At 44.7% G+C, this 57,074-nt stretch carries 56 protein-coding genes (1 of these 56 running past the window's edge); 26 read left to right on the forward strand and 30 right to left on the reverse strand.

What is annotated here, in order from left to right; genetic code table 11:
* Positions 1-214: 214 nt before the first annotated feature.
* The 4 genes from QZ918_RS00455 to QZ918_RS00470 form a co-directional block, all read right to left on the reverse strand.
* Positions 215-718, reverse strand: a complete 504-nt coding sequence (locus QZ918_RS00455) for a helix-turn-helix domain-containing protein (RefSeq protein WP_293156171.1) — start codon at positions 716-718, stop codon at positions 215-217.
* Between the two features lie 142 nt (positions 719-860).
* Complete coding sequence (locus tag QZ918_RS00460; protein ID WP_293156173.1) at positions 861-1,436, reverse strand: DUF4360 domain-containing protein; 576 nt, start codon at positions 1,434-1,436, stop codon at positions 861-863.
* Between the two features lie 155 nt (positions 1,437-1,591).
* The gene (locus tag QZ918_RS00465; protein ID WP_293329717.1) at positions 1,592-1,828 is read right to left on the reverse strand and encodes a hypothetical protein; all 237 of its coding nucleotides are present in this window, start codon (positions 1,826-1,828) and stop codon (positions 1,592-1,594) included.
* 240 nt (positions 1,829-2,068) lie between these two features.
* The gene (locus QZ918_RS00470) at positions 2,069-2,278 is read right to left on the reverse strand and encodes a hypothetical protein (RefSeq protein ID WP_293156175.1); all 210 of its coding nucleotides are present in this window, start codon (positions 2,276-2,278) and stop codon (positions 2,069-2,071) included.
* Positions 2,279-2,681: 403 nt separating this feature from the next.
* Here QZ918_RS00470 and QZ918_RS00475 point away from each other — a divergent pair, with 403 nt between their 5' ends.
* The gene (locus QZ918_RS00475; protein WP_293156176.1) at positions 2,682-2,828 is read left to right on the forward strand and encodes a hypothetical protein; all 147 of its coding nucleotides are present in this window, start codon (positions 2,682-2,684) and stop codon (positions 2,826-2,828) included.
* A 302-nt stretch (positions 2,829-3,130) separates the two neighbouring features.
* Here the strand turns inward: QZ918_RS00475 and QZ918_RS00480 are convergent, their stop codons facing one another.
* Together QZ918_RS00480 and QZ918_RS00485 are read right to left on the reverse strand one after the other, a co-directional pair.
* Positions 3,131-5,050, reverse strand: a complete 1,920-nt coding sequence (locus QZ918_RS00480; protein WP_293329719.1) for a hypothetical protein — start codon at positions 5,048-5,050, stop codon at positions 3,131-3,133.
* A gap of 38 nt (positions 5,051-5,088) precedes the next feature.
* Entirely contained in the window at positions 5,089-6,330 is a 1,242-nt protein-coding gene (locus tag QZ918_RS00485) for a glycosyltransferase family 4 protein (RefSeq protein WP_293329907.1), read from the reverse strand.
* Positions 6,331-6,406: 76 nt separating this feature from the next.
* Between QZ918_RS00485 and QZ918_RS00490 the strand changes: the two genes are divergently transcribed.
* The 3 genes from QZ918_RS00490 (at position 6,407) to QZ918_RS00500 (ending at position 8,381) form a co-directional block, all read left to right on the forward strand.
* Entirely contained in the window at positions 6,407-6,877 is a 471-nt protein-coding gene (locus QZ918_RS00490; protein WP_293329721.1) for a tetratricopeptide repeat protein, read from the forward strand.
* 108 nt (positions 6,878-6,985) lie between these two features.
* Positions 6,986-7,933, forward strand: coding sequence for a glycosyltransferase family 2 protein (locus QZ918_RS00495; RefSeq protein WP_293329723.1), 948 nt, complete (start codon positions 6,986-6,988; stop codon positions 7,931-7,933).
* 214 nt (positions 7,934-8,147) lie between these two features.
* Positions 8,148-8,381 carry a ssr2422 family thylakoid membrane protein gene (locus tag QZ918_RS00500; RefSeq protein ID WP_293329725.1) on the forward strand — a complete coding sequence of 78 codons (234 nt, stop codon included), beginning with the start codon at positions 8,148-8,150 and terminating at the stop codon, positions 8,379-8,381.
* Between the two features lie 51 nt (positions 8,382-8,432).
* Here the strand turns inward: QZ918_RS00500 and QZ918_RS00505 are convergent, their stop codons facing one another.
* Together QZ918_RS00505 and QZ918_RS00510 are read right to left on the reverse strand one after the other, a co-directional pair.
* A complete protein-coding gene (locus tag QZ918_RS00505; protein WP_293329727.1) occupies positions 8,433-8,714 on the reverse strand; it encodes a putative quinol monooxygenase in 282 nt (93 codons plus the stop codon).
* Between the two features lie 44 nt (positions 8,715-8,758).
* A complete protein-coding gene (locus QZ918_RS00510) occupies positions 8,759-8,935 on the reverse strand; it encodes a hypothetical protein (RefSeq protein WP_293329729.1) in 177 nt (58 codons plus the stop codon).
* Positions 8,936-9,105: 170 nt separating this feature from the next.
* Between QZ918_RS00510 and QZ918_RS00515 the strand changes: the two genes are divergently transcribed.
* Positions 9,106-9,804: a diacylglycerol/polyprenol kinase family protein gene (locus QZ918_RS00515; RefSeq protein WP_293329731.1), complete on the forward strand. Its 699-nt coding sequence runs from the start codon at positions 9,106-9,108 to the stop codon at positions 9,802-9,804.
* Between the two features lie 348 nt (positions 9,805-10,152).
* On the opposite strand, the gene QZ918_RS00520 is transcribed toward QZ918_RS00515, so the two are convergent.
* Positions 10,153-10,302: an isochorismate synthase gene (locus QZ918_RS00520; protein ID WP_293329733.1), complete on the reverse strand. Its 150-nt coding sequence runs from the start codon at positions 10,300-10,302 to the stop codon at positions 10,153-10,155.
* 236 nt (positions 10,303-10,538) lie between these two features.
* Here QZ918_RS00520 and QZ918_RS00525 point away from each other — a divergent pair, with 236 nt between their 5' ends.
* The 8 genes from QZ918_RS00525 (at position 10,539) to crn3 (ending at position 17,685) form a co-directional block, all read left to right on the forward strand.
* Positions 10,539-10,700, forward strand: a complete 162-nt coding sequence (locus QZ918_RS00525) for a hypothetical protein (protein WP_293329735.1) — start codon at positions 10,539-10,541, stop codon at positions 10,698-10,700.
* 90 nt (positions 10,701-10,790) lie between these two features.
* Positions 10,791-12,194: a nicotinate phosphoribosyltransferase gene (locus QZ918_RS00530; RefSeq protein WP_293329737.1), complete on the forward strand. Its 1,404-nt coding sequence runs from the start codon at positions 10,791-10,793 to the stop codon at positions 12,192-12,194.
* A gap of 338 nt (positions 12,195-12,532) precedes the next feature.
* Positions 12,533-13,132, forward strand: a complete 600-nt coding sequence (locus QZ918_RS00535) for a nicotinate-nucleotide adenylyltransferase (RefSeq protein WP_293329738.1) — start codon at positions 12,533-12,535, stop codon at positions 13,130-13,132.
* A complete protein-coding gene (locus QZ918_RS00540) occupies positions 13,093-13,842 on the forward strand; it encodes an NUDIX hydrolase (protein WP_293329740.1) in 750 nt (249 codons plus the stop codon). The genes QZ918_RS00535 and QZ918_RS00540 overlap by 40 nt, the downstream gene beginning before the upstream one ends.
* 201 nt (positions 13,843-14,043) lie before the next feature.
* Positions 14,044-14,337: an isochorismate lyase gene (locus tag QZ918_RS00545; protein ID WP_293156219.1), complete on the forward strand. Its 294-nt coding sequence runs from the start codon at positions 14,044-14,046 to the stop codon at positions 14,335-14,337.
* 87 nt (positions 14,338-14,424) lie between these two features.
* Positions 14,425-16,206 (forward strand): NAD+ synthase, encoded by a 1,782-nt coding sequence (locus QZ918_RS00550; protein WP_293329742.1) that lies wholly within the window; start codon positions 14,425-14,427, stop codon positions 16,204-16,206.
* A gap of 8 nt (positions 16,207-16,214) precedes the next feature.
* Entirely contained in the window at positions 16,215-17,186 is a 972-nt protein-coding gene (locus QZ918_RS33025) for a DUF192 domain-containing protein (RefSeq protein ID WP_367275149.1), read from the forward strand.
* A gap of 169 nt (positions 17,187-17,355) precedes the next feature.
* The gene (gene crn3 / locus QZ918_RS00565) at positions 17,356-17,685 is read left to right on the forward strand and encodes a CRISPR-associated ring nuclease Crn3/Csx3 (RefSeq protein WP_293329744.1); all 330 of its coding nucleotides are present in this window, start codon (positions 17,356-17,358) and stop codon (positions 17,683-17,685) included.
* 796 nt (positions 17,686-18,481) lie between these two features.
* Here the strand turns inward: crn3 and QZ918_RS00570 are convergent.
* Complete coding sequence (locus tag QZ918_RS00570) at positions 18,482-20,881, reverse strand: ATP-binding protein (RefSeq protein ID WP_293329747.1); 2,400 nt, start codon at positions 20,879-20,881, stop codon at positions 18,482-18,484.
* Positions 20,882-21,099: 218 nt separating this feature from the next.
* On the opposite strand from QZ918_RS00570, the gene QZ918_RS00575 reads away from it, so the two are divergent.
* Positions 21,100-21,357, forward strand: coding sequence for a hypothetical protein (locus QZ918_RS00575; protein ID WP_293329750.1), 258 nt, complete (start codon positions 21,100-21,102; stop codon positions 21,355-21,357).
* An 858-nt stretch (positions 21,358-22,215) separates the two neighbouring features.
* Here QZ918_RS00575 and QZ918_RS00580 read toward each other — a convergent pair.
* Positions 22,216-23,349 carry an adenylate/guanylate cyclase domain-containing protein gene (locus QZ918_RS00580; protein ID WP_293329753.1) on the reverse strand — a complete coding sequence of 378 codons (1,134 nt, stop codon included), beginning with the start codon at positions 23,347-23,349 and terminating at the stop codon, positions 22,216-22,218.
* 367 nt (positions 23,350-23,716) lie between these two features.
* Here QZ918_RS00580 and QZ918_RS00585 point away from each other — a divergent pair, with 367 nt between their 5' ends.
* Both QZ918_RS00585 and QZ918_RS00590 read left to right on the forward strand, forming a co-directional pair.
* Positions 23,717-23,899 carry a hypothetical protein gene (locus QZ918_RS00585; protein ID WP_293329756.1) on the forward strand — a complete coding sequence of 61 codons (183 nt, stop codon included), beginning with the start codon at positions 23,717-23,719 and terminating at the stop codon, positions 23,897-23,899.
* Between the two features lie 165 nt (positions 23,900-24,064).
* Positions 24,065-24,994, forward strand: coding sequence for a phosphoribulokinase (locus QZ918_RS00590; RefSeq protein ID WP_293329759.1), 930 nt, complete (start codon positions 24,065-24,067; stop codon positions 24,992-24,994).
* A 350-nt stretch (positions 24,995-25,344) separates the two neighbouring features.
* Here QZ918_RS00590 and QZ918_RS00595 read toward each other — a convergent pair whose 3' ends face one another.
* Positions 25,345-25,548 (reverse strand): hypothetical protein, encoded by a 204-nt coding sequence (locus QZ918_RS00595; protein ID WP_293329762.1) that lies wholly within the window; start codon positions 25,546-25,548, stop codon positions 25,345-25,347.
* A gap of 110 nt (positions 25,549-25,658) precedes the next feature.
* Here QZ918_RS00595 and QZ918_RS00600 point away from each other — a divergent pair, with 110 nt between their 5' ends.
* Positions 25,659-26,639: an ABC transporter ATP-binding protein gene (locus tag QZ918_RS00600; RefSeq protein WP_293329765.1), complete on the forward strand. Its 981-nt coding sequence runs from the start codon at positions 25,659-25,661 to the stop codon at positions 26,637-26,639.
* A 150-nt stretch (positions 26,640-26,789) separates the two neighbouring features.
* Here the strand turns inward: QZ918_RS00600 and QZ918_RS00605 are convergent, their stop codons facing one another.
* From QZ918_RS00605 to QZ918_RS00625, 5 genes are all read right to left on the reverse strand, one after another.
* The gene (locus QZ918_RS00605; RefSeq protein ID WP_293329768.1) at positions 26,790-27,002 is read right to left on the reverse strand and encodes a hypothetical protein; all 213 of its coding nucleotides are present in this window, start codon (positions 27,000-27,002) and stop codon (positions 26,790-26,792) included.
* Between the two features lie 214 nt (positions 27,003-27,216).
* Positions 27,217-27,453: a hypothetical protein gene (locus QZ918_RS00610; protein WP_293329771.1), complete on the reverse strand. Its 237-nt coding sequence runs from the start codon at positions 27,451-27,453 to the stop codon at positions 27,217-27,219.
* A gap of 514 nt (positions 27,454-27,967) precedes the next feature.
* Complete coding sequence (locus QZ918_RS00615) at positions 27,968-28,762, reverse strand: YdcF family protein (RefSeq protein WP_293329774.1); 795 nt, start codon at positions 28,760-28,762, stop codon at positions 27,968-27,970.
* Positions 28,763-29,160: 398 nt separating this feature from the next.
* Positions 29,161-29,484 (reverse strand): hypothetical protein, encoded by a 324-nt coding sequence (locus tag QZ918_RS00620; protein WP_293156260.1) that lies wholly within the window; start codon positions 29,482-29,484, stop codon positions 29,161-29,163.
* A gap of 88 nt (positions 29,485-29,572) precedes the next feature.
* Positions 29,573-31,132, reverse strand: coding sequence for a bifunctional aminoglycoside phosphotransferase/ATP-binding protein (locus tag QZ918_RS00625; protein WP_293329777.1), 1,560 nt, complete (start codon positions 31,130-31,132; stop codon positions 29,573-29,575).
* Between the two features lie 178 nt (positions 31,133-31,310).
* Here QZ918_RS00625 and QZ918_RS00630 point away from each other — a divergent pair, with 178 nt between their 5' ends.
* The 3 genes from QZ918_RS00630 (at position 31,311) to QZ918_RS00640 (ending at position 37,246) form a co-directional block, all read left to right on the forward strand.
* The gene (locus QZ918_RS00630; protein ID WP_293329913.1) at positions 31,311-32,327 is read left to right on the forward strand and encodes an adenosine kinase; all 1,017 of its coding nucleotides are present in this window, start codon (positions 31,311-31,313) and stop codon (positions 32,325-32,327) included.
* Between the two features lie 512 nt (positions 32,328-32,839).
* Complete coding sequence (locus QZ918_RS00635; RefSeq protein ID WP_293329780.1) at positions 32,840-35,926, forward strand: poly(A) polymerase; 3,087 nt, start codon at positions 32,840-32,842, stop codon at positions 35,924-35,926.
* 228 nt (positions 35,927-36,154) lie between these two features.
* Positions 36,155-37,246, forward strand: coding sequence for a coiled-coil domain-containing protein (locus tag QZ918_RS00640; RefSeq protein WP_293329783.1), 1,092 nt, complete (start codon positions 36,155-36,157; stop codon positions 37,244-37,246).
* Positions 37,247-37,468: 222 nt separating this feature from the next.
* Here QZ918_RS00640 and QZ918_RS00645 read toward each other — a convergent pair whose 3' ends face one another.
* The 5 genes from QZ918_RS00645 to QZ918_RS00665 all read right to left on the reverse strand — a co-directional run bounded on the left by QZ918_RS00645 (position 37,469) and on the right by QZ918_RS00665 (position 43,606).
* Entirely contained in the window at positions 37,469-40,165 is a 2,697-nt protein-coding gene (locus tag QZ918_RS00645; protein ID WP_293329786.1) for a PAS domain S-box protein, read from the reverse strand.
* Positions 40,165-40,506 (reverse strand): CpeR family transcriptional regulator, encoded by a 342-nt coding sequence (locus tag QZ918_RS00650; RefSeq protein WP_293329788.1) that lies wholly within the window; start codon positions 40,504-40,506, stop codon positions 40,165-40,167. The genes QZ918_RS00645 and QZ918_RS00650 overlap by 1 nt, the downstream gene beginning before the upstream one ends.
* A gap of 359 nt (positions 40,507-40,865) precedes the next feature.
* On the reverse strand, positions 40,866-41,618 hold the full coding sequence (locus tag QZ918_RS00655) for a phycobilisome rod-core linker polypeptide (protein ID WP_293329791.1): 753 nt from the start codon (positions 41,616-41,618) through the stop codon (positions 40,866-40,868).
* Positions 41,619-42,051: 433 nt separating this feature from the next.
* Positions 42,052-42,912 carry a phycobilisome linker polypeptide gene (locus QZ918_RS00660; protein ID WP_293144049.1) on the reverse strand — a complete coding sequence of 287 codons (861 nt, stop codon included), beginning with the start codon at positions 42,910-42,912 and terminating at the stop codon, positions 42,052-42,054.
* Between the two features lie 520 nt (positions 42,913-43,432).
* The gene (locus QZ918_RS00665; RefSeq protein WP_293329794.1) at positions 43,433-43,606 is read right to left on the reverse strand and encodes a hypothetical protein; all 174 of its coding nucleotides are present in this window, start codon (positions 43,604-43,606) and stop codon (positions 43,433-43,435) included.
* 179 nt (positions 43,607-43,785) lie between these two features.
* Between QZ918_RS00665 and QZ918_RS00670 the strand changes: the two genes are divergently transcribed.
* Together QZ918_RS00670 and QZ918_RS00675 are read left to right on the forward strand one after the other, a co-directional pair.
* Entirely contained in the window at positions 43,786-45,042 is a 1,257-nt protein-coding gene (locus QZ918_RS00670; RefSeq protein WP_293329797.1) for an RNA-guided endonuclease InsQ/TnpB family protein, read from the forward strand.
* A gap of 65 nt (positions 45,043-45,107) precedes the next feature.
* Positions 45,108-45,833 (forward strand): response regulator transcription factor, encoded by a 726-nt coding sequence (locus tag QZ918_RS00675; RefSeq protein ID WP_293329800.1) that lies wholly within the window; start codon positions 45,108-45,110, stop codon positions 45,831-45,833.
* A 161-nt stretch (positions 45,834-45,994) separates the two neighbouring features.
* On the opposite strand, the gene QZ918_RS00680 is transcribed toward QZ918_RS00675, so the two are convergent.
* Complete coding sequence (locus tag QZ918_RS00680) at positions 45,995-46,228, reverse strand: ferredoxin-thioredoxin reductase variable chain (protein WP_293329803.1); 234 nt, start codon at positions 46,226-46,228, stop codon at positions 45,995-45,997.
* A gap of 13 nt (positions 46,229-46,241) precedes the next feature.
* On the opposite strand from QZ918_RS00680, the gene QZ918_RS00685 reads away from it, so the two are divergent.
* Positions 46,242-46,481 carry a hypothetical protein gene (locus QZ918_RS00685; protein WP_293329806.1) on the forward strand — a complete coding sequence of 80 codons (240 nt, stop codon included), beginning with the start codon at positions 46,242-46,244 and terminating at the stop codon, positions 46,479-46,481.
* Here QZ918_RS00685 and QZ918_RS00690 read toward each other — a convergent pair.
* Positions 46,478-49,261 carry a DUF3536 domain-containing protein gene (locus QZ918_RS00690; protein ID WP_293329809.1) on the reverse strand — a complete coding sequence of 928 codons (2,784 nt, stop codon included), beginning with the start codon at positions 49,259-49,261 and terminating at the stop codon, positions 46,478-46,480. The two genes, QZ918_RS00685 and QZ918_RS00690, sit on opposite strands and share 4 nt — an antisense overlap.
* 592 nt (positions 49,262-49,853) lie before the next feature.
* Here QZ918_RS00690 and QZ918_RS00695 point away from each other — a divergent pair.
* From QZ918_RS00695 to QZ918_RS00705, 3 genes are read left to right on the forward strand one after another with little or no spacing between them, the layout of a single operon-like run.
* Positions 49,854-50,285, forward strand: a complete 432-nt coding sequence (locus tag QZ918_RS00695) for a HEPN domain-containing protein (protein WP_293329812.1) — start codon at positions 49,854-49,856, stop codon at positions 50,283-50,285.
* A 3-nt stretch (positions 50,286-50,288) separates the two neighbouring features.
* Complete coding sequence (locus QZ918_RS00700; protein ID WP_293329815.1) at positions 50,289-51,665, forward strand: tyrosine-protein kinase family protein; 1,377 nt, start codon at positions 50,289-50,291, stop codon at positions 51,663-51,665.
* 11 nt (positions 51,666-51,676) lie between these two features.
* On the forward strand, positions 51,677-53,176 hold the full coding sequence (locus tag QZ918_RS00705) for a P-loop ATPase, Sll1717 family (protein WP_293329818.1): 1,500 nt from the start codon (positions 51,677-51,679) through the stop codon (positions 53,174-53,176).
* 378 nt (positions 53,177-53,554) lie between these two features.
* Here QZ918_RS00705 and QZ918_RS00710 read toward each other — a convergent pair whose 3' ends face one another.
* From QZ918_RS00710 to QZ918_RS00735, 6 genes are all read right to left on the reverse strand, one after another.
* A complete protein-coding gene (locus QZ918_RS00710; RefSeq protein ID WP_293329821.1) occupies positions 53,555-53,866 on the reverse strand; it encodes a GNAT family N-acetyltransferase in 312 nt (103 codons plus the stop codon).
* A gap of 241 nt (positions 53,867-54,107) precedes the next feature.
* A complete protein-coding gene (locus tag QZ918_RS00715; protein WP_293329824.1) occupies positions 54,108-54,590 on the reverse strand; it encodes a hypothetical protein in 483 nt (160 codons plus the stop codon).
* Between the two features lie 174 nt (positions 54,591-54,764).
* Positions 54,765-55,661, reverse strand: a complete 897-nt coding sequence (locus tag QZ918_RS00720; protein ID WP_293329827.1) for a helix-turn-helix domain-containing protein — start codon at positions 55,659-55,661, stop codon at positions 54,765-54,767.
* Positions 55,662-55,773: 112 nt separating this feature from the next.
* The gene (locus QZ918_RS00725; RefSeq protein ID WP_293329830.1) at positions 55,774-56,190 is read right to left on the reverse strand and encodes a VOC family protein; all 417 of its coding nucleotides are present in this window, start codon (positions 56,188-56,190) and stop codon (positions 55,774-55,776) included.
* A 146-nt stretch (positions 56,191-56,336) separates the two neighbouring features.
* The gene (locus tag QZ918_RS00730) at positions 56,337-56,630 is read right to left on the reverse strand and encodes an antibiotic biosynthesis monooxygenase family protein (RefSeq protein WP_293144093.1); all 294 of its coding nucleotides are present in this window, start codon (positions 56,628-56,630) and stop codon (positions 56,337-56,339) included.
* 88 nt (positions 56,631-56,718) lie between these two features.
* Positions 56,719-57,074: the 3' portion of an MAE_28990/MAE_18760 family HEPN-like nuclease gene (locus tag QZ918_RS00735; RefSeq protein ID WP_293144096.1), read on the reverse strand. Its footprint extends 295 nt past the window's final position; only the last 356 of its 651 coding nucleotides appear in the window; the start codon falls outside the window, past its right edge; it ends in the stop codon at positions 56,719-56,721.

The raw sequence follows: 57,074 nt of genomic DNA on the forward strand, positions 1-57,074 counted from the left end.
GTATCTATTTTTCGGAGGAGTTTCACGAATAGCAGTATATTAGTCAACTGTATTGCTTTATATCTAAGAAAGAGCGCTTAAGCGCAACTACGTACCTTTATTGCAGTATCTATTTTTCGGAGGAGTTTCACGAATAGCAGTATATTAGTCAACTGTATTGCTTTATATCTAAGAAAGAGCGCTTAAGCGCAACTACGTACCTTTATTGCAGTATCTATTTTTCGGAGGAGTTGTTTTTAAATTCGATAGCTGCATCATTATTTTTTTTGTTATTCAAACGCCTTGGTGCTTTTAATTTTGCTTTCATGCGATAGTGTAATTGCTTGTGTAATGTTTGATATTTGACTGATATTTGATAGTTATCTTCTACCCAAGCCGCAATTTCTTTGTAAGTTGTGAATTCACAGGATTCCTCACTTAACTTTTCGGCAATTCCTGCTATTACTGCTGAGGGAATTATTCTGGGTCTACCTGTTGCTTGCCGTATTTTTAACAGTTCTTGCAGACCGCCAGCACTATATTGTTTTAACCATCTATGCACAGTAATTCTATGTACACCTAAACGTTCAGCTACATCTGTAAGGCTTTGGCTATATCCAGCCTTTAACCAATAAAGTGCCTGGATTTTTGAGCGATTAGTCAAGGTTCGTTGCTGCGACAGAAGTTGTTTTAATGCGTCGGCTGTTACATCAATTCTTTCTTGGTAGTTTACTTTCATAGAACATTCCTCAAAGCCTAAGCGTCATTGTAGCATATTTTTGGGTAAATTCTCTAAGCTTTAGCAGTTTTGATTAGCGCACAAATGACCCGATTCCTTTACGAAATCGGGTCATGCGTGTTATGTTTTTTAGCGGTTATGGTTAGCGGCAAGTGCGATATTTGACGTGATAAACTAAACCGCGATGAGCTAAGTCGAAGGAGTCAACGGTGGCTGTGCCGGCACCGCGGGCTGTCATCGAAGCATTTACTCGCATATTTACACTGTCGCCACAGCGAGACCAAACATCTGCTACAGTGGCTAAGCTATCTCGAACGTTGTAGTTGGTTTCGCCGTTGAAAGTGCGAGAAAAAACGGGGCCTTTGGTTCCAGCAAAAAAGTATTCTGCTCTGAGGTTTCCGGTGGTTTTAGGAGCAACGTAACCGCGATAATCGGCATCGTAAATCGAAATTTGGAAGCCTTGGGGTACTTTGATGGGAATGCTCAAATTGCAGCTTTTTCGGGTCTCTGCTGAGACGTTTCCTTGGGCTACAAACTTATCAAATAGGATGCTGAGTTCTTGACCGTCGGGGCTGACGCTGACGCTCGCGGATCTGTCTGGGCAACCGCTACCGCCGTAGCTTGCACCTAATATTTGAACTGATGGGTTAGCAGCCAAGGCTGGACTGATAGCAGCAGTGGTTAATACTGTGGCTAGCAATAGTTTTACAAATTTCATGGATGTTCTCCTTAATGTTTTTTGTTAGGACAAACCTGAATTATTCAAGGAAGATTGAGGCGATGCCCTTCCAATTAGGAGATGGCAAGCCTTTACTGAAAAGGCAGTCAGACTCTGACTGGGAGCTAGATCGCTGTACCTGGCTCGGAGCTTGGTCAAGTAGCATTAGTTGATGGACTAATACTTGTTTTGTCCTGATACTTTCTAAGATTCATGGCATTTATAGATTGTTCCGGAGAATTCGATGATAAAATATCGATTTTTTTTACAGGCGTTTGCGGGAACAAAGCTCTGTTTTTTTTGTCTGCTGGTGCGCGGAAAAATGTTTTTTCAGTAGCAAATTTTTCCCGGTGGCTATTTGTTGAGAAAAGATGCTTGAATTCTGGAATCATAGGCTTCGTAGATGTAGTAAAATGATCTGTCTGGTAGCGGGTAACGGTAAAAAAGAGGAGAGATGTATTCTCAGGCAGATCTAGGTAGGGAGAGATGATAGTAAGGTAGATTAACTCTTCACAAAAAAATGAGTTAGTGTTATCGACCATCTTTTGATACAGCACAAGTTAACTCTCGTGCTGCAAGCTCAAGCGCACACGGGAAAATTTCGTTAACTGCTGAAAGAAATTGGGATGCTGCTAGCCTGTGAGGTGACGCGAGATTTGCTGCTGAAATACGAAGAAATGGAAATGCCGATCGCTAAAGTGAGATGTTTTGATTGTCGATCGCATTCTGGTTGCTGCTAACTCAGCAGTGGCGGCAGTCGATCGCCCTAAAGAAGTGAATCCGAAGTCTATTAAGTTTTTGTCCTTGCTGGCTGCGTCAGAGTGCGATCGATACTCCAACACTCGGACTTAAGGGTAGAGGTCGCTCTCAAACAGTCAACTGTCAACTGTCAACTGTCAACTGTCAACTGTTTAAGGCCCTCTGTAAATTTAATCAAATACATTTTTGCTGTATATGCGAATACATTCATTTAACAAAACTTTGTTAACATGAATCTTGGTTTGATATTGCCATAATTTATAAATAGTTACATCTTTATGTCAGGAAAAACCTATATATAGCAAGGATTACAGGACTCTTAAGATTTTATTCATAGATTGCATTATCAAGATGTATTTACTGCATCTTATCGTTAAATTCTATGTATTTAGTATAACTAATGGCAGCAATTAGTACATAAAATAGAGGTATGATGCTCACTGCTTACGATCGACTAATAACTTTTTTTGAACGAGGAAAAAAACAATGGAGACTACAGCGCAGAAGCAAGCCCCACATCAGACTGCTGAGGAAGTGAAAATTAACGATATCAACAGCTTGGAGTTTGAGCTTTGGGCTAAAGCGGTCAAACGACAGATGATTGCAGCACTCTCTAAAAAGGCCGCGATCTAACATCTCTGGGTTTTTGTGTGCAAGTGGTGTAAATTAACTTAACAAAATTGTTGTCTGCATTGTTGTCCGATCTCTATAGGGGGAGATCGAGAGAAGAGAAGGAGAGGAGAGGAGAGGAGAGGAGAGGAGAGGAGAGGAGAGGAGAGGAAAACTTTTTCCTGGTTTTGGACGCACGGGTGGCGGGAAACCGTTTTTTTGCGGAAATACTTCTGTTGCGACGGGCAGAAATGGTAAAAAAACTGGTTTCTTTGTACCAAGACTGCGTCCGTGACTTTTCCCTCTGCCGAAGGTTTTTTGCCGGATTACGATCGCTTGTCAACCGCCGCTAGCAATCGCAGATTTCCGTCTTGAATCTGCACTGCTTTGACGGTTCCGACAGCGACTCTTTGTTGACCGTTAGCCATCGCTACTTCTATCTTAATCTTGGGGTCAGCCTGCAAGCCCAGGCGCCCCCACAACCATTTGATTTGAGTAGTAGGAAAAGAGCGGACTTGTACATCTGCAAAGGGCGGATTAACCCAGCGGGTTCCGTCGTAAAAACTGGCTACTTGTACCTGATACCAAACTTGTTCTCCGGTCAATTTTAACTCGTTTTTGGCTTCTGGTTCCAGCCACTCAGCGGGATTGATACTACTAATTAAAGTAGCAGAACCCATAATTTGACTTTTGTGGTCTTCTAAACTTTCAGCTTGAGAAATTGCTTCCTCAAGTTTATTGACCAAATTGCGAATTCTAGTTCGAGTTTCGCTGTCAGTATCTGGTTGCTGGTCGAGCCAATTCATCGCCTCGCGAGTTCCGTCTTGAGAGGCTACAATCAGGGTACCCCAAGCTTTGACATCGGCGTCAGCCGCATTGACTCTCAAGGCGGCGTCTACGCGGTTCATGATCCGCCCGCCTTCATTTTTGAGGGTGGTGGCAATTTCGTGGGTGTTGCTGGGATCGGCTTCAAATACTTGCAAAGCTTGACTCCAGCGGCCGTCTATCAATTCTGCGAGAACTTGTTGGCTGGGACTGGCCCAAGATGCGATCGCCTGAGCACGGGTAATTTTAGCGTGAAATTCGATTATTTCTAGTTGAGCTTGGGCGACTGCGGGCCAATTCTGACCGGCTTTGGCTTTAGCCGAACGCATGACATTTAATCCGGGAGACCAAAGTCCGCTTTTTGCCAGTCGCAGCCCATTTTTATAAGTCTGGTCATTGAAGGCAAATTCTTCTAAGGAAATCGCGGTTAATTGAACTGGGTTCGGGATAAATTTGCGCGGGCCAATTTGATAAATGGTAAATTGGGGTTCTAAACCAATTGTTTGGTCGATCGCCAATTGGGGGTTTTGCCCCTTCACAATTTGCTGCCAATTCGGGGCTTGTCCGGCGACACTCGCCCAATCCAACAGCGAGATTAAATGATTTTGGCTGGGGTTGTAGCGCACGACTTGTCCGTAGGGAATTTTCTTGTCGCCCCGCACGAGTTTACCGCTGACATTAAACCAAATGCCCAATTCGGGGGGCTTGCCGTCAAAGCGGCGCAGTTCTGTCAGCGGTAGCGACTGATTTGAGGCTTGATTGTTGGATCCAGATTCATCCAAAGAAGCAATGACAAAAGATTCCGCCGGGCCTTCTATATTCACAGAACTTGCTAGCTGAAAATACTGTACGGTATCGGAATCGCGATCGGGAAGTTGCACCCGCTTGTACACGCGAAGTTCGACAATTTGACGGCAAGGATTTTTGCAAACTGTAGAAGCATTAACAGTCCTTTCCACCATCACCGGCAACAGCAAATCGGAAATAGAATTATCTGCGGATTTCTCAACAGGAAGCGGTAGGGGTTCTCCGGTGATGAATCCTAATTTGCGGATGCTGGCTTTGATTTGATCGAGAGTTTGGATGGTATCTCTGCTACCTGTAGGCAGGCGCGACCATCCGGGTACAAACTGAGAGATCAATCTGTTGCCGTTGGGATCGACAATTAGCTGGTAACTCAGCCAAGCGCCACCTCCCATCAAAGCTGCACAGCCGCACAAGACGCTGAGGGCTGTCAAATTAGCTACCAGTCTTTTCCAGGGATATCTGGCGGGAGTTGGGGAACCAGGTATGGGAAGCTGGGACTCTTGAAGTTTTTTGGCGCGTCGGTTTTGGCGGCGGCTTCTTGTCGGAGGAGGAGCAACTTTGCGATTTTCTGGGGGTTTGGCTCGATTTTTTGAGGAGTTTATTTTGTGTTCCATCGTCGAAATTTTAGAATTTAGATTTTAGAATTTAGAGTTTAAAATTGGAATAGCCGATCGTACTGCCGACCAATGATATCCCAGGTATATTGGCTTTCAACGAGCGATCGCGCGTTCAGAGAGAGTTCCTGTCTTAGTTGATAATTTTCAAACAAACTGGTAATCGCCTCAACATACTCCTGAACTTCGTTTGCCCGCAAGGCCCTTGTCGGTTCTGGCCCGCCACCAACGGTTAAACCCTCCAAACCTCGATCGCTAGCAACTACAGGCGTTCCAGCCGCCATCGCCTCCAAAGTTTTATTTTTAATTCCAAAACCAATCCGCATGGGCACCACACAAACAGCAGCCTGATGCAAATATTCTGCCACCCTTTGCACCCTGCCTACTACTCGAATTCCCGGAAGTTTCCCCAAGGCAAGGACTTCGGGGACTGGCGAGGTGCCCACCAAGGTGAGGGTAACATCGGCATACCGCTGCTGCAACTTTGGGAGTACCTGCAAACTGAGAAACCTGGCCGCGTCTATATTGGGCAAATTGTTCATGGCGCCTGCAAAGATTAAGGTGTGTCCTCCTGGATCGATCGACCGATAGGGAAATTCTGCCAAATCCACGCCGTTAGGAATCACATCAATGGGAGGGACAAAAAAATCTGCTTTCCCTCCGAGGCTGGAAGAGGACAGCAATTCTAGCAGTTGCTGCTTGTCGGTGGATGTGGTGGCGACAATACGGGAGAATTTGCTACAGTAACGTATTTCGTAGCGGGCGAGTAGCGGTAAATTTAGTCGATCGCGCAGGGGTTTTTGGGAAGTCCCGGTGGCTAACATTTCCCTGCAAGTTCCCCAAACGGAACTGTGAATGTTTGCAACTGTTAGCAGTTTTTGCCGCCATTCTGGACGCACATAAATCTCGTTAACGCTGTGTTCGCAGGTAACAGCATCACATTTGCCTGCTGCGACTAAATTGTCTGCCCAATTTTGCATTGCTTGAGAATAGCTGGAGATTACGTTCGGAGGCGTCCCGGATAGTAAAAATTGACCAAAACGCCGGATTTTTCCATCAATACCAGTTGAAACTGTCCTATAAGTCTCGAAAACTGCCAATTCTTTAACTTGTTGCCGCAATGCGTCGATTTGTGAGTCAGTTACATCTGGCGATCGCAAAGTACCAAGAATTACATCATGCCGGCGGCTCAAGTATTGCAACAAATTGAATGTTCTTACCTGAGTTCCGCCGCGGCTTGGCGGATAGGGAAAAGTTGAGGAAAGCATCAAAATTCGCATGGGATGTTGAATAAATAAAGTTGCCGCTGTCACGATAAAATTGATTGATAAAACCTGTTTAACAATCCTCCCACCTATGGACGAATTATCTATTAAGGCGCTGCTCGAAGACTTGAAAAAGTCTGATGAAAGCGTGCGCGATCGGGCTACTACAGAACTCTGGCGCACTTGGTTTAACCAGAAGGGTGACTACGGGATGCAAGTTCTCAGGCGATCGCAAGTTTCCCTAGATGCAGGAGATGTTCGGCACGCTTTGGATTTGCTGACAAAACTGATTGCGGAAGCGCCGGATTTTGCTGAAGCTTGGAACCGGCGCGCCGTACTTCACTATACCCAAGGAAATTATAAAAGGTCGATCCAAGACTGCGAAACAGTCCTCCAACTAAATCCGGTGCATTTTGGGGCGTTGCACGGTCTGGGTTTGTGCTACGCTGCCCTGGGAGAATACAGAAGTGCTATTCGAGCTTTTCGTCGCGCTTTGGAAATTCAACCTTTTGCATTGGTGAATCAAAAGTTAATTCTGGAATGTACGGCTCGTTTAAACTAAAGTTGACAGTTGACAGTTGACAGTTGACAGTTGACAGTTGACAGAAGGAAGAGTTTAATTTTTAGAAATCTAAAATCTAAAATCTAAAATCTACAATGGTTTCAGTGTGTGCCGAAAATTAGTGTTTGCATTCCTACTTACAATCGAGTGCATTTGCTAGCTAGTGCGATCGCCAGCGTGCTAGATCAAACTTATACAGATTTTGAGTTAATTGTCTGCGATGACGGTTCGACGGACTGTACGGCGCTGTTGATGTCGGAATTTGTCGATAGCCCGATTCGCTACATTCGGCACCCGCACAATATCGGCAAAAGCAATAATATGCGATCGGGCTTTGCGGCGGCTAGGGGCGAATATTTTATCAAGTTTGACGATGACGATCGCCTGAGCGCGCAATTTCTAGAGCGGACATCTGCTATTTTAGATAAAGACCCCAGCATTGATTTTGTCAGTACCGACCATTGGGTCATTGATGCCAACAACAACATTGACGAAAACCAGACACAACTGAATTCGCAGCGGTGGGGCCGCACCGAGTTGTCGGCGGGAATGATTGAAGATTTACTTGCTACAGTTTTTCTAAGACAAAGTTTGCAAATAGGTGCAACTTTGTTTCGGCGCCGCGCCCTAGAAACAGTCGGATTTCTGCGGCCCGATTGGCAAAATTGCGAAGATAACGATTTGTTTGTGAGACTTGCGCTTGCAGGCAAAAAGTGCTATTACTTGCCCGAACTGTTGATGGAGTATCGATTTCATGCAGGACAGCAAGGATGCGATCGGGCAATTCCCTATTTGAGCGATAAATTGCGCTATTTGACCAGCTACGAATTTGATGCAGAAAAGTTGGAAACAGTCAGGCTCAAAAGGATTGCAGAAACTCAATTAGCGCTTGGTTTGCGACTGATTGAGGTGGGTGAAACGGCAAAAGGGCGGCGGATGGTGCGAGCTGGAAAGTCAGTTTCTGAGCCTAAAATGTGGGCTGCTTTGGGATTGTCGCTGCTGCCGGAAAAGTTGCGGGGGAGGGCTTTTGTGCTGGTGCGAGAGTTGTTGAAATGATAATGAGTAATAATTCTTGGTTGCGAAGAAGCGATAAAATAGTCGCTTGTTAATTATAGCCGTTATCAGAAAGATTCGCGGACGTTGTTGGGAAGAGAGCCCTAAGAGTTTAAGGGTTATGTAAGCTGTCAGTTGTACCTCATCTTTTTGAGAAAGGCTATATGTTATCATATTTATACAGTCCAGCTAATCTCTGTTAATGGGAGAAGTCGCCATGCAAATCCCAGAAAATCCCAGCAGTAATGACATTAGGGAAGCATTGATTGAGCTAGGTCAGAAAGTCGATCGCCTGGAATACAAGTTTGACGCATATCAGAAGGGAACAGATGGTATGGTTAGGATGGCTACAACTATTATTATTGCTACTGCCTCCGTCGTTGTCTTGTCTAGCCTCAGTCCCGCAGTAACAGCCATAGTCACAGCATTGTCAGCAGGAAACGGACAGTAATAATTAAGCATCAAATGCCTTGACATTATACAAAGGCGATCGTGAGTTGTTTCACAATACTCCCGACTCTAATTGGTCTAGATAGATAAACTCAGGAGCTTTAACTCCCGCTTGTTCTCTAATTTTAACCAGTGCAGGCGACTCAAAGAACGCCCTTGCATCTGTTGTCGATGTCCAGGCGGAGAAATGAACAATTTTGTTGGGTTCATTGTCATACTTCAAGACCTGATAGGAGCGCTCGCCAGCTTCTTTTCGGATGCTTTCAGCACGATCGAATACCTTTTTCCAGGCTTCATAGTTTTCTACTTCATGAATGATTAATACATATTGCATAGCAATCAGATTCTCCGAGAATTCCAATACTTCAATGGTTCACTTTACTCCTCATCTAACTGTAGAAAAATTCCCTCAGCATTCAGAACTAAATCGTCATCAGACAGGGGCGGAAAGTCTAAATAAACAGTCCGTTTCAAAATTTCCCATACCAAATCTAACCGTTCTGAGTCTGTTAATCGCTCAAAGGTATTCAAAAGTTCTTCTACTAAAATAGTCATAGCTTTTTCCCTAGACTTGCTTATAGCATAGCACAGGTTTTAAGTAGACCAACCTAAAAAAACATAACAGCCAGCTACCCGCAGCACTTTAAGACTGCGGGGTTCTAACATCGATCGCGCTTTCCACTAAAGTAGTACACAGTGCCCAATCTAAGTTTTTCCTAAATATCGTGTCTATATTTGCTGAAATCCCGACTGTATGGTTGCAAATTTCCCTCGTGGGAGCCTGGTTGGGCGTAATTTTGCTGGTGGCTGAAGGGTTGAATCGCTTTACTGCTGTCGGTGCGGAGGTATCGCGGAAGGTGGTTCACATCGGTACTGGAAACGTGATTTTGCTGGCTTGGTGGCTGCAAATACCCGACTGGGTGGGGATTTCGGCGGGTTTTTTGGCTGGTGCGATCGCCCTAATTTCCTACCAAGTTCCGATTTTGCCAAGTCTCAACAGTATCCACCGCAAGAGTTTCGGGACTTTTTTCTATGCTGTGAGTATCAGCGTTCTCGTCGCTTGGTTTTGGCCGCTACAACATCAAGAATACGCTGCTTTGGGCATTTTAGTGATGACTTGGGGGGACGGATTGGCCGCTGTTATTGGGCAGAAATACGGCAAACATCTTTATCGAGTTTGGGGAATGCAGAAGAGTTGGGAAGGTTCTGCAACTATGTATTTGGTGAGTTTTGCTGTTAGCAGTTTGATTTTGCTGGCGGTGCAAGGCAATGTTTGGCAAACTTGGGCGGTGTCGGCTGTTGTGGCTTTGGTGGCTGCTACTTTGGAGTCGGTATCTAAGTTCGGAATTGACAATCTGACTGTGCCAATCGGCAGCGGGGCGATCGCCTTTTTGCTCAATCAATTATGGCTAATTGGTTCGTAGTGAGGACTTCAGTCCTCATAAAACTCAAAACATCAACGCCATCACTATAGCAATCCTACAAATTAGGTACGTAGTTGCGCTTGAGCGCTCTTTATAAGATTAGGAAAAAGCGCTAAGATCGTAACTACTGACCTTAGCAATCCTACAAATTAGGTACGTAGTTGCGCTTGAGCGCTCTTTATAATATTAGGAAAGAGCGCTCAAGCGCAACTACGTACCTTAAAACCCCAGCCAAACAAAGTTTAGCTGGGGAAAATTAAAGATATTTCAAAGTAGTTGAAAAACTTACCGTGATTGTGTGAGGCGAATATCTTTGCCTACCTCAGTAGAAATACTCCGATCGCCTTCTCACCTGTCCCATTTAGAGCCTTTGGGTGGCCTACCTTCAAAAGGCTGAACCCCTGTATTGGGATAATCGTCATCGCTCCGTTTAAAAATCCTCATCGCGCCTTCGGAAACGTAACGCATTGCATCTGCCAAAGATTTAGAAAGATTCATAACTTTTGCCTCTCTTGTCTTGGTTCTGATACTTCTTAGATTACTATTCCTTTCGGTCTTTGGATTGCTTTAGCAATATTTGTTTGAATTACTTATTAGTCTGCAACATCGAAGCAAACTGAAGCTTTTAGCAATTCAGTGTTTTGGTCGATCGCCCCAATCTCCTCATATAGCTGTTCTCGAAAAAGCGAGGTATGCCCTATGCCCTATGCCCTATGCCCTATGCCCTATGCCCTATGCCCTATGCCCTATGCCCTAAAAACCCGGAACGCTTCAGTTTTGGCGATCGATTTGCTGAGATTGCTAAACTCGAAATTTTTAGCAATTCTACCATAATTATTTTGTACGCACCTACACAAAAACCCCTAATACAGGGAATAGATTCCAAAATATTCTGACTCAATCTGAAATCTTAATCAAACATTTACAAAAAGATATGGTGTTTGTCACTATAATTGAAGAAACAAAGTTTGTCCGGGGTTTTTTGGATGAAAACTGCGACAGAAAGCCTGCACCTCACAGGTTTTGAGGAAATCTTAGAAGATCGGGAATTGACCGTTTCTCCAGCAGATTACAGCCTGTTGACCGATCTCTACCAGCTAACGATGGCGGCTTGTTACGTCGGGGAAGGCCTCGACGATCGCCCTGCGAGTTTTGAATTGTTCGCGCGCAGGCTGCCAGATGGTTTTGGTTATGCGATCGCCATGGGTTTAGATCAAGTCATAGACTATCTAGAGAAATTGCGATTCTCCGAGGCGCAAATTCAGGCTTTGCAGTCCACCGGAATTTTTGCCGGGGCCCCGGAGCGATTTTGGGATCTACTCGCTTGTGCCCGCTTTACTGGGGATGTGTGGGCGGTACCCGAGGGGACGGCGGTATTCGCCAATGAGCCTATTTTGCGGATCGAGGCTCCTTTGTGGCAGGCTCAGTTAGTCGAAACTTATTTATTGAATGCAATCAATTATCAAACTTTAATTGCGACGCGGGCTGCGCGGCTGCGCGATGTGGCGGGCCCGGAGGCTAAGTTGCTGGAATTCGGGACGCGCAGGGCTTTTGGGCCTCAAGCTGCTGTCTGGGCTGCTAGGGCAGCTTTGGCTGCTGGGATCGATGGTACTTCTAATGTTTTGGCTGCTTTGAAGTTGGGCCGCAAACCTGTGGGTACTATGGCTCATGCTTTGGTAATGGCTGTGTCGGCTCTCGAAGGCAGCGAAGATGAGGCATTTTCAGCTTTTCACCGCTATTTTCCGGGGGCGCCGCTATTGATCGATACTTACGATACTGTGGCGGCGGCGCGGATGTTGGCATCGCGAGTCAACAGCGGTGAAATGCCCTTGGAAGGCGTGCGGCTGGATTCGGGGGATTTGGTAAAATTGTCGCGGGAAGTGCGATCGATCCTTCCGGGAGTGCCAATTATTGCTAGCGGTGATTTGGACGAATACGAAATTGCTAGATTAAAAAGTGCGGGTGCCTGCATTGACGGTTACGGTTTGGGAACAAAGTTGGTCAGCGGTTCGCCTGTCAACGGTGTTTATAAGTTAGTGGAAATAGACGGAATGCCCGTGATGAAAGAGGCCAGCGGTAAGGTAACATATCCAGGAAGAAAGCAAATTTTTAGAACCATGAAAGATGGAGAAATTATCGGAGATTGTTTGGGAATCACAGCGGACAACATTCACAATTCCGATTATCATTTACCATTAATGCAATTAGTTGTCAAGGATGGCAAACGAGTACAGGAACCGGAAAGTTTGGAGGATATTGCCAAACGAACTGCTGCTTCTGTCGCCAGTCTGCCCGCAGAAACTCGCCAATTAAATAACCCGATTTCGCCGTCAGTGGAAATTTCTACCGATTTGCAGAATCTCACTCAAAAAACGAAAAAGAGTCATTAGTCATTGGTGTTCAAATAAGACTAAAATTTATGAAAATTCTCGTTTCTACCAAGCGTCTCGATCCCCCTAAATCCCCCTTAAAAAGGGGGACTTTGAGAGCTTATAGTTTCTCTTTCCTTTGCAGGAAGACTTCGATCGCTCTTGTTCCCCCCTTTTTAAGGGGGGTTAGGGGGGATCGAGAGGTCAATCATTTGTAGGAAGACTTCGATCGCTCTTGTCCCCCCTTTTTAAGGGGGGTTAGGGGGGATCGAGAGGTCAATCATCAAACAGCAGGCTTTGAACTACGCTATCTCTAAAGAGGGCTAAAGCCCAACAACGTACCTAATTCCCAATTTCTTATGCAGAAAATTGCCTTGTTTGGAACCAGTGCCGATCCACCTACTGCCGGACACAAAACAATCTTGAGTTGGCTTGCTCAACATTTTGATTATGTGGCTGTTTGGGCGTCGGACAATCCTTTTAAAACTCATGAAACTTCCCTGCAACATCGATCGGCAATGCTGCTGTTAATGATTCAAGAAATTAATTCGCCCAGACACAACCTTTGCTTGCATCCAGAGCTCAGCAGTCCGAGGACGCTAGAAACCGTGGAACAAGCAAGATTGCAGTGGCCGGATGCAGAGTTGACGATGGTAATAGGCTCTGACTTGGTGGGACAACTGCCTCGCTGGTACAAATTTGAACAGTTGTTAAAAGAAGTAGAGTTACTGATAGTACCGCGACCTGGTTATCCGTCAGAACAGTTAGATTTGTGGCAGTTGAGGCGCATGGGTGCAGAAGTGGCGATCGCATCTTTGAACGCTCCCGATGTTTCTTCAACTTCCTATCGGGAAACTGGAGACACGGAAGCCCTGACTCCGACTATCGAAGATTACATTAATCGGGAGCATTTGTACGCATGGCACGAGGCGCAAAAAAGAGCGACGGTTGCTCATTAGCTGACTTTAAAGTAGGAGTAGATAATGTAATTTTCTCCGTCGATACCGTACAAAACCGCTTGTTGGTGCTGTTGGTAATGCGGCCAGACGAACCATTTATCGATTCTTGGAGTCTTCCCGGTACTTTGGTGCGGCACGGAGAGTCTCTGGAAAATGCGGCTTACCGGATTTTGTCAGAAAAAATTCGAGTAGAAAATTTGTATCTAGAGCAACTGTATACTTTTGGAGAACCGGGACGCGATCCGAGAGAATTCACCAGGGGCGATCGCTATCTTTCGGTGAGTTACTTTGCTTTGGTGCGGTTTGAGGAAGCTGAATTGATTGCTGGAAGTGTAGTTGCAGGTGTCGGGCACCGCGTCGGCGGCATTGCTTGGTATCCCGTCCAACAAGTTCCGAAGCTAGCCTTCGATCACGATCAAATTCTCGAATACGGATACCGCCGACTCCGCAACAAACTTGAATACAGTCCCGTAGCTTTTGAAGTTTTGCCGGAGCTTTTTACTTTGAGCGATCTGTATCAATTGTATACTACTATTTTGGGGGAAAATTTTTCGGATTATTCTAATTTTAGAGCTCGATTGTTGAAATTGGGCTTTTTGTGCGATACCCGTGTTAAGGTTTCCCGAGGTGCGGGGCGCCCTGCTAGTTTGTACCGCTTTGATGCTGCCGCTTTTGCTCCTTTCAAAAATAAGCCCCTAGTGTTTATCTAGCTGTTTTTTGGATGAACTCGCCTAAAAATAGCCGCCACCGACGCTTGCTGAGGGTCGATCGCCAAATTTGAGACTAAGGTTCAATCTCTCAGATTAATCCGTGGAGTCAATCTAATATCTAAAATCTAATATCTAAAATCGACTGACATTATGAGTTCAATTGAGTAACATGAGAAAACAATCTATTGAGGAGTGCCGCAGATGAAAAACCCTGATGAATGTGCTAGTATTCACGAGGTTCGCGAGGAAATTGATATCATCGATCGAGAAGTGATCGATGCTTTGAGCAAGAGATTTCAATACGTCATCGCAGCAGCCAGGTTCAAAACGAGTGAAGCGAGCGTTAGAGCGCCCGATCGCTTTCAGGCTATGTTACAACAGCGACGCGAGTGGGCTTTGGAATCGGGTTTGAATCCTGATGTGGTAGAAAAACTCTACCGGGATTTGGTCAATCATTTTATTGAGGAAGAATTGAAGCGTTACAAATCTGAGTAATGTTTCCCTACATTCAAGTCTAAGACTATAGGAAATTGAGTCCGCGCGAGCGGACTGCTAGCAAGATTTATTAGGTGACTTGGTAATATGAAAATTGCGATCGCACAACTCAACCCTACTATTGGTGATATCTGTGGCAACTCCAACCTAATTCTGGAGGCTGCGAAAAAAGCGCAGATTGAGGGCGCAAACTTATTGCTAACACCGGAACTTTCGCTGCTGGGTTATCCGCCTCGCGATTTGTTGATGAACCCGAGTTTCATTGCAATTGCCACCGCACATTTGGAACAACTGGCGCAAGCTTTACCACCGGAGTTAGCAGTCATTGTCGGCACTGCCATACCTAATGCTGATGCTGTGAAACTAGGCGAGAAGTTATTGTTCAACAGTGCTGTTTTGTTGCAAAATGGCGCAGTGCAACAAGTTTTTCATAAACGCTTGTTGCCTACCTATGATGTATTTGATGAAGATAGATATTTTGAACCGGGACAAAACAGTAATTATTTCACTATTGGTGAACTCAAAATTGGTGTGACAATTTGTGAGGATTTGTGGAACAATGAGGAGTTTTGGGGTAAACGCAGTTACGCGGGCGATCCTATTTCCGATTTGACAAAGTTGGGCGTGGATTTAGTGGTGAATTTGTCGGCATCACCTTATTCTGTCGGGAAGCGGGGAGTGCGATCGGCGATGTTGCACCACAGTGTCATCCGCTCAGGGATACCGATTGTTTATGCTAATCAGGTAGGTGGAAATGATGATATTATTTTTGATGGCAGCAGTTTTGCGGTGAACCGTCAGGGCAATTTGATTCGGGTATTGACTTCTTTTGAAACTGATTTTGCTGTGTTGAAATATGACGAAAATAAACAAGATTTAATTGGTGGCGGGAACGGAGAAGATTTAAGTTCCACAACAGATTTAAGTTCCGCAACAGATTTAAGTTCCACAACAGATTTAAGTTTTGAACCGCCATTCGGGGATGCGGAAATTTGGGCTGCTTTGGTTTTGGGAGTCCGAGATTATGTTCGCAAATGCGGTTTTTCTAAGGTTGTACTTGGTTTGAGTGGCGGGATAGATTCGGCTTTGGTGGCGGCGATCGCCAGTTGTGCGATCGGGCCCGAAAATGTGTTAGGGGTGCTGATGCCTTCTCCTTACAGTTCGGATCATTCGGTTAATGATGCTTTGGAGTTAGCTAACAATCTCGGAATTGCGATCGAAATTTTGCCGATCGGCGATTTGATGAAAACTTACGATCGCACTCTCGGCGATTTGTTTCTCAATACCACTTTCGGAATTGCCGAGGAAAATATCCAATCCCGCATTCGTGGCAATCTGTTGATGGCGATTTCTAATAAATTCGGACATTTGCTGCTTTCCACGGGCAATAAATCGGAAATGTCGGTGGGTTACTGCACTCTATACGGCGATATGAATGGCGGATTGGCCGTGATTTCTGATGTGCCGAAAACTCGGGTTTATTCGCTTTGTCGGTGGCTGAATTCTGCCGAATCAGTAGGGGCGGTGTCCCCGTGCCCGCCCTTGGAAAAAGAAATCATTCCAGTTAATATTATTGATAAAGCGCCGAGTGCTGAACTGAAACCGGGGCAAGTTGACCAAGATTCTTTGCCTGCTTATGATGTTTTGGATGACATCTTGCAGCGATCGATCGAACATCACGAATCTGTCCAACAAATTATCGCGGCGGGACACGATGAATCCGTGGTTAAGCGTGTAGTAAAATTAGTCAGGCAATCGGAGTTTAAACGGCGACAAGCAGCGCCAGGTTTGAAAATTAGCGATCGAGCTTTTGGTACCGGTTGGCGGATGCCGATCGCCAAATCTTCCTCTTATGAAACGTATCATTAAAACGCAAAATGGTTAACATCGGCGGTACTTTTGGCTTCGATTTTCTCCTCGGAACTCCCGGAAACGATACGATGAGAGGGTTGGCGGGAAATGACACCATTCAAGGTTTGGCAGGGAATGACCTGATTTTTGGCGATCGCGACAATGACTCGATCGCCGGAAACGAAGGCGCCGATACCCTGTTTGGAGGTCAGGGAAGCGATACAATCTATGGAGGACAAGGTGAAGATGTGATTAATGGCGATCGGGGTAGCGATTTACTAATCGGCGGCGAAGGCAAAGATATCTTGACAGGCGGCGCGGGCGATGACTTATTTGTCCTTGAAAACACATCCGTTGCATCTACTGTCACCCAAGCCGATGTTATTACAGATTTTGGCAGCGGCAATGATAAAATTGTCTTGACGGATGGCATAAAGTTTAGCGATTTGAATATTTCTGTTTCTGAGAACCAAACTGTGATGCAAAATAAAAATTCTGGCAACTATTTAGGAGTAGTTTCAGGAAAATTTAATTTGACTGAATCAAACTTTATTTCAATGTTTGGTGGGATGGATGTGGGTCAACTTTTGCCAGTTTCTGTGAATGCGATTGTGGGCGGTGGGGCGTTAGCGGAGCCCGCCCCTAGGGGGGCTACGCCAACGCAGAGGATCGGACTGGAAGTAGCGAAAACTCCCCAAGAACAAGCAATTGGCTTAATGTTTCGCACAGAATTACCAGATGACAGGGGAATGCTTTTCCCGATCGCGCCCCCGCGCAACGTGCGTTTCTGGATGAGAAACGTGCAAATCGAACTCGATATGATTTTTTTGCGCGAAGGCGTCGTGCAGGCGATAATTCCCAACGTACCGCCCTGTTTGAGCGACACCTGCCCCAACTACGGCCCCGATGTTCCCGTTGACGGAGTGATTGAACTCAAAGGCGGCAGGGCGGCCCAGTTGGGACTCAAAGTGGGCGATCGAATTCCAAATTTACCCTAAAAAGTATTTGATATCATGTCTGTTTAATTCGGAATTGTATGATGTTAAATTTTGTAGGGGCGGGTTCACCAACAATAATTGCCCATAATCTACAATCTCATAAACCCGCCCCCGCCCATGCTATCGAACATGATATAATTCTGTAAAATATTCAACATTTGTGCATCCAATGAACCCTATTGAATTAACAATAATCCCCAATCAAGCTCAAGACGGTTTAGCATACCAACATTTACGCTTCCGAATTACAACTCAAGACGGTATTATCACACCCGAAGATTTGCAAGGTTTGAAAATCCCTCAAAATGTTCAATTCAGCCAAGGAATTGTCATTGAAGGTAGAGGAGCAATTTGGCTGTACGGCTACTTAGTGCACGAATGCCATCCTGCCGCTTGGGTTGGATGTTACGATCCGCGATTAGAAGGCGCCGTGGTAGTAGCAACTCACAAACACGAAGTATCAGTTGGACAAATAATCAAATTGAACTTACCAAGTTAGTAAATTAGAAAAGGTTTGATCGTTCGGACTTCATTCCGCATCCATAGAAGGACTAAAGTCCTCACTACAAGCCTTGTGTACAGTGCTATTCGATGTTAGTGAATTGGAAAAGGTTTGATCGTTCGGACTTCATTCCGCATCCATAGAAGGACTAAAGTCCTCACTACAAGCCTTGTGTACAGTGCTATTCGATGTTAGTAAATTGGAAAAGGTTTGATCGTTCGGACTTCATTCCGCATCCATAGAAGGACTAAAGTCCTCACTACAAGCCTTGTGTACAGTGCTATTCGATCGCCCAAACAACATTTAATTTTAATTATCAACATTTCGGACAGTTTCAGGGCTTACGCATCAGGGGGCTAGAAACCCGGTTTCTAGGAAATTTTGCGTCTAGTAACGAGAAATATAGCAAGAAATCGAGTTTTTGAGGTCAGTCTGCGTGCAGGAATAAAAAACATTTAATTTTCATTACATAGCAACCGCCAAGACGATTAGGATGTTGTTAATTGCTGAAATCCTTGCTTTTATTGCTTCTTCCTTCTTCCTTCTTCCGACTTCCATCGGACTTCCTTATTACTTATAACGGTGTTCATAAAGATGAGGTACGTTGTTGGGCTTTAGCCCCTATACGCTTAGTGATTATATAAGCTGTCAGAAATACCTCATCTTTTTGAAAAAGGCTATATTACTTATTACTTATTACTTATTACTTATTACTTATTACTTATTACTTCGGTCAACAGTCAACAGTCAACAGTCAACAGTCAACAGTCAACAGTCAACAGTCAACTATAATTTATCCTTTCACAGGCAAAACGATCGCAAACTCAGTGCCAACTCCAGACTGGGACTTCGCCTCGATAGTGCCACCATGTTTTTCTACCACAATCTGATGGGCAATTGCCAACCCCAATCCCGTTCCTTTCCCGACAGCTTTTGTCGTGAACAAATGGTCGAATATGTGTTTTTTTACTTCTTCTGGCATCCCGGTTCCGTTATCAGCAATTTTAATTATAATATAATCTTCCCCGATTACATTAGTGCAAATCGTAATGCGGTTGGGATTGACAGCAATTTCGTGAAAAGTGCGTCCAATATTTAACTCTTCTAAGGCATCGATCGCATTGGCAAGTAAGTTCATAAAAACTTGATTTAATTGACCGGGAAAACATTCAATTTTAGGGATATTACCGTATTTAGCTATCACTTCAATCTGCGGGCGATTTTCGTTAGCTTTTAGACGGTGTTTCAAAATCAAAATAGCGCTATCAATCCCGTCGTGAATATTAAAAGGAACTTTGTAGTCTTTATCGCCTCGGGAGAATGTACGCAAACTGGTGCTGATGCTGGAAATGCGATCGCACCCGACTTCCATGGAATTAATCATCTTCGGTAAATCTTCCAAGAGATAATCGAGATCTATCTCTTCGGCATGGTTCGCAATTTCCGATTTGGGTGCATCAGAGCGATACAATTCTAAGTGTTCTATTACATCTCCGAAACTTCTTTTAGCTTCACTTAAATTGCCCGAAATAAACCCAATAGGATTGTTGATTTCGTGGGCGACTCCGGCAACTAAATTACCTAAAGCCGACATTTTCTCATTTTGTACGAGTTGCAGTTGCGTTTGCTGTAAATCTTTTAAAGTTTGTTCGAGGCGCTGATTTTGCTGTTGCAAAAGTTCCTGTGCTCGCTTACGCTCGGTGGCATCAACACCCAAACCAATAATCCCGATCCTCTCGCCATCGGATTTTTTTAACTGCACTTTTGTGACTTCTAAATAGTGCAGTTTGCCGTCCACAAACATTAGAGTTTCGTTGGAGTAATGGGGTGAATCTTGGGCAAGACAGGCTGCATCTGAAACCAGGCAATTCGCTGCATTTTCTCCGAGTATATCTTTGTAATGTTCGACAGCTAGTAAAGCGGAGAGAGACACACCGATATCTTGACAAAAAGTGTTGTTGAAAAAGTGTACTTTTCCCTGAGGATTAACCATCCAAATCCAAATCGGAGCGACATCAAGAATCGCTTGCAGCATTTGTTTTTGCTCGGCAAGCTGAACTTCTGTTCGGCTGACTTTTGTTAGCATTCGCTCTAATTTTTGGCTGTAATCCTGAGAACTTTTATATAGCAGGGCATTTGACAAACTGATGGCTGCTTGAGAACACAGGAGATTGAGATATTGCAGCCGATCGCGCGTAAAAACTTTTGCAGTTAACAGATTCTCTAGATACAAAATGCCGACTAATTTGTCTCGATCGAGAATCGGCAAACACGACAGGCTCTGCGGTTGGTATTTGAGGATGTAGGAGTCGGACTCCCAATCACATTGTTGAGGAATGCCCCGCAAAATCACAGGTTTTAACAATTCTTTAACGCAATCAACAATGTTTAGGGGCAGGATATCGCTGTTTTGATCGAGTGTTGCGGATGATAAGTCGATCGCCCGATCGACGCCCAAATTGTCGATCGCTCTTGCAGCAGCAATTTCCCATTGATTGCCGTTTTGCAAAATCAGCACTGCTTTCTCAACGCCTGTATTTCTCATCGCCAGTTGTATCAGTTTGGCAATTAGTTGCTGCAGATCTCTTTCACTAGAAAGCGCTTGACAAGCTTTTAGCAGAGTTGAAAAATTCCCAAAATCTGAGACTGTCGCCGACACAGACGGATTCATCAATGAAGGTACAGATTGATTTTGTTTGGCAGGTATCGCGAAGGTTGCTAATGAATCTGTAGCGAGTTTAGCAGGCTGCAAAATCGCTGACAACAATTGAGGATAGCATTTTTCTAATTCATCAATTTTGGCTCGATCTCCCGAGCGCAGATAGCAATCATAGGTGTCCATCATGTAGGCTATAGCAATTTTTTCTCTTCCCAATGACAGGTAAAACTTAGCAGCGAGTTCGCAAGCAAGAGCTTCTTCATTCAAAAAATCGTTAGCTTTAGCTCCGGCAATAGCTCGATCGTAAAGTTCCATTGCTTCTGTAGTCTTCCCAAAAACGCGAAGCCATTCTGCTTCAACCAGATCTAATTTGTGCTGGTGACTGTTCGGGTTACGGTGCGCGAATTCTTTGAGGTTTTTTTGAATTACAAAAACACGTTTTAGGATTTGTTTTTGCTTTGTCGGTGCGGCATCTTCATAGACTGCTAAATGTGCCAGCGCATCGTAAAATTCGTGGATCATAGTTACTAGCATTGCAACACAACTTTCCCATAAATCTTGTTGGTATCTCCCTGTCGAACTACTTCGGATTGCGGCTGGAATATATTGCCGATCCGGCGTTTATTTATGCTAATATTTATCCCGTTTTATCTGGCAGGTTACTATAAATAAAACTTCCCAGATAGGAATCTTTCATATATTTTAAAATAACTGACCTCCTTTCGATTTCGTCGAAAATATCTGTTTGCTTGATGACTATTTCGAGCGATGCAATTAACTGTCACGCGATGCAACTCGACGATCGCATTCTGGCACAACCGCCTCGCGGAAGTCCACAACAAATCGGTAACTGCGGGCGTAGGTTTTTATACTGCGGGCAGGAATTGCGCCCGGAATATCTAGATTTTTGGTCGTTTCGCGCCGATCGGGAAACTACAAGAGTTTGCTACAGGCGGGTTAGCGGTTTCAATCGCCCACAGCCCCGAAAGCGGTTCGATAAATCGGTGTAAAATTCGCGATCGGGCGATCTCCAGGCATTACCGCAGTCAAATGTACTGCATCTATTGTTGCATCCATATTGGCTGACCCCAAGCCAGGAATTAAGTTGAAAATAGTTAGTGTATCTATCTTAGGGCATAAACAGCGAATTTTCGAGCTTTCGATCTAAAATTCTACTGATCTGCTACGGAATAATATTTTATACTGGGACGATCGGGACTAGAGTTTGTTACTTACGTATAGCCTTTCTCAAAAAGATGAGGTATAACTCAATACGGTTTACTTAAGATGTCCGAAGAGAGGAACGAAGCATAAGCCCTAGCCCTTTCAGGGCGGCTTCGCCAACGGGCAGGCACGCGCCAACGCAGTATATATTTTTCATAGCCATTTACCCCCAGGGCGGTATACCAGTAAACGGTATTGAGGTATAACTGACAGCTTATATAACCACTTAAACCAAGGAGGCTCAAGCCCTTTTAGTTTAAGCGGTTATCGAGCTGTCAGTTATACCTCATCTTTTTGAGAAAGGCTATATAAGTTTCTACAGTTAATATTAAATGTCTTAAATGAACGCAAAACACTGGTATTTTGCGTAGCGATACGCCAATAGAGTGTTCCTAAAAATAATTTTTAATATTCAGTAAATCTAATATATGAGAATTGGGAATTGGGAATTGGGAATTGGGAATTGTAATTGGTAATTGTTAGCTTTTGACTGTTAACTGTTAACTGTTGACTGTTTAAACAATACCGATGCAACCAGAAACGATATCATTAGTCCTGCTGTCATTAGTCCTGCTGTCATTAGTCGCTCAACTGAGAACTGAGAACTGACAACCGTCAACTGACAACAGTCAACAGTCAATTGACTACTTTCGCCCGAGCAACAAATAAGTCATCATTTCTCCTTTACCTTTAATTTCAACAGCACCGCGCATTTTAAAGGAAAAATTATCTTTCAAACGCTCATAAACCGCAGCAGTCACCTGAATTTCTCCCGGAATACCGTTTGATTCCATCCGGTGAGCAACATTCACTGTATCCCCCCACAAATCGTAACTAAATTTAGTTAAACCAATGACTCCCGCCACCACCCCACCAATATTTATCCCAATGCGGAGACTAAAAGTTTGATTGTGTTTGAGATTGAAGCTAGCCAGAGCAGCTTGCATATCGAGTGCCATTTGGGCGATCGCCTCTGCGTGATTTTCTTGCGGTTGGGGCAAACCGCCAACTACCATGTAAGCATCACCAATAGTTTTGATTTTCTCTAAACCGTGCTCTAACGATAACCGATCGAATTGACTAAAAATTTGATTGAGAACTTTCACCGTTTCTGCCGCACTTTTTTGAGATGCAAAATTTGTAAATCCCACCAAATCAGCGAATAAAACGCTGACATCCGAAAAGCTGTCAGCAATTATGCTTTGTCCTTCCTGCAAGCGATCGGCAATCGGTTTAGGCAAAATATTTAAGAGCAATTCTTCAATTTCTTCTTTCTGAAATTTGGTTGTTTCCAAGAGCAACCGCGTTTCAATTTCTGCCTCTTCCCGAAAAGCGATTTCCCGCTGCAACATCTGATTTTTATGCGTAAGTTGCAGTTCTAATTCCCGCAGACGCAATTGATTTTCAACTCTAGCTAGCACTTCTACTGCTTCAAAAGGTTTAATAATGTAATCCACCCCGCCAACATTAAAGGCTTTCACCTTATGAGAAACTTCTACCAAAGCACTCAGAAAAATAATGGGAATGCCGCGAGTGCGATCGCTAGCTTTCAAGCGGCTGCAAACTTCATAGCCATCGATACCAGGCATCATAATATCCAGCAAAATTAAGTCAGGTTGAGTCAACTCCACAGCTTCGAGTCCCCGTTGGCCGCTAGATGCAAGTCGTACTTCATAGCCTTTTTTCGACAAGATTCGCTCCAGTAAACTTAAATTGTTAAGAGTGTCGTCAATAATTAAAATACTGCCCCTGAATTTTTCAAAAGATAGTTGATTCATCAGCTTGCTAGGAAGTTAGTTAAACTTATAGCCTTTCTCAGAAAGATGAGGTACTCATGGGCATCGGGGATAGGGCATCGGGCATCGGGCATACCTCACTTTTTTGAGAACCGCTATAAGATTGGTTTAAATTCAAAACTTACGCACGGTGCATCGAAATCTTTTTTTTCATGAAACTACTTGTTGAAGCAGGGAGAAAGAGCGATTGGCCCTATTTTTGATGTACGAATGCCTCCTTGACTCAAATGTATACTAATTTGTCAGGCACAACAAAAGCTTTGCCAAAAACTTCATGTTGTGGGTAAATTCGATCGCCCTCCGTGTAGATTGATTGACTGGTAAGTTGATTGACTGCTTGATACCCGTTTTGAAAACAAACATATCGCACTATTCCCACCGCTGTTGCAATTTACACTACACTCATGGACTTACTGGCACAGTTGGCGGGGCTAATTTTCCCGAAATTCTTAGTATAGCTGGATTTAAAAGTACGATCGACATGGCGGGCGATCGAGAAATGGGCGCGATCTTTTCGTCATATCATCCCTGAGTCTCTGGTGCGACATTTTATTAAGAAATAATACAATAATTTTACACATGGGGAAACTCGGGAAGGGAGCAAGTCAAACCATGCGATTAGCGATCGGATCGAGTACAATTTTGATAAGATTTAAGATTCAGAAAAAATTTGCTATTGTCCGTCGGGGTAACAACAATGAGCGATCGACCAATCATTCTCGGTATTGTCGGAGACAGCGCAGCAGGCAAAACCACCCTGACGCGGGGAATTGCCCAAGTATTGGGGCCAGAAAATGTCACTGTGATTTGCACAGACGACTATCATAGGTATGACAGACAGCAGCGCGCCGAAATCGGGCTCACAGCACTGCATCCCGACTGCAATTACCTCGACATCATGCAGCAGCACCTCAGCCTGCTGCGTACAGGTCAAGCAATTCTCAAACCCATATACAACCACCACTCAGGTACATTCGATCCCCCGGAATACATCAAGCCAGAAAAATTTGTAATAGTTGAAGGTTTGCTGGGTTACTCAACCCGAACTATCCGCGATTCTTACGATGTCAAAGTGTATCTTGCTCCGCCAGAAGAGTTGCGAACTCAGTGGAAAGTTAAGCGCGATATTATGAAGCGCGGTTATACTGAAGAACAGGTACTTGCAGAAATGGAAAAGCGGGAACCGGATTCAGAAAATTATATTCGCCCCCAGCGCAAATTTGCCGATGTTGTAGTTAGCTTTTACCCGCCAGAAGCCGACAAAGAATCAAATTTGAGCGTGCGTTTAGTCCTGAGACCAACAATTCCTCACCCTGATTTTACTGAGATTTTAGCTCAAGGCAGCGATAGTTTTAAACCTGCCATTCGTTTGGGACTCGATCGCGATATGGGGAAACCAGTAGATGTTTTAGAAGTAGACTCCCATGCTACCAGCGAACAAGTAAGCGAGCTGGAAAAGATTTTGTGCAACGAAATGCCCCACCTGCGGGGATTTTGCAGTGCCCAAGGCAACCCTGAAATTGGCAAACTAATCGGCACAACTGGCGAAGTTTTGCAAAGTTACCCGCTAGCTTTGACGCAGTTGCTAGTTGCATATCACATGATGAAAGCAATTCATGTTTATTAATTGATTTATAGCGGTAATCAGAAAGATGAGGTATGTAGTTGGGATGCGAGCCCTCTATATTTAGTGGTTATATAAGCTGTCAGTCATACCTCATCTTTTTGAGAAAGGCTGTATCAGTCGGAGTGTAGTGCGATCGCCTCCGCCCGTGTTCTTTCTTAGGAGTGAGTGAGGATGCTCGCACTGCTGCCAATTCTCGCGAGCGCCGACAGCACTGTTATGAATACACGCGAGCGCGGACAGCACTAACGTAAAATGTGCCAAAGAACACTCTACAAAGCGCACCTACAAATAGCAATAGTTCGCCAGTAATTTTATCTACATAATTTACTGGCGAAATTGCGGAATTTGATTTATATTATTTTTGCCACCACTGATGGCAAAGTCTGATTGACTGTAACCAATTGCTGAACTTGCGGCGATACTGGCAACTGACTTTGAGGTGCGGGAACCATTTCGCCTCGGAAGTCGAGGAGAGTGACGAGCAGCAGGTAGGCAACTGCTAGAATTACAGAAATGACGCCGGTGATAATAGCAATAATTTTTGAACGTTCCATATTCAGAAAAATTTAAGTGCAGCTAATATTAGTTTAACATTAAATGGAGCAATTATTAAGGGACTTATGCAATAGAATATAATCAGGTGCTACTTATTTATATGACGAAAATGGAACCTGTTATAGATGCGCCAACTTCCACCCAGATGCCGGGGGCTACCCCAGTGGTGGAAACATTTGATCTGGGGAAGTTCTACCGTACTGGCTTCTGGATGAACGAAAAGATTGAATCGCTCAAAAATTGCACTCTGACTGTCTCTGAGGGGGAAACTTTCGGGCTGTTAGGGCAGAATGGAGCGGGGAAAACTACGCTGCTGAAGACTTTGCTGGGGATAGTGCGGCCGACTTCTGGCAGGGCGCTGTTGTTGGGGAAGCCTTTGGGCGATCGCACTGTGAAGCGGCGAGTCGGCTATTTGCCAGAAAATCCGTACTTTTACGATTATCTCACGGGCTGGGAATTTTTGCAATTTGCGGCGGGCTTATTTCAAATCCCCCCCTCGATTCAGCGGCAGCGAATTCCGCATTTACTAGATTTAGTTGGGCTAGCTCAATCGGCGGCAATTAAAAAACAGTTGCGCCAGTATTCTAAGGGAATGCTGCAACGGATCGGCATGGCTCAAGCTTTGATTAACAATCCCGATGTAGTATTTTTGGACGAACCGATGTCTGGTTTAGATCCGATGGGGCGCTATCAGATGCGGGAGATAATTTTATCGCTGAAAAATCAAGGAAAAACAATTTTTTTTAATTCGCACGTACTTTCGGATGTGGAGAAGATTTGCGATCGGGTGGCAATTTTGGCTCGCGGTGAGTTAATCTGTGTTGGTGCGATCGATGAACTTTTGGGTAATACTAAAACTTACCGAGTTCAAGGTAAGGGCGGCCATTTGAATATTCTGCAAAAATGGATCCCCGATATGGAAGTTGATAATGATTTGTGGTACGGTCATTTGCAGGGAAATCCGAAGGATTTTATGGCAAATTTGAGCGTGATGGGAGGGCAGCTAATTGGGATGAATTTGGCTAAGCCTTCTTTGGAAGAGTTTTTTATTCAGCAACTGCAAGAAAGAGGGATTTATTCGAGCACTTGAAATAGGGATATTTGTTGGAAACGGCTACCGTCTTTTACCGGATTCCCCTTGCATCCCCCGGAAGCATCTCAATAAATACAAAAAATATTTCTTTTGACAGTCACATTTGTAGTAGGGTGCGTCAGCCACTTCTGGTTCCCCACCTGAAAATTAGGCCCCTGGCTGACGCACCCTACAATAGTAGTAGGGTGCGTCAGCTACTTCTGGTTCCCCCACCTGAAAACTAGGTCCCTCGCTGACGCACCCTACAATATCTTTGAGAGTTGGATAATTCCACACTTTCAAATATTCATTAACTCCAGAAATAGCCGTAGCTGCTGCATCCAAATCCCCAGCTTGTTCCACTCGCCGAGCTAAAAACAATGCTAATTTCTGGTGCTACTGTTTCAGCCATGCGATCGCACCCAGTTTGAAATCAGAATCCCCGCGCGTTTACCAGGAAGAATTGCTTGAAAGCTGGAACCCTTTCAGGGAGAAATTAAAATCAGACTATTCATTACTCCAATCCTCCGACTTAAGGGTAGAGGTTATGCTCAATCTGTCAACTATCAACTGTCAACTGTCAACTGTCAACTGTTCAAGCGCCTGGAGTATGTCCGCGACGGAACCAAGCGAATATATTAAAATCTCCCTGCATTTTCTGCAATTCTTGTTGGTGCTGCTTAGCTGTAGCATAATACCACTGGCAATAAAGCTCAAATTCTTGACGGTATTTAACTTCGTCATAAAACTCACGGACAACTTGATGTCTCTGAAAAATTTCAGCCGTTGGAGTCGGTTCTGGGACAATGTTTTGTAGCTCGTGGGGCAACATAATTGTTTGGGGGCGACTGTGGCAAATATTTGCTGTGATTACTTTAAGTTAACACATTAATTCATCGAATTTTAGATTTGGGATTTTAGAATTTATAAGATTTATAAAAAATCGTGCGTTGAGTTGGTTTATTCAGAGATTGTCGTGAGTCATGCGTCGCTGGGTAGATTTTTAGGATCGCAAATTAAATAATTTACACTCTTGAAAGTGGGATGGGCGTCCCGCCCGTCTTCTCTGGACGGGCGGGACGCCCATCCCACAATAATCATCAAATGGTAAGTTATTTAACTCTCATTATTTTAGTCTTTTTTTGAGTACAATTGATGAATCCACACTCTACCAATATTGTTGCATTGATTGTTGCTTGATATTATAACAAAAACCGTTCGTAGTGTGGACCTTAGTCCGCATCAATTTCTGCGGACTAAAGTCCACACGTGCGTTCCTTACTTATTGCGGTCAATCGACAGGATACGATATTAGTTGAAATCCAAAATCTAAAATCCAAAATCCATTAAAGCCATCCCCGCAGGCGATATACGATTAAGCCGATGTATTCTTTTAGAGCTTTAGTAGACTGGTGTAGATAATAGGTATCCGGCAACAAGTCGAGGGCGAATGCTAGCCCGTTGCTTTGAGATGTGGCGATATCCTGCTGGGTTATCTGAAAATCTGTTGGTGCTGCAATTACTTTTATTCCCTGGCGCTGAAAAATCAAGAGCGATCGAGTCATGTGCATCGCCGATGTCACTAGCAAAACGGGCTTTTTGATGTTTTTTGCGTCTAAGATTTGCCGCACGTTGACGGCATTTTGATAGGTGTTGTGGGAATCGGGATCTTGCAGAATTGCTGATGCCGGTACGCCCATTGTTTGGGCAATTTCTGCCATATCTGCCGATTCGGGAGAGCCCCCACCTTTCCAATCTACTCTACCGCCGCTGAGCACTAACAGGGGAGCTTTGCCTTGACGGTAAAGTCGGGAAGCGTATATTATACGATCGCCCGCTTCCCCCAATTCTACCCAAGGGCGAGGTGCTCGCGCTGCTTTCACACCGCCACCCAACACGACAATCGCTTCAGCTTGAGGGAGTTCAGCGGTTGGTAAATTTTGCCATTCGAGCGATCGCACTAACGATTTTGACACCCAACCGCTACTTCCAAGCAGTAAAATAATTAGAGCCCCAGCCATTGGTGCCGCCACCCATTTGGGACGCTTCCAAAGTACGATCAAAGCCGCCATCATTAACAGGCAACTCAATCCCAAAGGATAAATAAACAGTGGCAGAAGTTTAGACAGAAATACAAACATTCAGGAAATAATTCTAATTGATCCTTAGCGATAATTTGTAATTTATAATACCGTCTCGGTTCTATTAACCCCAGTAAGATTCGTTCGTAGTGCGGACTTTAGTCCGCTATACCCTGCGGACTAAAGTCCGCACTACAAACTTTAAGATTCGTTCGTAGTCCGCTATACCCTGCGGACTAAAGTCCGCACTACAAACTTTAAGATTCGTTCGTAGTCCGCTATACCCTGCGGACTAAAGTCCGCACTACAAACTGTTGATGATTTCAACATCCGTAAGCTTGGGAGTGGCAGGGATCTGCTAACTATTTTGGTCTAAAAGTTTAATTTTTATGATTGAGTTTTGAATTTTACACTATTAAAATTAAAGCTCAAAACTCAATACTAAAAACAAATCGGTGCTAGCGACGATCCTCAGGCTCTGATAGCCAGTCAAAGAATGAAGTAGGCTCACGCCGGGAGGTTTTGTATTTATGCCCGTCTACTTCCACGACTTCTTTATTGAGGATAGCATCCGAGGTTTTCTCCTTGGAACGTGTATTCGGGTTGAGTAGTAGTTCATTGTGCCACCAAGCGACCATTAAGCCTGCTGCCACGCCGCCGAGGACACCAAGGCCAATACTCACGGGCAGACTACATCCTACTAAGCGAAACCCAACGGTAAACAACACAAACCAGATCAGCGCGGGGTTAAACCCCTTGGAGTCTCCGTTAAATTTTGCCATGAGCTGCAAGTTATTTTTGTAATAATACAGAAAGATATTGACAATATTAGCAGAGAAGTAAGATTCATCGCGGGCGATCGCAATTCAACTACTTCCCACAAATCAAATTTAATTGTACATCTAAGTCTTGTGCGGTATCTACAACGTTTAGAGAAATTTGCTCTAATTGTGTAAAAGGTTCTGCTTCTGCTTGTTGCGAGGTCAATAGTTCTGCTGTGGCGTCGGCAATATCGCCTGTGCGCTGTTGCAGTCGTTCTCGCAATACTGCCATTGGTGCGGTGCAGTAAACGATTTGCAGCGGCAAGCCGTGGGATTGAGCCAGATTTATCGCATCGGTTCTCAAGTTTTGGCGATCGAACTTAGCGTCTAAAATCACATTCCAACCTCGGTCAGCCAGCATTATCCCCAACTCTAACAATTTACCATAAGTCCGCGCCGTCATCTCATCCGAGTACAAATCTTGACCACCGCGTTCATTTAAAGGAATTCCCCCTAAATGTTTGCGAACAGCATCGGATCTAATGTGAATCGCCCCAGTGTGGCGGGCCAAATATCGAGCCGCTGTACTTTTTCCAGAACCAGACAAACCAGACATCAAAGTTAACTTTCCCCGGCGCGGCTTTGTGTATTCCCAAGCCAGTTTGTAGTAATGAGCGGCAGTCTGTGAAATCTGTGCTTTTTCATCAGTAGAAACCGCTTCATCGTCCAACATTAACGAAGTTACTTTTGCTCTCACATAAGCTTGACGGCTCAAATACAGCGGCAGCACTTGCACTCCTTCCCAATCGCCTGTTTGTTCGACGTAAGTATTGAGAAAAACATTTCCTAAATCTCTGCGCCCCCGCGATTCCAAATCCATGACTGTAAAAGCAATATCGTACATGACATCCACAAATCGAAAAGGCTCGTTAAATTCAATGCAGTCAAACAGCAATATTTTACCTTGCCACAAAGCGATGTTCCGCAAGTGCAAATCTCCGTGACACTCGCGAATTTTATTGTTGGCAATCCTTCGCTCAAACAAATCTTGATTTGCCTCAAAAAACGCATCAGTATAATCTTTGGTTTCCTGATATTGACTCGCAGTCTGCGGCCCGCCGACATATTTTTGGGAAATCCGGTAATTGTTATCTATTGCTGTCCGAATCTGACTGACTTCGCCAAATGTGCGAATGTAGCTATTACTAACTGCCGTGCTGTGAAACTTGGCAACTTCGCGCCCTAAGTCTGCCATAATTTGCTCAGTCAACAGTCCGCGTTCCAACAAACTGAGCAACAGTGAATCTTGAGGAAACTGTCGCATCTTAAGCGCGTATTCTACAGCAACTTGGGTGGGAGTTACATTTGGTGCATTACTGCCAAATTTAAACGCATCGCCACTTTGAATAATTGGCAAAACTTCGATATAGATTTCCGGTGCTGTGCGTCGGTTCATTTCCAATTCTTGGATGCAGAAATGCTGCCGTTTCTCCACAGTCGAATAGTCCAAAAAGCCAAAATCGACTGGTTTCTTGATTTTGTAAGCATAATCTCCTGTCAGCAGGACAAAGGAAATGTGAGTCTGAATTAGTTGCACTGGTTCTGTCACCCCGTGGGGGTAGAACCCGGGCTGCAACATCTGCTGAATCAGAGGTGGGAGAGAAGTCATATCAATTTTGGATTGTAGATTTTAGATTGAGGATTTTTAGATTTTAGATTGAGGATTAGGGATTTTTAGATTGACAATTGGGGATTGGGGATTGAGGATTTGGATTTGGGATGCAAGGATATTGACTTTGATCCGATTTATTATAAAGTTGATATTTAGCGTAAACCAAAAATTAGTGATGACAGAAAACAATCCAGAATCCGGTTCCGTAGATGTGTTTGGCGTGGGCAATGCCCTTGTAGACATCCTAGCATTAGTCGAAGATGATTTTGTGGTCAAGCACGGACTGAATCGCGGCGCGATGACGCTGATGAATTCGGAAACCCAGGGGGGAATTTTGCACGATTTGGAACACAATCCGCTGCAAATGCGATCGGGGGGTTCTGCGGCAAATACGATGATTGGTTTGGCTCAGAGTGGCGGTAAAGGCTATTATTCGGGGAAGGTTGCTAAGGATACTAACGGCGAATTTTACCGCCAAGATTTGCTGGAGGCTGGGATTGATTTTAATGTGCATCCTGCTACTGAGTCGAATGGGCCCACGGGTACTTGTGTCGTGCTGACTACGCCGGATGCGGAACGCACGCTGTGTACTAATTTGGGGGTTTCTACTACTCTGGCGGCGACGGATATTGATGTCGATCGCCTGTCTCACTGCAAGTACAGTTATGTTGAGGGCTATCTTTGGGATGCTCCGGAGCCCAGAAAGGCTAGTATTGAGACGATGGAACAGTCTAAGCGTCTGGGTGTGAAGGTGGCTTTTACTTTTTCGGATGGCTTTTTGGTCGATCGATTTGCGGATGATTTTCACAAGGTGGTTTCGGAATATTGCGATGTCATTTTTTGCAATTCTGACGAAGTTCGCAGCTTTTTCAAGGAGGAATCTCTGGAAGAGTGCGCTCGCAAAATGAGCGAGATTTCGGATTTGGCTTTTATCACGAATGGGGACAAAGGCTGCATGGTAGTGGAAAATAAACAGATTGTGGATGTGGCTGGATATCCCGTAAAGGCGATCGATACTGTGGGTGCTGGCGATGCTTTTGCAGGCGGTGTTTTGTTTGGAATTACTAACGGTTTGAGTGCTGTAAAAGCGGCTCGTTGGGGCAATTATTTGGCTTCAATGGTGGTGCAGATTCACGGGCCTCGTCTTGAGGGTTCTCAGGCTCATTTGCTGAACCAGGTGATTTCTGGTTAGTAGTTGAAAATGGCGATCGCACTTTTTGTCGTAAAGGGCGATCGCACTTTAGCACTAATCGGGTACAAATACATTAATCTACTACTTCAAAGGACAAGGAGAAGTTGCTTAAAACATTCTGTGAGAGTGAAAACAGCTTTATGGTGGAAAGTAGCGATAAAGATCTTTCCGGTGAAGCACCCTGGCAAAAGTAACAGTTTCGCCATCAAAATAAAAACCTATTCGATGAGTCGCCAATCCGAAGCTGATAGGCATTATCATCGCCTTTCAATTTTTTCAAGTTAATAATTGCCTGTAATATCAAGTCCGGTCGATTAACATAACAAAAATTGTTCGTAGTGTGGACTTTAGTCCGCAACATACTGCGGACTAAAGTCCACACTACGAACCTTCAATGGGAAATGGGAATAAGCTACCTTATCGACACCCATCGCACCTGACACGATCGCCTTTTTGTGTAGTACAATATAGTTGCGCTCGTATTACACGTGTAACTATAACCGTACCATGCCATGTCACAGCCAAAGTCCCCAAAACCCAAAATGGCGACAATCCGCGAGATTTACGATCGCGTTTTATGGGATAGTCGTTTAGACCATCGTGCCTTTAGCCTTGGTTTTAGCGATCGCATTTCTGGTAATATGCGAGAAAAGCCTTTGTCAGAATGGGCAGTCGATGGCGATATTCCCTGGCATCGGATTCGTTATGTGAAATGTGGGGAAACAATTGTTTGGGATCGCGATCGGCTGATAGACTTGTTTGCTACTGGAGAATTACCAATCGCCGCATGGGTTGTCGCCACGGAAAACCCAGAATCGGCAAACCAGCAACAGCAAATCGATCCTCAACAATCACATCCCACCTTGGTTAAAGACTTCCCCACTAGATATATTTACCAATACAATCGACAAAATTGGCAAGCCAGCAATTTGCCATTAGAGTCGGTAACAATAACCAGATTAAAAATTGTCAGTTTTAACGTATTATCAGATCTCTACGAGTCAGAACTTACCGAGACAGCCCAGCGAATTCCGATAATTATAGAGCATCTGCGTCAGTGTGATGCCGATATTATCGCCCTTCAAGAAGTAACACCGCGTTTATTAGAAAAATTATTAGCCGAGGATTGGGTTCAGGCTTATCATATCTCCGAATCTCCCCAAGGCGAAACGCTGGAATGGCACGGTTTATTACTGCTATCGCGATTGCCATTTACTTTAGTAGAATATCGCTACTCGCCACGGAAGCGGGTTTTAGTAGGAAAGTGGTTGCTGAATGGCAAAACTCTCAATGTCGCCGCCGTCCATTTTACCAGCGATTACAATAAAAATTCTGAAAAAGTCAGGTCTAAGCAACTTACTATCTTGCTAGAATATCTAAACTCACAGCCGGGAGATTGTCTAATTGTTGGCGATTTTAATGCCAAAGACAACGAACCAGCAGAAATATTAACGCAAAACAATTTTATTGATATTTGGCAAACACTGCATCCCGAAGATCCGGGATATACTTTCCATCCCCAGGCTAATCCTTTGGCGGCATTAATGAGTTTAACTGGACTTGCGGGACGGTTAGATAGGATGATGTTACGGAGTCAGGATGGAGATTGGATATCTCGTCAAATAGAATTATTTGCCTGCAATCCCATACCAGATACAGAAGGCAAAATCTATCCCTCCGATCATTTTGGGATTCTTACCCAGCTAGAATCCATCGCCTCTTTACAAACCATCTCACCTGTCTATAAAAGTGCAGTTGTCATCATTCCACCCGATGACATTTTACCTGCAATTCAAAGTATTCGCCGCCGTTGCGATCGCCAATTTCATCGTTGGATGCCTCATATCAATATAATATATGGTTTTCTGCCAGAATCATATTTTTCAGAAGCAGCAGCAGCCATCACCCAAGCACTGACAAAACTAGAATCATTTACTATAACTCTATCAAACTTTGAAACTTTCACGCACTCTTCTAGCTGTACGGCATGGTTAAATCCGATTCCTCAACCTGCCGATGCGCTGCATCAATTACAAGCAATACTTCAACAAATATTTCCGCAATGCGACGAACAAAGTAGCAAATCAGCTAACGGATTTACACCCCATTTAACTGTAGGTCAATTTCCCACAACTCAAGTCGCCCAAACCGAACTTTCCCAATGGCATCCAGTCAAATTTCAAGTAGACTCGATCGCCCTAATTAGCCGCCGCGATAACGAACCATTCGAGATTAGATATCGGATACCTTTAAAATCAGCAACTCCCTCAGAAATTTCCGGCGCAAAAACAGGAGAAAATGAGTCTAACTTATCGCTAATCCAAATAATCGACCAACTCGATCCCAAACTCACTCAAACACAGATACTGCATCGAGAAGTCATTCAATCAATTGTCGCCCAAGCTTGTCAAGAATGTTTGGGCTACCAACCATTATTACAGCAAATCGGTTCGGCGCGGATTGGCGTACAAAGCAGCCACAGCGATTTAGATTTACTTTGTATAATTCCCGCCCCTTTAACACCAGCAGCATTCCTCAAACAGGTACAAACTAGATTAGCAGGATTGTGCGTTAGCGAAGCCCTCGTAGAGGATCGATCGCAACTCGTGAAATCGGGGAGAGTACCAGTATTGAGAATGGAAATTGAAGGAGTGGCAGTCGATTTACTCTCTGCCACAACCCTCGGACAATTAGAGATAATTGAAGCATTATCTGAAGCCGATCGACCATTTTTTGATGCTGTCAGTTGGAGTGCCGTAGTAGGTGCTTTGGAAGCGGATTTGATAATGGATACAGTCAGCAAACATTTGTCATGGGATTTGTTTATAAACTTGTTAAGGGCGGTGCGAACCTGGGCAAAAGCACGTCAGATTCACGGTAATGCTTGGGGATTTCTCGGTAATTTTTCTTGGGCGTTACTGACAGCTTGGAGTTCGATTCATAGCAAAGACTTAAACCTAGATATCTTGCTTGCCGATTTTTTCCAAATCCTCAGCCAACATGATTGGACTCAACCAATAGCATTAACTGAAGCCGGAACACAGTATCAAGTACACAAATCGCGGGAATGGTTGCCCGTAATTACATCGATCGCACCTTGTCACAACAGTACCAGAAATGTCACGCGATCGACCGCAGACATCTTGCGCCGTGAATTCGAGAGGGGTGCAGAAATTGCGTCGGAAGTATTGACAAAAAATACCACTTGGGCAACTCTATTTGAGTCTGTCGATTTACTGGAACAATCGAATGCGTTTTTAGTATTGACGGTAAGTAGTCCAGAAATCGGTAATTTAGAAAAATGTGGCGGTTGGATTGAAGGTCATATAATTGGATTAGCGATTAATTTAGAGCAAAAACTTAATATCTCTGTTAGGCCTTGGCCTGGAATTCGGAGAAAGCAAAATCTAGTTAGCGTCGTGCTAGGTATTGACTGTAGTCTAGATAAAGATGCTAGTGCGATCGCCCAAATTACCAATGAGTTTATCGATCGGTTCAATGCTGCTAACGATTGTAGCGGTATATTGGCGATCGAGTTGTGCGATCGCGATTCATATCACGTCGCGTCGGGTCGATCGCATTGTACCTCATCTACCTGAGAAAGGCTAGAGAACCCATTTCACATATTTTCTTGAACAAGACAGACAGATCGATCGCCCATCTGGCGTAACTCAATGGTAAAATTGTAATCCAACTGTAGCGCTCCGATGAATTTGCATCCTACATTCCCAAATAAAAACTCAAATTAGCGCCTCCACCGAGTCACTAACCTACCAGCGTTATCTGCGCCTAGCAGTTTTTAAAGAAATGGATTTACCAAAATTTTTATGAATATAAAATGGTCGATAAAAAACTTATTTCGATCGCAGAACTTCTGGATAATTGTGCTAGTTGTGGCCATCTCTAGGATTGTCTTAAATTCGCAGCTTGACGAGTGGATTGGTGTAGCGCCACCTTCAGCAGCAATCGAACGTCTCGCCACCGCCGCCACCATGACGCGGGAAGCGCAACAAATTTTCTACCGGCAAACTCCAACCATCGAACCCAAGCAAACCTTCTTAAAAGTGTGTCAACCAAAGGAAGGGATGAAGGACAGCTTAATTATATTTGGGTGCTATTTCACCAACGGTAAATCGGGCAAAATTGCGATTCAGTCGGTTACAGACGATCGATTTCAAGGCGTGATGGAAGTGACAGCAGCCCATGAAATGCTCCATGCCGCTTACACTCGCCTCAGTCCATCGGATCGCGACAAGCTAACACCCCAACTCAAACAAGCTGCTTTGCTTATCAAAAACGATCGCTTGTCTGGCATATTAAAGCAATACCAGCAAAAGGATATAGCTTTGTATGTCAACGAATTGCACTCGTATCTGGGGACAGAGCTCGGCAATCTCGGCGATGTCGAACTCGAACAATACTATCAGCGTTACTTTCGCGATCGCCAACAAGTGGTAAAATTAGCCGATCGCTCTCAAGAGATCGTGCGAAAATTAGATGAGAAATCCCAGCAACTCAAACCTGAAATTGATACCTTAGAAGCAAGTCTCGCACAAACCAAGCAAACAATCAAAGAGCGCAATCTCGAACTCGGATCGCAGAAACGCAATCTAGATGCGTTGCAATTGGACTTACTGCGTTTTAAGGAACAAGCTGAAGAATCTTACCGACAGGGTAACGGCTCTCCAGAAAAGGTGTTTCAGTTTGAACAAAATAAATCTGATTACAATCAAAAAGTGCAAGAATTTAACGATCTAGTGCGCCAACAGGAGGAGCGCGTTGCTGGTTTTCAAAAGCAATTCGATATTTACAAGCAGAAAGTTAACGATTACAATGCAATTGGTCGTGAAGAAAAAGCCCTCTTCGACGATCTCAAAGCTACCCCACCAGTCAAGCTCGAAGCCCCAAAAGAGCGCTGAAGCGCAACTATAGCGGTTATCAGAAAGATGAGGTACGTTGTTGGGCTTTAGCCCTCTTTGCTAATCTTCGGAAAGAGCGCTTTCATCGCAACTACATACCTTAGCCTATTTGTAGTTGTATATATCCTATCCTGACAAGATGGTTTTATTGTAGTCGCGCTCTTTGCAAATATTAGGAAAGAGCGCTGAAGCGCAACTACATACCTTGGCCTAAAACTTTTATTATAATACCAACGGAAGTGTCACCACACAAGTTGTACCAATACCGACTTCACTGGTAATCTCAATACTACCTTGATGCAAATCAACGCACTTTTTAACTACGATCAATCCCAATCCCGTACCAGGAATAGTTCGGACATTCTTACCTCGGTGAAATGGCTCAAACAACTGCTTGATATCTTCAGGAAAAATACCAATTCCTCGATCGCAAACTCGGAGTAGCACCTGATGCAACTGAAACTCTAAACCAAGATGCACATTACCTCCTTTGGGCGAATACTTAATTGCATTCGATAACACATTTGACAGAATCGATCGCAACAATTTTTCATCCAAACAAACGGGAATTGGATTTCCCTCACAGGTAAAGGTGATGGTATACTGACTGCCGGCGCTGAGTCGCATTTCTTCCACAAATTGTTCGCAAAATTTGTCCAAAACCAAAAATTTTGGATTAAATTCTAGTTTCCCAGTTTCGGCGCGATTGATGGTTAAAATATCGTCGAGCAATTGCACCATATTCCTCACAGAATCCTGAATTCGGTGCAGATTTCTCAGTCGCTTTTGGGAGTCATTCCATTCGTCTGGGCTGTTTTCGAGAATTTGAGCTGCTGCTAAAGCCGTACTGAGTGGAGTGCGAAATTCATGGGATGCCATTGAAAAAAAACGGGTTTTCAGAATACTCAGTTCTTTTTCGCGCTCCAGGGCTAACCGAATTTCGTCGAGTCGTTTTCGTTCGGTGATATCACGAGTATTAACGATAATTCGTGTGGTGGCAGCATTATCTATAAAAGGTTGGCTAATCGCTTCCAAGGTTCGCCAAGAGTTGTCTTTGTGACGGTAGCGGAATTCAATGGGACGGTTTAGTTCTGCACTTTGCCAAGTATTGGTGAGACTTTGATAAGTAGTGGTAAAATCATCTGGGTGAATTGGCTCAAATATTTTTTTCCCCACGAGTTCAGATACTAAATAGCCTAAGACTTTTTCCACAGAAGGACTGACATAGCCGATCGTACCATCTGTATCTAGAATCATAATAATGTCGAGAGCATTTTCAATGAGCGATCGAAACCGTTCTTCGCTCTGTCGCAGGGCTTGTTCTGCTTGTTTTCGTTCGGTTGTGTCTCGCTGGATGGCGATCCAGTGGGTATACCAACCCGTGCGATCGCCAACAGGAACAATACTAAATTCATTCCAATATTCCGAGCCATTTTTCCGATAATTAATCACTTCAACGGTGACTGATTTCCAACGCGAAAGTGCTGTCCGAATTTTGTCTAATTCTGTGCGATCGGTTTTTTCACCCTGCAAAATCCGGGGTGTTTTACCCAAAACTTCTTCTAGGCTATATCCTGTAATCTGGGTAAATGCTTTATTGACATAGATGATGCGAAGACCAACTTCATCGATCGCTTCCGCTTCGGTAATTACGACGCCATCGTTTGTGTTAACAACAACTGATTGGAGGAGTCGCACCTGTTCTTCCTGTTGCTTTTGTTCGGTAATGTCGGCAATCACTGCGACAATGCCCTCAATCTGATTCTCACTATTTTTTAAGGGGGCGGCGGAAAAGATAATGTCGATCGCACTTCCGTCTTTTTTGTGGCGGCGCAGTTCGACACTATATGTGATTCCTTGCAGGAGATTGCTGCGGAGAGTGGAATAATTTTCTAATGGATCGTCGATAAAAATTGGGTTGGGATGGTTGATAACTTCTGCTTCAGTCCAACCAAACATCTGTTCGGCGGCAGGATTCCAAATTTTGACGTACCCTTCTATATCCAGCGTGAAGATAGCGCGAGGAGAGGCGCTAATCAGGGTTTTTAGGGTGTGATTGGTGTGGCGCAATTCTACTTCGGTGCGCTGTCTTTCCGCAATTTCGTCTCGTAGGGCGACGTTGGCGTGAGCTAATTCTTCGGTGCGTTGTTGGACGCGCTCTTCTAGTTCGGCGTTGAGTTGTTGAAGCTGTTGGTATAATTCAGACTGTTGAATGGCGATCGCCACCTGCGTCGCTAGTTGCTGCATTAACTCCAATTCCCAGGTTTCCCAGATGCGCGGGCGATCGCATTGGTGAGCAATCAATAACCCCCAAAGATAGGGTACAGAAGGATTCCCCTCAACCTGCCGATTTTCTTGGACGATGGGGACAACCAATTTTGCTATGACTCCAAATTGTTGGAGAAAATCAGTCAGACAAGTTTCGAGATCGGCTTCTTCAATATTTTCTATGAGGCGGGTTTTCCCCAGAGAATAAGCCTCATGGTACTCGCTGGGAAACACTTCTGGTGGAAAGGATGTTCCTAAAATGACGGGGTAAGGGGGTAAAACCGCTTCGTTAATGGCACTGCCCGTTCCGTCTGGCCACAGGCGGTAAATGAGAACGCGATCGGCTTCCAGAAAGCGCTGCACGTCTGCTACCGTGGTTTCTAGCACGTGGTCTAAATCGAGGGATTGTCGGATGTGTTGAGCAATTTGATTGACTAACCGTTCGCGATCGGTTTGTTGTCGCAGCACCCCTTCCGCTGTTTGTCGTCGGGCTACTTCCTGTTTGAAGCAGGGGCAAATTACTACCACAACTAAAACGCCGATCGCAACTAGAAAAATGTTACTTAGCATAGAAAATGGTTGGATAATTCCTATGAAAATCAGGATGCCACCAACAGACAACAACCATGCTGCAACCATGCTAACCAGCATCAGTCAGATCGAGGGCTGGAATCGAACCTAGTCTGGAAACTACCATATTTAAACCAGTATTGCTTGAGGTTGTGACAAGGCGTATGCAAACTGGCTTTGGCACGATATAGAATGACTTGACGGTGATCGCCCATCCAAATTTTGTCGATCGGCTGAACCGAGATTAATGTTCCTCCTAAAGCCGTAATCGACTCAGTAAACCGCTCAATAGCGCTATAGTCTATAGTTTCAAAGATGTAAAAATTGCCAGAACAAATTAAATGACGGCTGCGAATCCAGCATTGCAACTTTTTTTCGGCTTGTGGTGGCAACATTCTAATACTATTGAGTGTGATACTCATGGTCTATCGGCAAAATGTGATTAGGATTTAATAAATGAAATTTTTTCAAGCCAGTGTATCGATAGAGTTGACATCCTTCCGAATCGACTGCGATCAATTCTGGACATACTTTAGTATCTCAAGATGAGGAAATACCAGTTCTCCAAAATCATACAACATTAACAAATGTAGGTTGATAGTAGGAGATCGACCCAACGATGTAGATTGTACAATTATTTGTTTGGGGAACTGGTATAAAATCAACTTTCATCCACTTTTTACAGAGGATGTAGGGAGATCTAAATCTAATTGGAGAAACCAGAAAAAATGCCCTACACAGTGATTCAATCCATCTATTATACAGGGGATTTGTGTTGGATTTAGAGAATCTCAGTGATGCTCACAATTTTCCCAGAGGTGCGATTGATCCGCTGAATTTGCGGAGTCATATTGTCTCCTGCCACAATGTATGTCGTGTTACTGAGGCGCCGAGGTCGATCGAATTTAGACCCTGTTACCACAATTTTGAACATCTTTTCGGTTGCCACATAAGCGCCTCCTCGACTGGTTGAGGGCTTGATGGCGTTAGCGCTGTTGGTGGCAACGGCGTAGACTAACTGAGATGCTTTGACGGCACTGTCGATTTGGGCGAAACCCCGATCGAGCAGCGACATCCGATTGTAACCTAGTTGCTTGGTATTTGCTTCGCTGCTTCTGCCTCGGTAATAGGGAACAACGTTTTCACCAAAAGCGCTTTGATACTCGTCGCTGTCGATATAGGAGTCAATTTCGGCAGCGTAGCCTTGCTCAACGCAGCGGATAATGTGTTCAGAAATTTCTGTTTGATCTTGGGGCGCACGGCCTAGCAGGTGCAGGAAATTGAGTTCGACAAATCGATAGGGAGCGCACTTTTGAAAATAGCGAGTGCTATAAAAATCTGATTTAGCAACCAATCGCACAAATTCACGCACGGAGATGCTGCGATCGCACAATTGAGATTCCGCAGTTACCAACCGCTCGCTTTCCATCACGTGGGGATTGCCCAAAACCTGCTTGTAGACGGCGCGAATCACAGCTTGCACCTCATCCGCGCCGCTGGTTTGCCACAGTTCACATTTTGTCGAATCTGCCATTACAATTAATCTCCGATACAAATAGTTGATAGTTGGTATTAGCTGAAATCTTGCATCACGGTCAATAACAGGCAAGATGCCTGTTCCACAAAAATCAATTTTCTTGTGGGTCGGAATTCGGCCCGCCCGTAAAAGGGTGATTGCAAATGCTGCAAGATTTCAGCAGTAAAGTCCTGAACGCACCTGTCGTTAAAAACCTGTTTTTTGAGAACCTTTTGTTACCAAAAAGAATTGGTTGAAAGCCCGCCCGCCCGGGAGAAATTAAAATCAGGCTATTCATTACTCCCCTACTCGGATTTCTAGGTCAACTGTCAACTGTCAACTGTCAACTGTCAACTGTCAACAGCCTGCTTCAAAGGCAAAAAATCAGTTTTATGAACGTTTTGAGGCGTCACTCTCGATAGTTTCCGGTCAGAATTCGATCGGAATTTGACTAGACAGGGGTGATACTAGCGATCGTCCCACCTTGTTTGTGAATCCGTTGATAGGTTTCGGATAGTTCGTTAAACGACACCAGGTAAACTTGGTTGCTGCGGCGAAACTTGGAAATCCGATTCACCACATTGGCGCGATAGCCGGTAACTTCAATGCGATAGACTTTTCCGTTTTCATCCGATCCAGCGCCATGACGAGTCCGAGCACTACCGGATGGATTGCGGAATGTCGATCCGCTGCTGGCTGGAGAAATTACGGCGGTTGGCGTGCCCTGAATTACTAGGGAATTCAAACGCGGACTCTTACCTGCCAGATTTCCCTTCAAGCTGCTGCTAGAAGCACCTCGCACCAACTCGAAGGTATGGGTAAACTGCACCATGCTTTGACAAGCTTCGGTTTTGTATCCCCGGATGTAGGGAACAATGTCATCCCCAAAAGTATTCTGGTATTCATCGCTATCGAGATAAGAATCGATCTCAGCCTCAAAGCCCTTGGTATCCAGAATGGTACTTTTGCTCCGCATTTCTTCGAGATCCAGCGGTGGGCGGCCAAGTAGATGTCTGAAGTTGAGTTCGATCGCCCGATAGCGAGCACAACTATCGAAAAATCGCGATCGATACAAGTCAGACTTAGCAACCCGACGCACAAACTCCCGTACCGTCAGTTCATCGCGTTTAAACTGCGACTCACAAACGGTGAGGCGTTCGCTCTCCATCACGTAGGCATTTCCCAAAACTTGTCGGTATACTGCCTGAATGATGGTTTCAAGGTCTTCATTGGAGTTACCTGTAACCCGCTCTATTGGTGGGGTTTCATCAAACAGGCTCACTCCCAATCTTGAAGCTGGTCCAAAAGTCATAAAAAAGTTCGGTAAGTGGGAAACGAGCGTGGCTTTAGCCCGCTCGTGGGAAACTTCAAGAGCTGTTTCAACCGCCTTGAATCCCCTTGCGGGGTTGGAGGGGTATGGTTGCCCCTCCAGTGAGGTATGGTTGCCTCGATCTCTCTTGCGAGAGTAATGTTCGTCTCGCCAATGTTATAAAAGCTTTTTAGGCTAGCAGCACTGTCGAGCGTGACTTTAAGACTGTTTAACTACTAGCGACAGAGCCCAAAACTGGCGTCGCATTCAAGGAGTGTCCTGACTCAAATAACGTAGTCAGTTAAGACTTAGGCCCGTCAGTACAGCTCGCGAGAGATATCTCTTACAAGCTCAGTCCCTTTAGGGCTGAGTTACTGACTTAACACTAATCTCCCAAATTAACTATCAAGTGGGTGGGAAAGGTTGCCCCATCCAAGTGCCGATCCTACCTACAATTACATAGAACAAGTAAAGAAATGAGTCAGAGAATGGTAAAGAAATCGGAAAGATTCTCAATAAGTAATCAATCGTGATTTTTGGCAATATTTGTTAATAAAACTTTTGCCGATGGTTTGTGAGCTTCACTTGGGTCAAAACTTGTTGACATCTCGATCGCAAATCGGTAAAATTTGGGGCCCAAATGCGAATAAGATGTTGAGGAGCCACCTCCGGGCGATCGCCCTAGCCCTATTTGCATTAGACCGCTCTGGTTCGCTAACTCAATCTTGTCTAAAAGTCAACTCGAACAGAAGGAGTCCCCCGCTGTACAACGAGCGTACTCGCGATGTTTGTCAGCGGTGGGAGGAATTCGCGCGAGGTGAGGATTCCATCTGCCCATAATCCATCAAGCGACGCTCTTGGCAGATGGGCAGATGGATGACGAGACGAGCAAATTCCTTGCTCTTGCCAAAGTTTCACGTATTGAGATACAATGAACTCATGAAGCAAGTCCTGACAGTATCCTGCAAACTCCAAGTAACACCCGAACAGTCCGCCAAAATTGACGGAACTCTTCGGGCGTTTGCTGCTGCTTGCGGATACGTGAACGAAACTGTACAACCAACTCTGATGAATGAGTTGGCGATCCAGTCCTTGGTTTATCACGATGTCAGGGCTAAATTTGGGCTTTCGGCTCAGTTGGCTATCCACGCGATTAGACGGGTTTCTGGCAACAGGAAGACGGCTAAAAAGGACGGTAAACCAGTTGGGAGTTTTGCCCCTACCAGCGCGACTTACGATGCCCGTACCTTTTCCTTCAGGGAGAAAGACTGGACGGTAAGTTTGACAACTATCGATGGTAGAGAGCGATTTAACCTGGCTATCGGCAACTACCAGATCGGATTGTTGAAGGGACACAAGCCTAAAACAGCGACTTTGTGTAAGCGCAAAGATGGTACTTACTATCTGAATATCCAGCTTGAATCTACGCCACCAGAACCGGAGAAAACCTCTAAGGTTTTGGGCTGCGATTTGGGTAGAACCGACATTGTTGTTACATCTGAAGGGGATAAGTTTAGCGGTAAAGAAATTACCAAAGTTAGAAATCATTACGCTTCCTTGAGAGCGAATATCCAACAAAAAGCCACGAGAGGCTCGCGTTGCACTCGACGCAGATGTCGAGAATTGTTGAAACGGTTGTCGGGCAAGGAGAAACGCTTTCAGGAATTGGTAAATCACACCATCAGCCACAGGCTGATAGCTAGGGCAAAATCGAGCAAACAAGCCATTGCTTTGGAAGATTTGACCGGAATTAGAGATCGTACCAACCAACTCCCTCGCACCAAGAAAGAGCGAAGGTTGAGTAATAGTTGGGCGTTTTTCCAGTTGCGACAATTATTGATATATAAAGCGATTAAGCATGGCGTACATCTTATATTTATCGACCCTAGATATACCAGCCAAACTTGCCACAATTGCAACCATATTCATCCCGTTCGTGGTGAATCCTATCGGAGTGGTAAAAAGTTTTCTTGTGGACATTGTGGCTGGATTGGTGATGCGGATTTGAATGGCAGCCGGAATATTGCTGCTCTTGGGGCTGTCGTAAATCAGCCTAAAGGTTCGGGATTGTCTTGCTCTTTGCACGACCATCTCAGGGCTATTGAAAGCCCCCGCCATATTGTGAGTGCGTAAGCACGAAACAATTGGCGGTGGGTAATTTACTAAGTGGCTTTGTACTTTCCCCCAGCCTCTTGCTTATGAGGATTCTCTTGGTTGAAGACGATCTGCGCCTTGCAGAAACCTTGGCAGAAGCCTTGACAGACCAGCGCTATGTTGTTGATATAGTTACCGATGGGGAATCTGGATGGCATCAAGCAAAGATGCTCAACTATGATTTGCTGCTACTAGATTTGATGTTACCAGAACTGGATGGTATTAGTTTGTGTCATAGATTGCGATCGCACGGCTATACTATGCCTGTCCTCATGATCACAGCCCGTGACACCCTCAGTGATGAAATTAATGGGCTGGATGCTGGAGCTGATGATTATGTAGTCAAGCCCGTGGACTTGCAAAAACTATTTGCTCGAATTCGAGCCTTATTGCGTCGAGGTAGTAGCACTTCTGGGCCGATTTTAGAATGGGAAGAAATTCGGCTCAACCCCAGCACCTATGAAGTCACCTACAGGAAAATTCCACTGCATCTCACGCCCAAAGAATACGCGCTTTTGGAACTGCTTTTGCGAAATGGTCGCCGCGTTCTCAGTCGAAGTGTCATGATCGAACACGTCTGGTCGTTGGAATCTCCTCCCGAAGAAAATACTGTCAAGGTTCACATTAGAGGTTTGCGTCAAAAACTCAAAGCTGCGGGATCTGCTGAAGATTTAATTGAGACAGTTCACAGTATGGGCTATCGTCTCAAGCAATCAGATTCCAGTACAAATACGATCAAAACTCCTCTGGAATTGAAAACTACACGTTGAAAACATTCACTTCACCAACAATACCCGCCAATAATTGACAATCTCAAAAACCCGCCCCGGCCAGCATATTATGGTCTATCTATCGTCCAGAATATAATAACCATATCCCCGACTTCTTATTAAAAAAGTCGGGGAGCTAACAGAACAAAACAATACTAAAACTAGGCTTCAGCAGAAACCAATTCGACTTCATCTTCTTTGAAGTGAGCTCGAAATTTTTTGTCAAACTGAACTAGCACCGGCCAATTAGCACTGACTGGTCTGCCTTGCCATTCGTGAACGATCGCCACGATTTCTCCTTCCATACCCTTAATCTCAACTGGTTGACTGCGATTTTCCGGGTGGTGGTAGACAACAACAGAGTTTTTAACGCAAACGCGATCGCCAATTTTCATAGCTTAAAATTTAGTGTTCTTTCTTCAAAACTCTACAAAGCCTGCAAGTGCAGAACACTTGTTGGCTTTGGGGACAGTATTTTCATCTTCCCACAGAAGTAGAGCGAATACTCAAAGAAAATTGGCGGTTGTTTGTCGGTATTTCGATTCCGGGAAGCCTGAATGCCGATCGACTCTAGCTCGATCCCCACCGCCCGATCGGCATTTAAACGAATCGGGCGGCGGGTGGTGCGCCGGAATTGATGCAGGTTAATCGATCGGCGATCGGCTTAATTGATCCAACCAACACTCAACATCAACGGCGAGAGTTTGACCCAACTCCAGCAACTGCCGGATTGAAGGCAACTCCCAGCCGCCCTCTGAGCTGGCGGTATCCAAGGTAACGGGGTCAACCTTATTGTCGCCCGTCGAAGCAGCTTGCCGTTGCAGCCAGCCCAAACACAGAGGCACAATTTGACTGTACAGAGAATCAAAATAGAGTTCCTGGGATTTGTCCAAACACAAACCCAGACTCAGCCGATCGCCCACAGCTATCAAACGCTCGATGTACCGGATATTAGCTTCTAACTTGACAGACGATCGTTCGTCCGCGCCGGATCCTGCTTGCAGTAGCGTGTCTAGAGACCGCAAAACCAGCCGTTCCAAAATTTGCTTGACTTCAGGAACATTCAACCGGCTGCGGAGGTTGCCAGCTTCAGTCGCGATCGCCTCAATTTCCGCCAACAGTGAATCCGAGTCCTCTGTTTCCACTTCCAGCGCCTTCGCCGCCGTCAAACAGCGGTGTCCCAAAGCCACCTCAGCAGCCACCTGCAACTCTAGCGGCACCGGCAACTCGTCGCGGTGGAAAGCCATCATCACCCCGTAATTTTCCCGATAAACCTGAGTGTAAAGTTGATCCAAGCGAGTCAAATTTTCTTGACTCAGCAACTGGACGATGCGGTGGCGTTCCTCAGCAAATAAATCCCGCAAGCTAAAAGACTGATCCCCAAACAACCGCACCATTTCCAGAATCGCGTGGGCCGCCGAAGCTTCTTCCAGAACTCCAAACAACCGCTCTTTGAGCATAGTGTAAGACCGGCGGCTGCCAAAAGGCTGAATGCAGCAGTGGAAGTCCCAGCCCCCGAGGTGGAATGCAGCAAACACAAACACCTCTGTTTCCCGGGTAATTTCCGAGGTTAACTGCAATTGACCCACAGCTAGAGTCATCGAACCCATGCGCTGAATTTGGAAATCTTCCTGTTCGGCCTGATAGCAGTAAACTCGCTGTTCGCGGGGATATTTGGCAAACAGAGAACTAATGGCGTAGTGGGCTGCGACTTGTTTGAGACTGACTTGGGCCGTCGTCACCAGTTGGCGGTAAACTTCTGCCCCTGTTTTGAAACAGTCAACGTTGCTGGGTATGAGGGCCAGTCGATCGATAAAATCCTTTTCTAGCTGTACGCCCGTCACTTCTCCCGCCAATTCCAGCGCCCTGGCCGCGTAGCGCAAAATTTGCACGCCTTCGGGGCGAGAGACTTCTTCAAAAAACCAGCCGCAGCTAGTGAACATTAACAAAGTGTGGCGCTGCATTTCCAGCAGGCGCAGGGCGTCTACCTGTTCGGCAGCGTCGAGTTCGCGAATTTGATGGCGTTGGAGGAAACTGTCAACGTTAGCGGGCGATCGATCGCGGATGACATCAATATATTCATCTCTAGCTTTCCAGGGATCGCAAAACAGCTTGCGCCCCGCTTCCTCATAAATCGGAATCAGTCGATCGCGCAGCCAATTTAGAGTATCGCGCAAAGGCTTGCGCCACAGGAGGTGCCACCCGCCGCCGCCACCGCACCCACAATCATCTTGCCAGCGATCGACCCCGTGAGAACAACTCCAAGCCGTCACTGGTTTGAGTTCCACTTCCCAAGCGCTGGGATTTTGACCTAAATAATGAGCATAATTTGTCACAGTCCAGCCACGGCGGGGAAACTCTTCTGTGAAAGCGTAGGCGAGACATTTTTCCGTACTGTTTTTGTGGTGGCCGAAAGTTTCGCCATCTGTCGCCACGGAGATTAATTGAGCCGGTCTGTGGTCTCCCCGCACTGCTTGACCCAAGCGCCCCGCCAAGTGGTGGCTGCTGCTGAGAACGTCGTTGAAACCCATATCTCGCGAGATGGGGCCGTCGTAGAAAAAGATATCGATGTAGGGAGTGTTAGGATTTGGGACTGAGGACTGCTGGCCGAGTCCGCGGCCGAAGTGGTAAGTGCTCAGGGGCGAAAGTTGGTGGTCAGCCATCAAGCGCATTTCCGGCTTCAAATAGCAGCGGTACGGGCGAGTCGGATCGATTTGGCCGCCGCCGACTTCGTGCCATTCGCCATCTGTTTCTTGCTCTCCTTCTTGGTTTTGCCCGATTAGCGGGCGGCAGCGTTCGGCTTGGGAGGGAGCTAAGATAATAAAACGAATGCCTTCAGCCACCAAAACTTCGAGGGTGGCGTAGTCTACGGCGGTTTCGGCGAGCCACATTCCTTCCGGATGGCGATCGAATCTAGAGCGAAAATCTGCGATCCCCCAGCGAATTTGGGTGTATTTGTCTCGCTCGTTCGCCAGCGGCATGATGATGTGATTGTACACTTGGGCGATCGCGTTGCCGTGACCGTTGAGGCGTTGAGAGCTTTTGCGATCGGCTTCCAGAATCCGCTGGTAGACTGAACTGTCGTAGCGTTCCAGCCAGCTCATCAGAGTCGGGCCGATGTTGAAGCTGAGATATTCGTAGTTGTTGACGATCCCCGCGACTTCACCGCGATCGTTGAGTATGCGCGCAAAGGCGTTCGGGCGGTAGCACTCGTTGTCAATTCGTTCGTTCCAGTCGTGGGAGGGAGAAGCGCTGGCTTGGCGTTCGATCGCGTCCAGGTAAGGGTTTTCCCGAGGTGGTTGGTAAAAGTGACCGTGAACAGTGATACACACTCCAGTTGCTGTAGCGGCGGTGCTTTGGGTGGCAGCCGTCACAGTTGGCGCAGACACAGCGAGCAAGTCGGATTGAGTTTTAGAAATCGAAACCATGCGATCGAATCCTCAAGTAGTTAAAGACATGAAAACCAGCCTAATCAGCAAGTTAAACCTTACGCAGCAGGCGTTTGGGCTAGGCATCTGTAGGTGCTAAATTTTGCCAGATAATTTTTGATTCATTTGTAGTATTTCGAGCAAAGCATTCGTTGCAATATATCAACCGTCGATCCCTGAGTTTTTCTGCCAATGCTTTGCTGTTGAAAGAGTTATAAAAGTTAGCTGTTGCTGCTTTGTGGCACTTTCGACCCATTTCAGGTTAGTGCGTGCAGGGCTGCTCGTTGAGAGTTTATATTTACATTGCTGCATTTTAAAGTCTTATTCATTAAATGGCAAGTTTTCCCCGGAAAAATTTAATCTTTGGCGATCGATAGTAGCTGTGCTCGTAAAAGTTAACAATAGGGCGAAACCCCTCAACAGCCAGAATTTTTGCTGAGGGCGGTCTGTTGCACCGCTTTACTGTAATGTTGCTGTCCTTCTCCTCCCGAAAGTTGATTTGGATGGTATCGCAGACATTGCCGAGGACTGTACCGGACTAATCCAGAAAATGATTATACTGCAACTGTCCGAAGTATTGGTTACATAGACAATGCAAGAATCCTTTTCCAACTCAGCAAGCAGGCATTTACAGGATGCCCAAATTCTCTTGCAAACCCAACGCTGGGACAACGCTGTTTACCTTGCTGCCTATGTCGTGGAATGTTCATTTAAACTACTTGTGGAGCTATACTTTAAAGATGATAAAGGTGCCGTAAAAAAGTATGGACACGACCTCCAGGAACTTGATGGAAGAGCAATGGAACGCTTGCGGGTTCTTTATCCCATTTTGGATCGGCAACTTCCTGCTTCTAGAATAGCTGGCACTGTTCTAGCCCAAGATCACCCAGAGAGGAGATACGCCAAGTCTCAGCTTTGGACTGAGGAAGAAGCAAAGTTAGCTGTTCAACGTGCCGAAGAAATTTACCGAGAAATCATCCCCAAATTAGTGCTAAATGGCTCAATTTCCAGCAAGGATATTTAACACATGACGATCGCTTTTGGTGAAACATTTGAGCGAGTAAAGGAATGTTTTAGTGAACCCAGTATTGTATCTGAACTTGTGCCTAAGCTTCAGTCTGTCACCATTATTCGTGATGTCAATGGAAAAATTAGACTTTTTCTTAATTTATCGGAAGGTCAAAAACCACAAGAAGTTAATACTACTAACCTCGATCGGCTTCTTTCTGAAAAGCTAGGGCATTATTACGGCAAGGATATATGGTTGCCAGCCGGAGAAAATGATGCTTACAAAGCCCTAATTGATACTATCAAGGCTGAAAGAGTTTTTGCCCCTTGGGATGATGAATCAGATTCGCTTCGATGGTATGTTCTTGAGCGTCACATTGCTAAACAGGCCTGGACAGATAACAACGTAGGTGAACCACCTTGGAAAGAGGAATTAGTCTATGAAAAGCGTAAGCCTGCGATCGTATCTTTTTTCTCCTTCAAAGGAGGTGTCGGACGAACCAGTACCCTCGTTGCTACTGCATTAACTTTAGCCCGTAACGGTCATCGAGTTGCCATTGTTGACCTCGATTTAGAAGCACCCGGTCTTGCTACAATTTTTTCACCAGACAACTCCAATAATCCTGGTGTAATTGATTATTTATTAGAAAAGAAGATTCAAGGAAACGATTGGAAACTTAGCACTCACATCAAAAATCTTACTGAACCAACTTTGCTCGGAGATAATGGCGAAGACCTGAAATTACTTCCGGCGGGTACAGTAGATCGAGATTACTTAGAAAAATTAGCACGATTGGATTTTCAGAACCTCGTCGGTGGTGAACTGCGAAGTACAATGGGAGATATGTTAAAAGAATTACAAAGTGCAGCAAAACCTTTAGATTTTATTCTGATGGATGCGCGGGCTGGCTTTCACGATATTGGTGGCTTGGCGATTGCCAATCTTTCCCATGCAGCAGTCATCTTTGGAACTCAATCACGCCAAAGTTGGGCTGGACTAACTCATGTAATACGCCATTTAGCAAGCCCTGGAGTCGATCAGCGTTTACCATTAATTCTCGTACATTCGATGGCTCCCGCATTAGGAATACCGGGCAGGGAGCAAGAGTTAGCAGGATTTCGAGAACAAGCCTATACGATTTTTCAAGACAACTATTATTCTGAGGATGAAACTGTTCCTAATTCAACTAATATAGGGGAGCCATTTACCCCTTTTGTTATACCATATCAGGAAAATCTACGAGGAGACATAGCCCTATTTATCCGTAATTTAACCCCTGAAGAATCAAGTCGGCTGTCAGACATCGTAAGAATAATGACTAATTCCCCTTATCAGGATATTGCCAGAAAATTATGCGAAATTTTTAATTTTGACTTGAGAAAAGTAGATAAATAATCATCAAAAAAATGAGTGAAGTTAACCAACAAAAACTACTAGAATTAATCTGTGAAATTGCTCCCGGAATGGGTACGGCTGAACACGAAAGTAATAATGAGGAGAAGTTCTTAAAAAATTTCTTACCGATTCCAAACTATCGCTATGCTTTAGAACCCAATATCTTGTTAATACTAGGAGGCCGCGGGGTAGGAAAAACAGAATTATTCCGTTTACTAGCCATCCCTTCTGGACGGGAAGCCTTGGTTGAAAGTTTGAGAATTAGAGGATTACCTCCTTTGAGCCAAACGACGTGGATAGCTGGCTTTGGGAGGACTCGCACAGCAGAAAAGCGATTTCCCATACCAGACATTGTTGAGCGTCAAATGCAAGAAGCTACAAATATTGAATGGCGTAGCTTCTGGATCGGTTTAATGTTAGGTGTCATCCTAGAGCAAGAAGAATTTAAGCTAAAAGATTTTCTTCTTGAAGCAATAGAGCCGGAAATTATTAATGTCCTCAAAGGGAAATTATCTCTATTGTCAGACTGGCTGCCCCTAGTCAATAAAAATATTGAAAAGTTAAATTATGTCTTAGATAAATTAGACGAAAAACTCCTTGAGACTGATGATTGGTTATTTGTCACTTATGATGAATTAGATCGATTAGTTACTTCCTACATTGCCTTAGCAAATCCCATTCGTCAACTTTTAGCTTTGTGGCTAGATAGATGGCGACGTTGGGAGAGAATACGCCCCAAAATATTTTTGCGTACCGATCTATTTCGAGAGAAATTTTTGAGCTTTCCCGATGCTTCCAAACTGGGAGGTCATCAGGTTGAATTAGAATGGAAACCTTCATGGCTTTATCAACTTTTTGTCAAACGACTTGCGAACTCTGGCCCTGAAATGACGGAATATTTACAAAAAATCCCAGAGTTGATTATTGAAAACACAACTAGCTTGGGATGGACTGCAACATCAAACGAGAAATTGTTTGAAGAACTTATCGAAAAGATGATTGGTAAGTATATGGGGGCTAATCCTAAAAAAGGAATTACCTATCGTTGGATTCCTAATCACCTTCAGGATGCTGGCGGTAGAATTTCGCCACGTTCTTTTCTGAAGTTATTTGCATTATCAGCAAAAAATAGAAGGGAATCGAACTCTATTTTGGAAGACACTAAAGAACTTTTGCAACCTTCTGACTTGCAGGCGGCTTTAACACGTACCTCAGAAGATCGAATCAGGGAATTGCAAGATGAGTATCCCTGGTTAGAATCTCTCAAAACGAGTTTAGTTGGTCTAGAAGCTCCCATACCAAGGGAGAAGTTTTTAGATGCAGTGAAATCAACCAAATGGAGTGAACAACTGGAAAAACAACCACCCACCACTAACCCTGAAGAATTTTTGCAATATTTACTTCTACTTGGGATTGTAGAAAATCGTTCTGATGGACGTATTAATATGCCTGAAATCTATTTGTATGGGTTTAAAGTTAAACGGAAAGGAGGGGTTAAACGTCCAAAGTAATATTAAAGATATGTTGTAAGCTAGATCTGACATTACTTTTGAGGAGCAGTTTTTGAGTGCTGAAATTATTACCAAAAGAAGGATTGAATTAAACAGGGGGAATTTCAACAGCAGGCAACGCTTTTGTTGAGGGGTGTGTGGCATCGCCTTGATGTGTTGTGTCGGTGCAAAATCTTTTGTAGAGTTTTTTTTGTTAAAACAGCGTCTTCAACCGCCTCTAGTAACTTATCGAAGCCAACAGATAGCCTCCTGAATGCGATCGCGTGCGTGAGGATTTTCATGTCTTACCTCGACTTGATGCCGACTGCTGAAACAGCCTTGATACAATAATATCCCGCCCGTACAGTCCCCCATTCCGAGAATTTGTCGATCGCACATTCATTCATTCAATGAGTCAATCAAACGTTGAGCAACACCTCGACCCCAAGAGTCAGGATGAACCCTCAGCGGTTCCCAAAAACCGACACTCCCCCAACAAACGGCTATATTCGACCCAACTAGCTGCCCATCAACCTCGGCGGCAAAAGCTGCTGTCAGATCGATTTGCGATCGCGTTTCAACATAGTTCGCATCACTACAAAAATCAGTCGTTTGAGGCAATCCAATCAAAGTACCAAAGGCCAGTCTCAAAATATGTTCACCTGGGGACAACTCATTTTCTCGAAGCAGTCGAATAGAAATGTTGTTCATTGGGGAGGATATCTGAGTTAAAAACAGAAAAATTACCAACAATTAATATCAAATCCGGTAGCATTAAAATTATTAATCTCTCTTCTCTCTTCTCTCTGTGTCCTCTGCGTTCTCTGCGGTAAAATCACCTGACGATGCAACCAGAAACGATATAATATCTCCGAATCCTTAAAGAATTCAGAGATACTTGCCGCACGAGTCGCGTAATTAATTTTAGTTGTCTGCTTGCGCCTCTGGTAATTTACGCGATCGCCTCAACGGGTGCAGCTACAAAGTTTTTCAGCACATCCGGCTGTTGAGTGAATGCCAAATATTTGGCGGTCATTTCTGGTGTCAGGAATTCGATCAGCAAATGGTTTTCTACCCAGAACTCAATCACATCAAAGAAAGATTCGCGATCGCAGCGGACAACCCGCCAACCTTCTCGCTTCCCAATCTGTTCAATTTCAGTTTGACTGCTAGGGACGGACACGGCGGCATGAGTTGCTGTCAATTGAGACGCTTGAGGATTGTGCATAAAACTGCACCCATCCGGCCCGGAACCCGGACTGATTTCCACTCCCGAAGGCAAGACTTCAATGGCTGTACCGTGTTCATCCATCGCGATGACCATGTAGCTGTTTGGATGAACTTGAAAGGGCACCGCTTGACCTTTGAGGACTTCTGCCAGGACTTGGGCGACGTGCTGGGGGTTTTGAGCGGAAACGGAAATGTGATGGATCATAAAACCTCTTTTGAGATCTGTAGTTGTGGACTAAATGGGAGTGTAATGACGCTGCCCTGAAAGCGACTTTGGAGATATAAGAAACTGTGTAGAGTTGTCCGGTGCACGTCCTGATGGACTACTACCAACATAGTAAGGCTCGCCCCTCTCCATCTTTTAGATTCTTGCGATTTTTTATAGATTCTTGCGGTGTTCGAGAATCATTTTTGGGGTGATACCCAACAATCGCTTGATGTGAACGCTCAAATGCGCTTGATTGGCAAATCCAACTTGTTGGGCAATTTCCGCGATCGACTCTTTTCCAGCTAGCAGTAAAATTTTTGCTCGTTCCACCCGACATCGAATCACAAATTGATGTGGTGTAAATCCAGTGGATTGCTTAAACAAGCGCGTAAAGTAGTGCGGGCTCAGATTGGCAATTGCCGCCAAATCTGCCAATCCTAACTCGCCACCGAGATTTGCTTCAATATACTCAATAACTTGACGCAGTATAGACCGAGGCAATCCATCCGTGTAGTCTTTAAATTCCAGTTTCCGTTTACCGTACTTTTGCAGTAAATGTACCGACAGCATTGCCGCTGCGGTTTCTGCATACAAGCGACTGCCCGCAGGATCTTGTTCGAGAACAGATTTAAGCGACAAACCAAGTTGATACACCAAAGGATCGGGCGTAGAAAAATGGGGCAATAGTTCGGTCTGAGTGAAATAGGCTGCATCGTCGATCGCACGGGCAACCAAAGAAGTATCTAGCCCAATCACAATCATCTCTCCTTCAGTGAACCAGCGAACGCTATGACCAATATTGGCAGGAACAACTACAATATCTCCAACATTGGTTGACTCGCTCTTAGAAATGCCATCGATCGATCGTTCTGACAGATTGGAACTTGTAAAGATACCAACGCCATCCAGCGGAATGCAAACTTCGGGAAGTTCGTAGGGTGACTGTTGCATAGTAATCACAGAGATTCCTTGCCACTGCGTTGTAAAACTGGTCAAGTGCGGTGGACGGGGAAACAGACTCACATACTCGCGGGGCGATCGAGCAATTGACGGTTGATGATGCTGCATGGCACATTTACCGTTCAGGACTATTCCAATTATATGCGACTGCTGTCCCGCCCCCTTTCGTCCGCCCTCACCGTGCTGTGCAAGTGCAGTTAAGCCCCTGCACAGCCTATTTTCAGCCAACCTTCTCCACCGTAAATCCAATTTCTTGCCCGTAGGATAGTTCCAGAGTATGACCGTCCGGGTCTCGCAAAAAAGCCCAATAGCCGATCGGATATCCAGAATCTTTTGGTTCATCAACCAGCACACCTTCTTGACGTGCGTTATCGCATAGAGAATCCATATATTCCCTACTCTTGCAACCAACCCCAAGGTGTGCCAGCGGAGACAAAACTGGATGTACAGAGTTTGTCTGAATCAGCACAATTACAAAAGGACGAGTGCCGTCAGAAAGCCATACCACAGCAACACCTGCTGCTGCATCAATCCGGCGGTGAACGACCTGCATCCCAGCATACTTCGAGTAGAATTCAATACTTTTCTCAACATCGGAAACTGGGAGTGCGATGTGAGTTAAACCTATATCAATCATTTGAAATTTCCTCCATGCTTTAGACTTAAAACTTTGCAAATACTCCTGGACGCAGCGGATGTTAGAAACCGTTTTTTTACAAAAACTTTTCGCTGTAGCCTTCATGTTAGGTGAAAAATCCGGTTTCTTTAGTCTTAATACGTAAGTCATGACAAAATGACTTCATAATGTTCGACTGTCGGAAATGGATCGTAAAAATGGTGCAATAAGGAACGCCACTTTTGATAATCTGGCGATTCTCGGAATCCCACAGTATGGTCTTCCAAACTTTGCCACCGCACCAACAAAATATAACGATTTGTGTTTTCTATGCAGCGTTGCAGCTCGTGAGATATATACCCCGGCATAGAAGATATAATACCTGAAGCTGTTTTGAAAGCAATTTCAAACTCAGCAGCCATATTAGCTTTAACATCAAGAATTGCAACTTCTAATATCATAGGTTTAAACAGCTATTTTGCTAATTCTAGCACCTCAACGAGGGTAACGTATTCACCGATAAAGTTGTTCGGCGTGCAGCATCTCTATCTAAGGGCACTTCTGCATAAATTTTTTCTCAATAGCAGCATTTTCTATCTGGTTCCGAAATATATCCAGCATTCCTATAACTTCTCTGTGTAACTCTAGATATTCATCCCTATCAAACACCGAATAATTTCCGTGTGCAATTTCGTTCCTTGTCTTCAAAAGCTTAGTATCAATTAATACCGACTTAGTAGAGTAGATTGAAAAATCAATTCCCAGAATATAAGTTATTTCCTTTAAAATTTCAGAAGATAGATTCGATGCAGTAGATATTACATCTTTAGGTAGGATACATCTCTGATTCAATTCGGAAATAAAGAAGTCACAAACAGGTATATACAATGATGGCTTATTTGTCT

Source organism: Microcoleus sp. CAWBG58 (assembly GCF_020883045.1).
GTDB lineage: Bacteria > Cyanobacteriota > Cyanobacteriia > Cyanobacteriales > Microcoleaceae > Microcoleus.

Bases quoted from the DNA above. Each gene is read 5' to 3' on its own strand.
- QZ918_RS00455 (WP_293156171.1), bottom strand. From the start codon at position 718: ATGAAAGTAAACTACCAAGAAAGAATTGATGTAACAGCCGACGCATTA.
- QZ918_RS00460 (WP_293156173.1), bottom strand. From the start codon at position 1,436: ATGAAATTTGTAAAACTATTGCTAGCCACAGTATTAACCACTGCTGCT.
- QZ918_RS00465 (WP_293329717.1), bottom strand. From the start codon at position 1,828: ATGATTCCAGAATTCAAGCATCTTTTCTCAACAAATAGCCACCGGGAA.
- QZ918_RS00475 (WP_293156176.1), top strand. From the start codon at position 2,682: ATGGAGACTACAGCGCAGAAGCAAGCCCCACATCAGACTGCTGAGGAA.
- QZ918_RS00480 (WP_293329719.1), bottom strand. From the start codon at position 5,050: ATGGAACACAAAATAAACTCCTCAAAAAATCGAGCCAAACCCCCAGAA.
- QZ918_RS00485 (WP_293329907.1), bottom strand. From the start codon at position 6,330: ATGCGAATTTTGATGCTTTCCTCAACTTTTCCCTATCCGCCAAGCCGC.
- QZ918_RS00490 (WP_293329721.1), top strand. From the start codon at position 6,407: ATGGACGAATTATCTATTAAGGCGCTGCTCGAAGACTTGAAAAAGTCT.
- QZ918_RS00500 (WP_293329725.1), top strand. From the start codon at position 8,148: ATGCAAATCCCAGAAAATCCCAGCAGTAATGACATTAGGGAAGCATTG.
- QZ918_RS00505 (WP_293329727.1), bottom strand. From the start codon at position 8,714: ATGCAATATGTATTAATCATTCATGAAGTAGAAAACTATGAAGCCTGG.
- QZ918_RS00510 (WP_293329729.1), bottom strand. From the start codon at position 8,935: ATGACTATTTTAGTAGAAGAACTTTTGAATACCTTTGAGCGATTAACA.
- QZ918_RS00520 (WP_293329733.1), bottom strand. From the start codon at position 10,302: ATGAATCTTTCTAAATCTTTGGCAGATGCAATGCGTTACGTTTCCGAA.
- QZ918_RS00525 (WP_293329735.1), top strand. From the start codon at position 10,539: ATGCCCTATGCCCTATGCCCTAAAAACCCGGAACGCTTCAGTTTTGGC.
- QZ918_RS00530 (WP_293329737.1), top strand. From the start codon at position 10,791: ATGAAAACTGCGACAGAAAGCCTGCACCTCACAGGTTTTGAGGAAATC.
- QZ918_RS00535 (WP_293329738.1), top strand. From the start codon at position 12,533: ATGCAGAAAATTGCCTTGTTTGGAACCAGTGCCGATCCACCTACTGCC.
- QZ918_RS00540 (WP_293329740.1), top strand. From the start codon at position 13,093: ATGGCACGAGGCGCAAAAAAGAGCGACGGTTGCTCATTAGCTGACTTT.
- QZ918_RS00545 (WP_293156219.1), top strand. From the start codon at position 14,044: ATGAAAAACCCTGATGAATGTGCTAGTATTCACGAGGTTCGCGAGGAA.
- QZ918_RS00550 (WP_293329742.1), top strand. From the start codon at position 14,425: ATGAAAATTGCGATCGCACAACTCAACCCTACTATTGGTGATATCTGT.
- QZ918_RS33025 (WP_367275149.1), top strand. From the start codon at position 16,215: ATGGTTAACATCGGCGGTACTTTTGGCTTCGATTTTCTCCTCGGAACT.
- crn3 (WP_293329744.1), top strand. From the start codon at position 17,356: ATGAACCCTATTGAATTAACAATAATCCCCAATCAAGCTCAAGACGGT.
- QZ918_RS00570 (WP_293329747.1), bottom strand. From the start codon at position 20,881: ATGCTAGTAACTATGATCCACGAATTTTACGATGCGCTGGCACATTTA.
- QZ918_RS00575 (WP_293329750.1), top strand. From the start codon at position 21,100: ATGACTATTTCGAGCGATGCAATTAACTGTCACGCGATGCAACTCGAC.
- QZ918_RS00580 (WP_293329753.1), bottom strand. From the start codon at position 23,349: ATGAATCAACTATCTTTTGAAAAATTCAGGGGCAGTATTTTAATTATT.
- QZ918_RS00590 (WP_293329759.1), top strand. From the start codon at position 24,065: ATGAGCGATCGACCAATCATTCTCGGTATTGTCGGAGACAGCGCAGCA.
- QZ918_RS00595 (WP_293329762.1), bottom strand. From the start codon at position 25,548: ATGGAACGTTCAAAAATTATTGCTATTATCACCGGCGTCATTTCTGTA.
- QZ918_RS00600 (WP_293329765.1), top strand. From the start codon at position 25,659: ATGGAACCTGTTATAGATGCGCCAACTTCCACCCAGATGCCGGGGGCT.
- QZ918_RS00610 (WP_293329771.1), bottom strand. From the start codon at position 27,453: ATGTTGCCCCACGAGCTACAAAACATTGTCCCAGAACCGACTCCAACG.
- QZ918_RS00615 (WP_293329774.1), bottom strand. From the start codon at position 28,762: ATGTTTGTATTTCTGTCTAAACTTCTGCCACTGTTTATTTATCCTTTG.
- QZ918_RS00620 (WP_293156260.1), bottom strand. From the start codon at position 29,484: ATGGCAAAATTTAACGGAGACTCCAAGGGGTTTAACCCCGCGCTGATC.
- QZ918_RS00625 (WP_293329777.1), bottom strand. From the start codon at position 31,132: ATGACTTCTCTCCCACCTCTGATTCAGCAGATGTTGCAGCCCGGGTTC.
- QZ918_RS00630 (WP_293329913.1), top strand. From the start codon at position 31,311: ATGACAGAAAACAATCCAGAATCCGGTTCCGTAGATGTGTTTGGCGTG.
- QZ918_RS00635 (WP_293329780.1), top strand. From the start codon at position 32,840: ATGTCACAGCCAAAGTCCCCAAAACCCAAAATGGCGACAATCCGCGAG.
- QZ918_RS00640 (WP_293329783.1), top strand. From the start codon at position 36,155: ATGAATATAAAATGGTCGATAAAAAACTTATTTCGATCGCAGAACTTC.
- QZ918_RS00645 (WP_293329786.1), bottom strand. From the start codon at position 40,165: ATGCTGGTTAGCATGGTTGCAGCATGGTTGTTGTCTGTTGGTGGCATC.
- QZ918_RS00650 (WP_293329788.1), bottom strand. From the start codon at position 40,506: ATGAGTATCACACTCAATAGTATTAGAATGTTGCCACCACAAGCCGAA.
- QZ918_RS00655 (WP_293329791.1), bottom strand. From the start codon at position 41,618: ATGGCAGATTCGACAAAATGTGAACTGTGGCAAACCAGCGGCGCGGAT.
- QZ918_RS00660 (WP_293144049.1), bottom strand. From the start codon at position 42,912: ATGACTTTTGGACCAGCTTCAAGATTGGGAGTGAGCCTGTTTGATGAA.
- QZ918_RS00665 (WP_293329794.1), bottom strand. From the start codon at position 43,606: ATGCAAATAGGGCTAGGGCGATCGCCCGGAGGTGGCTCCTCAACATCT.
- QZ918_RS00670 (WP_293329797.1), top strand. From the start codon at position 43,786: ATGACGAGACGAGCAAATTCCTTGCTCTTGCCAAAGTTTCACGTATTG.
- QZ918_RS00675 (WP_293329800.1), top strand. From the start codon at position 45,108: ATGAGGATTCTCTTGGTTGAAGACGATCTGCGCCTTGCAGAAACCTTG.
- QZ918_RS00680 (WP_293329803.1), bottom strand. From the start codon at position 46,228: ATGAAAATTGGCGATCGCGTTTGCGTTAAAAACTCTGTTGTTGTCTAC.
- QZ918_RS00690 (WP_293329809.1), bottom strand. From the start codon at position 49,261: ATGGTTTCGATTTCTAAAACTCAATCCGACTTGCTCGCTGTGTCTGCG.
- QZ918_RS00695 (WP_293329812.1), top strand. From the start codon at position 49,854: ATGCAAGAATCCTTTTCCAACTCAGCAAGCAGGCATTTACAGGATGCC.
- QZ918_RS00700 (WP_293329815.1), top strand. From the start codon at position 50,289: ATGACGATCGCTTTTGGTGAAACATTTGAGCGAGTAAAGGAATGTTTT.
- QZ918_RS00705 (WP_293329818.1), top strand. From the start codon at position 51,677: ATGAGTGAAGTTAACCAACAAAAACTACTAGAATTAATCTGTGAAATT.
- QZ918_RS00710 (WP_293329821.1), bottom strand. From the start codon at position 53,866: ATGAACAACATTTCTATTCGACTGCTTCGAGAAAATGAGTTGTCCCCA.
- QZ918_RS00715 (WP_293329824.1), bottom strand. From the start codon at position 54,590: ATGATCCATCACATTTCCGTTTCCGCTCAAAACCCCCAGCACGTCGCC.
- QZ918_RS00720 (WP_293329827.1), bottom strand. From the start codon at position 55,661: ATGCAGCATCATCAACCGTCAATTGCTCGATCGCCCCGCGAGTATGTG.
- QZ918_RS00725 (WP_293329830.1), bottom strand. From the start codon at position 56,190: ATGATTGATATAGGTTTAACTCACATCGCACTCCCAGTTTCCGATGTT.
- QZ918_RS00730 (WP_293144093.1), bottom strand. From the start codon at position 56,630: ATGATATTAGAAGTTGCAATTCTTGATGTTAAAGCTAATATGGCTGCT.